Origin of the sequence: Niabella yanshanensis, assembly GCF_034424215.1 — a bacterium.
Lineage (GTDB): Bacteria > Bacteroidota > Bacteroidia > Chitinophagales > Chitinophagaceae > Niabella > Niabella yanshanensis.
Window position 1 is genome coordinate 115343 of sequence record NZ_CP139960.1, and the last position, 57671, is coordinate 173013.

The 57671-nt window shown below is 42.9% G+C and carries 47 protein-coding genes and 1 tRNA gene (2 of these 48 running past the window's edge); 30 read left to right on the forward strand and 18 right to left on the reverse strand.

Annotated elements, in window-relative coordinates; all coding sequences use genetic code 11:
- The 20 genes from U0035_RS00380 to U0035_RS00475 form a co-directional block, all read left to right on the forward strand.
- On the forward strand, positions 1-925 hold the 3' portion of the coding sequence (locus tag U0035_RS00380) for a DUF4998 domain-containing protein (protein WP_114791342.1). It extends 323 nt beyond the left edge of the window; only the last 925 of its 1248 coding nucleotides appear in the window; its start codon lies beyond the left edge, outside the window; the stop codon is at positions 923-925.
- A gap of 61 nt (positions 926-986) precedes the next feature.
- On the forward strand, positions 987-2987 hold the full coding sequence (locus U0035_RS00385; protein WP_114791343.1) for a retaining alpha-galactosidase: 2001 nt from the start codon (positions 987-989) through the stop codon (positions 2985-2987).
- Positions 2988-3009: 22 nt separating this feature from the next.
- A complete protein-coding gene (locus U0035_RS00390; protein ID WP_114791344.1) occupies positions 3010-3900 on the forward strand; it encodes an SMP-30/gluconolactonase/LRE family protein in 891 nt (296 codons plus the stop codon).
- 13 nt (positions 3901-3913) lie between these two features.
- Positions 3914-4666, forward strand: coding sequence for an SDR family NAD(P)-dependent oxidoreductase (locus tag U0035_RS00395; protein WP_211316448.1), 753 nt, complete (start codon positions 3914-3916; stop codon positions 4664-4666).
- Between the two features lie 18 nt (positions 4667-4684).
- Positions 4685-5437 (forward strand): SDR family NAD(P)-dependent oxidoreductase, encoded by a 753-nt coding sequence (locus U0035_RS00400; RefSeq protein ID WP_114791346.1) that lies wholly within the window; start codon positions 4685-4687, stop codon positions 5435-5437.
- 83 nt (positions 5438-5520) lie between these two features.
- On the forward strand, positions 5521-6699 hold the full coding sequence (dgoD, locus tag U0035_RS00405; protein WP_114791347.1) for a galactonate dehydratase: 1179 nt from the start codon (positions 5521-5523) through the stop codon (positions 6697-6699).
- Positions 6700-6873: 174 nt separating this feature from the next.
- Positions 6874-8619 (forward strand): hypothetical protein, encoded by a 1746-nt coding sequence (locus U0035_RS00410; protein WP_114791348.1) that lies wholly within the window; start codon positions 6874-6876, stop codon positions 8617-8619.
- 66 nt (positions 8620-8685) lie between these two features.
- The gene (locus U0035_RS00415) at positions 8686-10143 is read left to right on the forward strand and encodes a phosphodiester glycosidase family protein (protein ID WP_162817896.1); all 1458 of its coding nucleotides are present in this window, start codon (positions 8686-8688) and stop codon (positions 10141-10143) included.
- A 227-nt stretch (positions 10144-10370) separates the two neighbouring features.
- Positions 10371-12107, forward strand: a complete 1737-nt coding sequence (locus U0035_RS00420; RefSeq protein WP_114791350.1) for an alpha-L-rhamnosidase-related protein — start codon at positions 10371-10373, stop codon at positions 12105-12107.
- Between the two features lie 27 nt (positions 12108-12134).
- A complete protein-coding gene (locus tag U0035_RS00425; RefSeq protein WP_114791351.1) occupies positions 12135-13310 on the forward strand; it encodes a glycosyltransferase WbsX family protein in 1176 nt (391 codons plus the stop codon).
- 383 nt (positions 13311-13693) lie between these two features.
- A complete protein-coding gene (locus U0035_RS00430; RefSeq protein WP_114791352.1) occupies positions 13694-16864 on the forward strand; it encodes a SusC/RagA family TonB-linked outer membrane protein in 3171 nt (1056 codons plus the stop codon).
- 10 nt (positions 16865-16874) lie between these two features.
- Positions 16875-18839 (forward strand): RagB/SusD family nutrient uptake outer membrane protein, encoded by a 1965-nt coding sequence (locus tag U0035_RS00435; protein WP_114791353.1) that lies wholly within the window; start codon positions 16875-16877, stop codon positions 18837-18839.
- 16 nt (positions 18840-18855) lie between these two features.
- Complete coding sequence (locus U0035_RS00440; RefSeq protein WP_162817897.1) at positions 18856-20178, forward strand: DUF4959 domain-containing protein; 1323 nt, start codon at positions 18856-18858, stop codon at positions 20176-20178.
- An 86-nt stretch (positions 20179-20264) separates the two neighbouring features.
- A complete protein-coding gene (locus U0035_RS00445; RefSeq protein ID WP_114791355.1) occupies positions 20265-20945 on the forward strand; it encodes a DUF4998 domain-containing protein in 681 nt (226 codons plus the stop codon).
- Positions 20946-20985: 40 nt separating this feature from the next.
- Positions 20986-22086 carry a glycoside hydrolase family 88/105 protein gene (locus U0035_RS00450; RefSeq protein WP_114791356.1) on the forward strand — a complete coding sequence of 367 codons (1101 nt, stop codon included), beginning with the start codon at positions 20986-20988 and terminating at the stop codon, positions 22084-22086.
- Positions 22087-22126: 40 nt separating this feature from the next.
- Positions 22127-23581, forward strand: coding sequence for a BNR-4 repeat-containing protein (locus U0035_RS00455; RefSeq protein WP_114791357.1), 1455 nt, complete (start codon positions 22127-22129; stop codon positions 23579-23581).
- Positions 23582-23682: 101 nt separating this feature from the next.
- A complete protein-coding gene (locus U0035_RS00460) occupies positions 23683-24948 on the forward strand; it encodes an MFS transporter (RefSeq protein ID WP_114791473.1) in 1266 nt (421 codons plus the stop codon).
- 112 nt (positions 24949-25060) lie between these two features.
- The gene (locus U0035_RS00465) at positions 25061-28201 is read left to right on the forward strand and encodes a ligand-binding sensor domain-containing protein (protein ID WP_114791358.1); all 3141 of its coding nucleotides are present in this window, start codon (positions 25061-25063) and stop codon (positions 28199-28201) included.
- A gap of 10 nt (positions 28202-28211) precedes the next feature.
- Entirely contained in the window at positions 28212-28991 is a 780-nt protein-coding gene (locus tag U0035_RS00470; protein WP_211316449.1) for a response regulator transcription factor, read from the forward strand.
- A gap of 140 nt (positions 28992-29131) precedes the next feature.
- A complete protein-coding gene (locus tag U0035_RS00475) occupies positions 29132-29368 on the forward strand; it encodes a hypothetical protein (protein ID WP_114791360.1) in 237 nt (78 codons plus the stop codon).
- A 42-nt stretch (positions 29369-29410) separates the two neighbouring features.
- Here the strand turns inward: U0035_RS00475 and U0035_RS00480 are convergent, their stop codons facing one another.
- A complete protein-coding gene (locus tag U0035_RS00480; protein ID WP_114791361.1) occupies positions 29411-29776 on the reverse strand; it encodes a response regulator in 366 nt (121 codons plus the stop codon).
- Between the two features lie 337 nt (positions 29777-30113).
- On the opposite strand from U0035_RS00480, the gene U0035_RS00485 reads away from it, so the two are divergent.
- The 3 genes from U0035_RS00485 (at position 30114) to U0035_RS00495 (ending at position 32648) form a co-directional block, all read left to right on the forward strand.
- Positions 30114-30470, forward strand: a complete 357-nt coding sequence (locus U0035_RS00485; protein WP_114791362.1) for a response regulator transcription factor — start codon at positions 30114-30116, stop codon at positions 30468-30470.
- Between the two features lie 274 nt (positions 30471-30744).
- On the forward strand, positions 30745-32280 hold the full coding sequence (locus tag U0035_RS00490) for a sensor histidine kinase (protein ID WP_211316450.1): 1536 nt from the start codon (positions 30745-30747) through the stop codon (positions 32278-32280).
- A complete protein-coding gene (locus tag U0035_RS00495) occupies positions 32277-32648 on the forward strand; it encodes a response regulator (RefSeq protein ID WP_114791364.1) in 372 nt (123 codons plus the stop codon). Before U0035_RS00490 ends, U0035_RS00495 begins: the two co-directional genes overlap by 4 nt.
- A 91-nt stretch (positions 32649-32739) precedes the next feature.
- Here U0035_RS00495 and U0035_RS00500 read toward each other — a convergent pair whose 3' ends face one another.
- The 3 genes from U0035_RS00500 to U0035_RS00510 all read right to left on the reverse strand — a co-directional run bounded on the left by U0035_RS00500 (position 32740) and on the right by U0035_RS00510 (position 36039).
- On the reverse strand, positions 32740-34716 hold the full coding sequence (locus tag U0035_RS00500) for a PAS domain-containing sensor histidine kinase (RefSeq protein WP_114791365.1): 1977 nt from the start codon (positions 34714-34716) through the stop codon (positions 32740-32742).
- 227 nt (positions 34717-34943) lie between these two features.
- Positions 34944-35306 (reverse strand): VOC family protein, encoded by a 363-nt coding sequence (locus U0035_RS00505; protein ID WP_114791366.1) that lies wholly within the window; start codon positions 35304-35306, stop codon positions 34944-34946.
- Between the two features lie 133 nt (positions 35307-35439).
- Positions 35440-36039: a PH domain-containing protein gene (locus tag U0035_RS00510; RefSeq protein ID WP_114791474.1), complete on the reverse strand. Its 600-nt coding sequence runs from the start codon at positions 36037-36039 to the stop codon at positions 35440-35442.
- 177 nt (positions 36040-36216) lie between these two features.
- On the opposite strand from U0035_RS00510, the gene U0035_RS00515 reads away from it, so the two are divergent.
- From U0035_RS00515 to U0035_RS00530, 4 genes are all read left to right on the forward strand, one after another.
- On the forward strand, positions 36217-38997 hold the full coding sequence (locus U0035_RS00515) for a glycoside hydrolase family 2 protein (protein ID WP_162817898.1): 2781 nt from the start codon (positions 36217-36219) through the stop codon (positions 38995-38997).
- A gap of 200 nt (positions 38998-39197) precedes the next feature.
- On the forward strand, positions 39198-39542 hold the full coding sequence (locus tag U0035_RS00520) for a nuclear transport factor 2 family protein (RefSeq protein WP_114791368.1): 345 nt from the start codon (positions 39198-39200) through the stop codon (positions 39540-39542).
- Between the two features lie 275 nt (positions 39543-39817).
- Positions 39818-40132: a hypothetical protein gene (locus U0035_RS00525; RefSeq protein ID WP_114791369.1), complete on the forward strand. Its 315-nt coding sequence runs from the start codon at positions 39818-39820 to the stop codon at positions 40130-40132.
- 95 nt (positions 40133-40227) lie between these two features.
- Complete coding sequence (locus tag U0035_RS00530; RefSeq protein ID WP_114791370.1) at positions 40228-40455, forward strand: hypothetical protein; 228 nt, start codon at positions 40228-40230, stop codon at positions 40453-40455.
- A gap of 366 nt (positions 40456-40821) precedes the next feature.
- On the opposite strand, the gene U0035_RS00535 is transcribed toward U0035_RS00530, so the two are convergent.
- The 10 genes from U0035_RS00535 to leuC all read right to left on the reverse strand — a co-directional run bounded on the left by U0035_RS00535 (position 40822) and on the right by leuC (position 49768).
- Positions 40822-41466: a helix-turn-helix domain-containing protein gene (locus U0035_RS00535; protein WP_317048834.1), complete on the reverse strand. Its 645-nt coding sequence runs from the start codon at positions 41464-41466 to the stop codon at positions 40822-40824.
- Positions 41467-41486: 20 nt separating this feature from the next.
- Positions 41487-41708 (reverse strand): hypothetical protein, encoded by a 222-nt coding sequence (locus U0035_RS00540; protein WP_317048835.1) that lies wholly within the window; start codon positions 41706-41708, stop codon positions 41487-41489.
- Positions 41709-41716: 8 nt separating this feature from the next.
- Positions 41717-42721 carry an aldo/keto reductase gene (locus U0035_RS00545; RefSeq protein ID WP_114791371.1) on the reverse strand — a complete coding sequence of 335 codons (1005 nt, stop codon included), beginning with the start codon at positions 42719-42721 and terminating at the stop codon, positions 41717-41719.
- Positions 42722-43476: 755 nt separating this feature from the next.
- Positions 43477-43550 (reverse strand) — tRNA-Met (locus tag U0035_RS00550).
- A 47-nt stretch (positions 43551-43597) separates the two neighbouring features.
- Positions 43598-43924 (reverse strand): bacillithiol system redox-active protein YtxJ, encoded by a 327-nt coding sequence (gene ytxJ, locus U0035_RS00555; RefSeq protein ID WP_114791372.1) that lies wholly within the window; start codon positions 43922-43924, stop codon positions 43598-43600.
- 17 nt (positions 43925-43941) lie between these two features.
- Positions 43942-45012, reverse strand: coding sequence for a 3-isopropylmalate dehydrogenase (leuB, locus tag U0035_RS00560; protein ID WP_114791475.1), 1071 nt, complete (start codon positions 45010-45012; stop codon positions 43942-43944).
- A 113-nt stretch (positions 45013-45125) separates the two neighbouring features.
- Positions 45126-45782, reverse strand: a complete 657-nt coding sequence (locus tag U0035_RS00565) for a DUF8692 domain-containing protein (RefSeq protein ID WP_114791373.1) — start codon at positions 45780-45782, stop codon at positions 45126-45128.
- Between the two features lie 236 nt (positions 45783-46018).
- A complete protein-coding gene (locus U0035_RS00570) occupies positions 46019-47512 on the reverse strand; it encodes a hydroxymethylglutaryl-CoA lyase-like TIM-barrel protein (protein ID WP_245957741.1) in 1494 nt (497 codons plus the stop codon).
- 146 nt (positions 47513-47658) lie between these two features.
- Positions 47659-48255: a 3-isopropylmalate dehydratase small subunit gene (gene leuD / locus U0035_RS00575; RefSeq protein WP_114791375.1), complete on the reverse strand. Its 597-nt coding sequence runs from the start codon at positions 48253-48255 to the stop codon at positions 47659-47661.
- Between the two features lie 91 nt (positions 48256-48346).
- Positions 48347-49768, reverse strand: coding sequence for a 3-isopropylmalate dehydratase large subunit (gene leuC, locus U0035_RS00580; RefSeq protein WP_114791376.1), 1422 nt, complete (start codon positions 49766-49768; stop codon positions 48347-48349).
- A 387-nt stretch (positions 49769-50155) separates the two neighbouring features.
- Here leuC and U0035_RS00585 point away from each other — a divergent pair, with 387 nt between their 5' ends.
- Positions 50156-51784, forward strand: coding sequence for a TlpA family protein disulfide reductase (locus U0035_RS00585; protein ID WP_114791377.1), 1629 nt, complete (start codon positions 50156-50158; stop codon positions 51782-51784).
- Positions 51785-51790: 6 nt separating this feature from the next.
- On the opposite strand, the gene U0035_RS00590 is transcribed toward U0035_RS00585, so the two are convergent.
- Positions 51791-52285 (reverse strand): GNAT family N-acetyltransferase, encoded by a 495-nt coding sequence (locus U0035_RS00590; RefSeq protein WP_114791378.1) that lies wholly within the window; start codon positions 52283-52285, stop codon positions 51791-51793.
- 70 nt (positions 52286-52355) lie between these two features.
- Positions 52356-53588 (reverse strand): isocitrate dehydrogenase (NADP(+)), encoded by a 1233-nt coding sequence (locus tag U0035_RS00595; RefSeq protein ID WP_114791476.1) that lies wholly within the window; start codon positions 53586-53588, stop codon positions 52356-52358.
- A 153-nt stretch (positions 53589-53741) separates the two neighbouring features.
- On the opposite strand from U0035_RS00595, the gene U0035_RS00600 reads away from it, so the two are divergent.
- Positions 53742-54365, forward strand: a complete 624-nt coding sequence (locus U0035_RS00600; RefSeq protein ID WP_245957742.1) for a Crp/Fnr family transcriptional regulator — start codon at positions 53742-53744, stop codon at positions 54363-54365.
- Here U0035_RS00600 and U0035_RS00605 read toward each other — a convergent pair.
- Positions 54360-56252: an Nramp family divalent metal transporter gene (locus tag U0035_RS00605; protein ID WP_114791379.1), complete on the reverse strand. Its 1893-nt coding sequence runs from the start codon at positions 56250-56252 to the stop codon at positions 54360-54362. The genes U0035_RS00600 and U0035_RS00605 overlap by 6 nt on opposite strands.
- Entirely contained in the window at positions 56252-56911 is a 660-nt protein-coding gene (locus tag U0035_RS00610; RefSeq protein WP_114791380.1) for a metal-dependent transcriptional regulator, read from the reverse strand. Before U0035_RS00610 ends, U0035_RS00605 begins: the two co-directional genes overlap by 1 nt.
- Positions 56912-57091: 180 nt before the next feature.
- On the opposite strand from U0035_RS00610, the gene U0035_RS00615 reads away from it, so the two are divergent.
- Positions 57092-57671, forward strand: partial view of a hypothetical protein gene (locus U0035_RS00615; RefSeq protein WP_245957743.1) — the 5' portion only. The gene runs 332 nt beyond the window's last position; 580 of the gene's 912 nt are visible here — the first part of the coding sequence; it begins with the start codon at positions 57092-57094; the stop codon falls past the right edge of the window.

The following is a 57671-nucleotide window of genomic DNA, read 5'->3' on the forward strand; positions in this document are numbered from 1 at the left end:
AACCTACGATAAAGATGGTCATAATTCTGTACCGCTGGAAGTATTCGGTACTACTTACGGTGCAAAATACCGGTCGAGGTTATTAGACCGGCCTGTATTGGCGGCCCAGCAAAAAAGCAGCGGAGAGGTATTTTTAGCCTGGGGTATCGCAGACGATAATCTTGGTGCATTGGGCACCGAGATAAAATATGTAAACCTCAAGGGTGATACAGTATATCGATTTGAAAGAAAGAATATCGATACCACTTTCTTCCAGGATTATAAATCGGGAACGAATTATTTTTACAGAACGCTTTTCCTGCCCGACTCTAATGCGATCGACACTTTTCGTACCACATTTACCAAAAAAGAAATAGTACCTTACGTACCGCCTGCTAAAATAGATCTCACCGCCAGGTACTTTAAAAACTATGCAGTGCCTTTTGTGGCCGAATTGTATGACGGCGCCCGTTTCGGAACTTTAAAAGACTGGACGATCAATAACGCTGTATTAAACCAGGGAGCAACGGGCAACAAGATCTACGGAGGTTACGATAATATTAACGGCGGACGTGCATTTGGTGTACAAAAATGGGGTGATGCAGACCCCGCAATCAATAATGGTAAAATTTACCAGACATTCTCCTTACCTGCAGGTGAGTATGAAGTTACGTGGACTACCGATGGCGCTACTTCAGCTGTGAACCGCGGTACACAGGCTCGGTACGTGGTGGCAGCCCTGGGTAACACTTTGCCTGATGTGACCGCTCTTTCCTCGGCACTTTCAAGCGCGAGCTTTGTTACCGGTGTAGACAGGTTCAATGTAAAAATTACGTTTACGTTACCGCAAAGCGCGCAGGTGTCTATTGGCATACTCATCAACTTTACAAGCGGCCAGCAGGCCTTCAGAGCAGGAGCCATCAAGTTGATGGGGCCGGATCTGTAAACACCGGCAAATAAAAAAACAAACTGAGATTATTAAGAACAGGATTAAAATGATACGTATAATGAAAAAGCTGGGTTGGATGTTGTCGGGAATACTGCTTATGATTACGGTTGCTAATGGACAGCGACAGATCCCTATAGCATCTCCCGATGGGAAATTGAAACTACTGCTTTCAATAGGCAAACAAATATCGTATTCCATGCAACATGCAGGCGATGTGCTGGTTGATAATGCCCGGCTTTCGATGACGCTTGCCGGTGGGGAAATATGGGGAGTAAGCCCGGTGGTAAAGAAGATCAGCAGATCTGAAAAAAACGAAACTATTCCTTATTATTTCGGTACCTCAGCCACCTTACAGAATCAGTATAAGGAGGTTGCTATTGATTTTAAAGGAGATTGGGGTTTGGTTTTTAGATTGTACAACGAGGGGGCTGCTTACCGTTTTGTGAACAGGCGGGAGACTGGTTTCAATATCATGGATGAAGAAGTGGGACTAAACTTTCCGGGCGATTTTCAAACGGTCACTAATTACACTTCAGGATCGAAAGACAAGCCTGCTCCTAAAGAAAAGCAGCTGGAAACCGCCTTTGAAAATTTTTACGATGTAATACCGCTTTCAAAAATAGATAGCCGCAGGTTGATCGTTCTTCCCCTGGTGATAGACGTGGGTAAAGATAAAAAGGTGATCATCACGGAGTCTGATCTCGAATCTTATCCGGGGTTGTATTTGAATCGTGTTGAAGGCGCTAATGCACTCAGTTCCTATTTTGCCGCCTATCCCGATGCCAAGCACCAGGGTGGCGGAAGAAATATACAGATGCTGGTAGATAAGCGGTTTGATTACATAGCAAAAGTGACAGGCAAGCGGAATTTCCCCTGGAGAGTTTTCGTAGTTACTACAAGAGACCAGGATATGCTTGGTTCTGAATTGGTATATAAGCTTGCTGAGCCGTCCAGGATCAAAGATGTTTCCTGGATCGAACCTGGCCTGGCCATGTGGGACTGGTGGCACGACAGGAATATGACACATGTTAGTTTTAAGACAGGTGTTAATACCGAAACCTATAAATACTATATCGACTTTGCTGCTGCTAATAACATGAAGTATGTGGTAGTGGATGAGGGATGGTCTGACCGGAAGAAAGTAGATCTTTTTGCGGTAGTTCCGGAGATGAACATTAAAGAGATTGTGGATTATGGAAAAAGAAAAAACATCGGCATTTTGTTATGGGCAGGTTACTGGCCTTTGGATAGGGATATGGAAAGAGCGTTTAAGCATTATGCTGAAATAGGGGTTAAAGGGTTTAAAGTAGACTATCTGAACCGCGATGACCAGGAAATGGTAGATTTCGTGTATCGTTCTTCAGCTACAGCTGCTAAGTATCAGATGATCCTCGATTTTCACGGTATTTACAAGCCAACCGGCATTCAGCGTACTTTCCCTAATGTTTTAAATTTCGAAGGGGTCATGGGTTTGGAAACTTCAAAATTTTCAGCGACAACGGATATGGTGGACAATGATGTTACGATACCTTTTATCCGCATGTTGGCGGGTCCTATGGATTATACACCCGGTGCTATGCGCAATGCGGCCAAAGGCAATTTCAGGGTAATCGGTAATCAGCCTATGAGTCATGGTACCCGTTGCAGGCAGCTGGCCATGTACGTAGTGTATAAGGCGCCACTGCAAATGATCAGCGATAACCCTTCCGAATACATCAAAGAACCCGAGAGCTTTGATTTTATAAAAACCGTCCCGGTAAGCTGGGACGAAACCGTAACCATCAATGGTAAACTAAGAGAACACCTGGCTCTCGCAAGGAGAAGCGGCCGCGATTGGTGGGTAGCAGGTATGACCAACTGGGACGAACGGACGATGGAGATGGATCTGAATTTTCTACCGGCAGGTAATTATGAAATGCTGTTATTCACCGATGGGATAAACGCAGACAGAAATGGTAGCGATTATAACCGCGAGATCAGGAATATAAAATCCGGAGAAAAGCTAAAAGTAAAGCTGATGCCTGGCGGAGGATTTGCTATGAAGCTCCGCAAAATTTAAAAAGAGCAACGAATTAGTAAAGATGACGATTCAAAAAATGTTAGAACTGAATTGCCAGCTGGGAGAATCACCCGTTTGGGACGCCGGGCGGTCGGCCATTTGTTGGGTGGATATATCGGGGCAGGCTATACATGAATTTAATACAGTATCAGGAGCGCAGCACACAGTTTTGCTCGGGCAACCTGTCGGTTGTATAGCGCTTTGCGATAATGGCGATTTTTTGGCAGCCTTGAAAGATGAGGTCGTAAGGATAGATCGTTTAACAGGAACCATGCAATCTGTAGTAACCGGTCCGGAGCGTCGCCTTTTAACCAATCGCTCTAACGATGGTAAATGTGATGCCAGGGGGAGATTCTGGTTTGGTACCAAATCATTTACCGATGAAACGGGCGCAGGCAATCTGTATTGCGTAGCAGATGGGATTTGCTCTTTACAAATTCCTAGAGTCACGATATCTAATGGTATTGCCTGGAGTTTAGATAATCGAACCATGTACTACATTGATACACCCACCTTCAAAGTGGTTGCTTATGATTATGACCTGGATACGGGTAGCATCAGCAATAAACGAACCGTAATTGAAATAGCTGAAGAAGAAGGTTTTCCTGATGGGATGACAATCGATACCGAAGGGATGTTATGGATCGCGCACTGGGGTGGCTTTCAGGTAGCGCGCTGGAACCCGTCAACCGGTGCCAAATTATCGGCTATTCGGCTTCCGGTAGCTAATGTTACTTCCTGTGTCTTTGGGGGAGCAACTTATGAAGACCTCTATATAACAACAGCGCGGGATGATATGAGGTTGGATAAAGATTCAATTGATAATGATGAGGGCTGTCTCTTTGTAGCAAGGCATTGTGGCTTTAAAGGATTGCCTGCGAATAGGTTTAATGTAAAAAACACTGAAAATTAATAAAAACGGAATCATGAGAAGATTTGAAAATCAGGTGGCAATAGTAACGGGTGGTGCAGAAGGTATAGGAAAAGCTGTAGGACTAAGATTAGCTAACGAAGGGTGTAAGATTGCTATTTTAGACCTTAATGAAGATTTGCTGAGCGAAACGGTAAAAGAGTTCACCAGTTTGAATTATATAGTAAAAGGTATTTCCATTGATATTAGTAAAGAACAGGCCGTAAGGGGTGCCGTGGATGAAGTGGAACAATTCTTTGGAAAGATAGATATCATGGTTAATTGCGCAGGGATAGTAGGGCCCAGCAACACCCGGATAACGGCTTATGAGCTGAGTGATTATGACAAAGTATACGATGTTAACCTGAAAGGTTCTTTTCTGATGACGAAGTACAGTATTTTAGCCATGGAAAAAAATAACTATGGAAGAATACTTTTGATGTCATCGATTGGAGGTAAAGAAGGCAACCCTTTTATGTGCGGTTACGCATCTTCCAAGTCGGGCGTTATGGGCTTAGTAAAAGGAGTGGGGAAGGAATATGCTAAAACGGGGATCACTATTAACGGGTTGGCGCCGGGAGTGATTAAAACTGCCATGAATGCCAATACCGCCGCAGAACAATTAGAGTATATGGTAAGCAAAATACCTATGGGAAGGCTGGGTACCGTTGAGGAGGTCGCAGCCATGGCTGCCTGGGTGGTATCAAAAGAGTCCAGTTTCAACACAGGCTTTATCTTTGACCTATCAGGTGGCCGTGCCACTTATTGATCAGGAAACTAAACAGGAATGAGAAAAAAAGTAGTCGTATTAGGTGGAAGCTCAGGAATTGGTAAGGCAGCTGCACAACGTTTTGCAAAAGAAGGATGGGAGGTGCTGGTGGCGGCCCCGGATATCGATAATGCAAGGAATGTAACGGCGGGTTTAACAGGTGAAAATCATCAGGCTTTACAGTTAGATGTTACAAATCCCGCATACCTGGAGCAATTACATACATATGTAGAAAAAGACTTTTTCCCCTTACATGCTATTGTTAATTCGATTGGTATCTCAAAATCGGTGGATGTGGTTCAGTCTGATTTTGAAGAGTGGGATAGTCTTTTGCAGGTAATGATGTATGGGGTTATTAAAGCAACAAGAATACTGATCCCCTTTCTTGTAAATGGAGGTCGTATCGTAAACGTTACTTCCATACATTGGAACCGCGTAGCAAGAGGGAGCTCTTCCTATGGAATGGCGAAGGCCGCTATTACGCAGTTTACCCGTTCACTGGCAGTAGAGCTGGCTCAAAAAAATATACTGGTAAATGCCGTAGCGCCGGGTTTTGTAAATACAGGCATGTCGGTAAAAGAAGACGGTAGAAATGAGCTGGATTCTGAATGGTTTAAAGATAACTATGTAAAGAATGATCACCTTCCGTTAAAGCGGGCGGCAGAGCCGGAAGAAATAGCGGGCGTAATATGGTTTCTATCCGGCCCCGATTCCAGCTATATCACGGGTTCTGTTATAACGGTAGATGGAGGCCTTACTATAACATTTTAATAGGATCTGGCCGGGTTGTATAAAAACTTAATTGCAGGTGTTATTGGAACCGATGATGCCCTGAACTAAAGCAAACAAAACAAATGAAAATAACTCGTGTTGAAACGCATGTATGTAATGCACGTATGCGCAACTGGATCTTCGTAAAAGTAATAACCGATCAGCCCGGTCTTTGGGGATGGGGAGAAGCTACCCTGGAATGGCATACCCGTTCGGTGGTAGGAGCAATTGAAGATGTATCGCAACTCATAGTGGGGGAAGACCCCAGGAGAATTGAACATTTATGGCAGATGATGAACCGGCAGCACTTCTGGCATGGTAATAACGTGGTTAGGGGGACAGCCATTAGTGGCATTGATATTGCGCTTTGGGACATCCTGGGTAAAATTCATAACGTTCCCAGTCATGAACTCATGGGTGGTAAAGTACGGGATTTTATCCGCCTGTATTCGCATCTGGGAGGTGGAAAGATGGAGGATTTTTACCAGACGAAGCCCGATGATGCCAACCGATTTGCAGAACTGGCATTGCAATCTGTAGCAGAAGGTTTTTCAGCTTTTAAGTCAATGGCAGTACCTGTTACTGATACTTTGGAAGGGTTGAAACCCATACATTATGCGGAAGCTTGTGTAGCTGCTATGCGCGATGCCGTAGGCGTTGATGTAGATATCATGGTTGATTGCCATGCACGTCCCAGCCCGCGTATGGGTATGCAATTTGCAAAAGCACTGGAGCCTTACGGTCTGTATTTTTTCGAAGAACCTTGCTGGCCTGAGCATATGACAGATATAGCCCGTATACAGGAATCTGTAACAACGCCTGTCGCAACTGGTGAAAGACTTACGTCTATACATGCTTTCAGAGATCTGTTGTCATTGCGGGCTGCCAGTGTCCTCCAGCCCGATATTGTTCATTGCGGAGGGTTGACTGCCGCTTTAAAGATCAGGGCGATGGCCGAAGCCTATGGAGTGTCCATAGCACCTCACAACCCGCAGGGACCTGTCAGTACTGCTGCCTCACTTGAATTCGGATTCGCTACACCCAACTATATTATTTGTGAAACCGTGCATAATGATGTGCCCTGGCGGGAAGAAGTAGTACAGGAAGGATTTTCCATCAACAAATCCAACCGTACGGTAACCCCTTCTGCGAAGCCGGGTCTTGGTATTGAGATCAATGAGGCTATCATTAAGAAACATCCCTTTGAACAGGAGTTGCCACAACGTGTTTTTTACAAAGATGGCGCCGTAGGGGATTGGTAAGGATGTCTCTCAACAGTAATGAATGCCTGCCCGATTTTGGCTGCTAAACAATAGATAGCGAAGGAGAGGTGGATTGATCCGGAAGCTGGTGAGCAACAATTCAAAAGAATGGATGTCAGGGTGAAATGAGCTGACCTGTCCGTCTTTAGTTTCCCTATATTCAAAATGATAGATATGTCCCGATTGCCTTTTAGCCTTTTACTGATAATATTTCCATTGAGCCTGGTCTGCTATAGCCAGGTTTTAAGTGGTGTAGATGACCTGGGCAGGATATTGCCCCAAAATAGTGTAGTGGGTGATCCGGTAAAGAACCGGCAGGTGGGTATGTTTTATTTTCTATGGCAGGGAGATGCCCGGTCGAAAGTTTCTGAACGCTCCTGGGATCTGACTGATATGCATGAAAAGAATCCCGCCATATTTAAGGATTTTCACCATCCGGGCTGGGGCGGAGGGGCTGGAATAGCGGGCAGGTACTATTTCTGGGGTGAATCCGTTTATGGTTATTATCGCGGCGATGATTATTGGGTGCATTTGAAAAATATACAGTTGTTAACTGATGCTGGCGTTGATTTTTTAGTGATTGATGCGACCAACCGGCTGATTTACGAAGAGCAGTCAGATATACTGTTTAAAGCAATTGAGGCAGTTCGTAAGCAGCATAAAAATCCGCCAAAGGTGGTGTACTATACCAATACGGCCTCGGGTGCTGCTATGCAGGATATTTACAATAAGTACTATAAAGAAGGAGCTCCTTACAGGTATCCCGATAGCTGGTTTTACCTCGATGGAAAGCCCTTGATTATTGGTATATCAAAAGAAGCTACAGGGTCTGATTATGCCGGTTTCTTTACTTTCAGGGAGTCGCAATGGCCCAACGAAAAGCAAAAGGTAAATGGGTGGCCCTGGATCGAATTTCAGCGTCCGCAGTATGTGTACAGCAATCATAAGGGAGAACGGGAGATTGTGAATGTTTCGGCTGCGCAGCATCCTAACCTTGAAGCATCCATGGGCGGTTCGGCGTTCTATGGTAAGACAGGTAACTGGGGAAGAAGCTTCCGTAATAATGAACCGGGTGATCCTTCTATCGATCTGCATTATGGTTACAATATCCAGGAGCAATGGGATTTTGCGATCCAACAAAATGTTCCCTTTGTTTTTGTAACAGGATGGAATGAATGGGTGGCAGGTAAGTGGCGATCCCAGTCAAAAGACACCAGCCAGTCGCTGTTCGTTGATCAGGCAAGTCCCGAGTATAGTCGGGATATAGAACCTTCGCTAACAGCAGGTTTGAGAGATCATTACTATATGCAACTGGTGGCCAACATAAGGCATTACAAAGGTATTAATGATGCCGGTGTTATATACAGGCAGGATAAAAGTGGTAAGGCTATTGACTGGGATCGTATACCTGTAGCTTACCAGGATTATACCGGTGATGTTTTACACCGCGATCATCCGGCTGCAACCTCTGAGCCGCTGATTGTATATAAGAATACCTCGGGAAGAAATGACATCGACAATTTAAAGGTAGCTGCCGGCAGGGACCGGCTGCATTTTTTTGTTCGTACCGTGGTTAACTTAACCTCAGCCAGGGAAGATAACTGGATGACATTATGGTTGAATACCGATGCCTCCTGCCGGTCTGGTTGGCTGGGGTATGATTACAGGGTCGTTAAAGGCCATTTACTACAGCGTTATGTAAACAATAGCTGGCAATCGCAGGGTAATGTCAAACATAGCGTTGATAACAATAGCCTGGTGCTGGAAATTCCTTACCGGTCGCTCGGTTTGCCGGCAGGCAATTTCTCTATTGAAATGAAATGGTCAGATAATATGCAGCATAATGACCCGCTGGACTGGTACGTAAACGGAGATGCTGCGCCGGGAGGCAGGTTTAACCTGCTGTTACAGGTAAGGTAACAATAATCGCGTTTTAATAGAATTGACTTATTATTAAAAGGTATGATAGGAGTTTACAAAAAAAGGATGCTTGCAATTGTAATGGTGGTTCTCGTCCAGCTTTACGCTTGCAATAAAAAATCAACCGGCGCTGAAGATGGAGCTATATCCAGGGTAACCATAAGATCGGGTTACAATAGAGTTCAGTTATCTTTTAACGTCGGTAATAGTAAGGCCGATGCCTTTTTAGTTACACATAGCGGTTCATCTGAGGTGATTCGCATCAATGCTTCGCAGGCAGTTAACGACTCCATTAAGCTATTTATCGAAAACCTGGAGCAAGGGTATTATACCTTTAAAGTGGAAGCTGTACGTGTAGACGGAAGTAGTATCGGGGGCTCACAAATTGTAAATGCAAGAACCTATGGCGACAGGCATATTTCAGGTCTAGCAACTACACCCGCGGCCGACCTGGTATTTATCAGGGATGAAACACCCTATCTTTCCTGGTCGGGATCTTTTCCTACAGATTTTATAGGTACCGAGATCCGCTATACTAATATGTCCAATCAAACAACAAGTATTCGATCTTATGTTGCAGATGGTGTTTCTGTGCTACGAGGTTATAAAGAAGGTACGGCATTCGAATACCGTTCGATGTACTTACCGGCCAACAGCGTTGATACATTTTTTTCAGCATCTATTAAAACACCTGCCCCTGCTTATTTTGCCAGTCTTGCCAATAAGTATATCATAGAAAAGTCGGGCATGGTAAGCGAAATAACAGAACAGTCAAGAACAAAATTGCATAACCATGTGGAATACTCAACATTGAGGTTTAAAACGGCAACTGGAAATCCGCAAAGTTTGTTTATAGTAGCAGCCGATTTAAGCAAGGCCAATCTGGGGCTCAGTACATTAATGCCGGATAATGGTACAGCCTTTAAAATCCAAACGGTAAAACAGATGGCGCAGAAGCGGGCAGCGGCTGGTCAGAAGGTGCTGGCGGCTGTGAACGGAGACTTTTTCGACTGGACACCGGTAGAAGGAAGACCCTGGGGCCCGGTAGTGGTAGAAGGCAATGTGATCAAGAACTTTTTAAAAGCCGGTATTAATTCGTCTTATATCGGGGTCAAAAAAGACGGCAGTTTAGCCCTTGGTGTGGCATCTTCATTAATGAGTACAGATTACGCCGGTTTTCACAACCTCATAGGTGCGGGCGAAACAGTGCTGTACATGAATAAAACACGAAGAATTTACAACGATACCGACCGGCATCCGAGAACTATGGCAGGATTTACAGATGACGGTATCCTGTATTTGATTGTTGTAGATGGGCGTAGAAATGACTACTCAATAGGTATGACCCTCGATGAACTTTCCAAAGTGATAGGTAGCCTTAATGTGAGTTTTGCAACCAACCTCGATGGAGGCGGGTCCAGTACAATGGTTGTGAACCAGAATAATGGACTGGCCGTTACAAACCGCTTTTCTGATGCCACGGAGAGAGCGATTGCTAATGCCATTGCGATTGTAGAAAAGTGAGCGGAGTTTTTGCGCCGCTCGAAAATATATAAGAGTTATACATAAGATTATATCAATAAAAGTATTTTATTTGTTATGCCCGATACAATGACTGAAGTAAACGAACGGTTATCCGTAAGGTCTGATATTGCAACGATTGTTATCACATAAAGTAACTCTTTTACACGAACGCCGGGGGCGGTCTGTTAAGATATAAGTTAGATTAGTATTGAATAAAACGATTCTGAATGAAAAAAAGAAATGCCCTTTTAGTTTTATGGATCAGTGTATGTGTTTTGTCTCTGAACAGTTTTGCTCAGCCTAAAGGAGGAACGCAAAAGATAAAAAGCTCTCTTACCCGGGAATATATTTATCCAACGAGGATCGTCTGGCAAAAAGGAGAAATCGCACATGCAGGAAAACTGTTAGAGAAGGGAATCGGGCAGGCTAGTCTCAATAATTCAAATATTATTATTCTTAAAAATAAAGGAACCGACACTGCAAGTATTTTGCTCGATTTTGGTAAAGAGCTGCATGGTTCGCTGGAAATTATAACAGGTATGTGGCCGGCACCCAATAATGCACGCACTATCCGTGTGAGATTTGGAGAATCGGTAAGCGAGACAATGGCGGAGTTGGGTGAGCACGGTTCTACGAATGATCATGCTATCCGTGATTTTAAACTCATGCTGCCCTGGCTGGGTAAAGCACAAACAGGGGAATCCGGATTCAGGTTTGTACGGATAGACTTATTGGATAAAGACGCTGTATTGCAGTTAAAAGAAGTGCGCGCAGTATCTACAAACAGGGATATACCTTACCTGGGCTCTTTTAAAAGCAGTGATGAGCGGCTAAATAAGATCTGGCAAACCGGGGCATATACCGTGCACTTAAACATGCAGGATTACCTGTGGGACGGGATCAAGCGCGACCGGCTGGTTTGGGTGGGTGATTTGCATCCTGAAGTTTCAACGGTTAACACGGTTTTTGGATATAACGAGGTAGTGCCCAAAAGTCTTGACCTGGCTCGTAATACCACGCCCTTGCCGGGGTGGATGAGCGGCATCAGTACCTATTCTATGTGGTGGATCATTCTTCATTACGACTGGTATATGCATCATGGTGATCTGAACTATTTAAAAGAGCAGAAAGATTACCTGCAGAGCCTTCTCAAACAAATTGTAGGTAAAGTACAAAACGGGAAAGAAAAAATGGATGGTAATCGTTTCCTCGACTGGCCTTCCAGTAAAGATACTATAGCTATTCATGCAGGATTGCAGGCAATGACCATTTGGAGCCTGGAGAAAGGTGCTGAATTATGTTTGGTTATGGGAGAAGAAGCAACAGCCCGTTTATGTAAGGAAACGGTATCAAAGCTCAGGACAGTAGTTCCCCCGCATAATAACAGTAAACAGGCGGCGGCGTTACTGTCGATCACCGGAATGCTCAATCCCCAAACGGCTTTTGAAGAAGTATTGTCAGTAGGCGGCGCCAAAAACTTCTCTACCTTCTATGGTTATTATATGTTAGAAGCGATGGCGAAGGCAGGGAAGTACCAGGAAGCGATGGATATCATTTCCACTTATTGGGGTGCCATGCTGGATTTGGGCGCTACTACGTTCTGGGAAGATTTTAATATGGACTGGTTGCAGAATGCAGGGCGAATCGATGAAATGACGCTGCCAGGTAAAGTCGATATTCATGCCGCCTACGGAGACTATTGCTACGTCGGTCATCGTCACAGTTTTTGTCATGGTTGGGCTTCAGGGCCTACCGTTTGGCTGTCGCAGCATGTACTGGGCATTCAACTGGCTGGTCCCGGTGGTACAACTTTTCGTGTCAGCCCTAACCTGGGTAACCTGTCTTTTGCAGAAGGTACTTATCCCACATCATTGGGAACTATTTATGTAAAGCACACAAAAGACCGTAAGGGTAAGGTTGTTAGTATAGTAAAAGCACCGAAGGGCATCCGTATTGTAAAGTAACCCAATCCTGTAATTAACATTCTAAACATGACTCGATTAAAGAAACTGTCACTACCGATAAGCGGGCTATTATTGCTGCTATTTATTCATTGCGATCTGCGCGCCCAGAAGTATGATGTGGCAGCTTTTTATTGGCCTGCCTATCACTATGAGCCCCGTATCGAATTTCTCTTTCCGGAGAAAAAAGGCGAATGGGAAATTATTCATAAGTCGAAGCCTAAAGAAGCCGGCCATCTGCAACCCAAAGTACCGGTATGGGGTTACCAGGATGAGGCGGATCCGCGCGAAATGAATAAGAAGATAACGGCAGCCGTAGCACATGGGGTAAACACATTTATCTTCGACTGGTATTGGTACGAGGGTAAGCCTTTCCTCGAAAGCTGTTTAAATGATGGCTTTTTGAAAGCTAATAAAGGCCGCATGAAGTTTTATATTATGTGGGCCAATCATGATGCTACCAGTTATTGGGATACAAGAAATCCAAGAAAAGATTCTGTAATCTGGAAGGGAGGGGTGAACCGGGCTGAGTTCGATAAAGTAACCGACCGTATTATCGCCCGGTACTTTAAAGATCCTTCCTATTACAAGATTGATGGAAAACCGGTCTTTTGCATATACGAATTGCAAACCTTAATAGATGGCCTGGGCGGTGCGGAACAAACCCGGCTGGCTCTTGATGATTTTCGCCGGAAAGTAAAAGCTGTTGGCTTTCCCGGTCTTCACCTGCAGGGTATTTTATGGTCAGCCTTGCCGGCGAACATAAATGGTGTGCCGGGTGATAAGATCCAGACACAGGATAAGGTGCTTTCTTTTTTCGGTTTCAACAGCATCACCAATTACTGCTGGGCGCATCTGCAAAACCCGGAGGGTGATTATGAAAAATGGGCGGATGCATCAACTGACATGTGGACGGGCTTTACCCGTGATTTTTCAATTCCATACTTTCCCAATCTAACCATTGGCTGGGACGCCAATCCACGTTATCCCTTCAAAGCCGGTTATATTACCAACCCGGCACCCGATAAGTTTGAAAAATACCTCAGGAAAGCAAAATCCTTTGTAGATCGGCATCCGGAGCAGCCGCGGCTGGTTACCATCAATGCCTGGAACGAGTGGTCGGAGGGTAGCTATCTTGAACCGGATACCACTCATAAGATGAAATACCTTGAAGCGGTGAAGCGTGTTTTCGGCTCGCGAAAATAATGCGCTTCGTTTCTCCCTTGTCCTTGCAGCTTTGCTATCTACTTGTTGATAATGTTAGTCGTCACAGGTAAGGTTAACGATTGATCCGGCTATATGGGCCGGATTTTTATTTGCACCCTCAAAATTTTTATGTCAGCGTTATCAGGAATCCGGAGAACGTATTCTTTCAAATATCTGTCAGATAGTTTCATTTTTCTTTGCAACAAAATGAAACAAAACTGATACGGAATCAACCGTTCCTTCATCTGGGCCTCTCTATTTTTGTTCCTGATACAAATTGATTGCTTTATTAAACGATTATTGCCCGCACTTTCCCGCTTGCTATGCCGCTTGTAAACAGAGCGATCAGTGCTCGCGGTTGTGCAAAAAAACAGCTATAGAAAATGACAAAAAAGCTTATTCTTTATGCATTGATAATGCTGCCCTGTTTTTATTTCTGTAAGACCGCCCGTGCTGCCGAACCGGGTAAGTCTTCCTCCTCCATCTTGTTATTAAGAGATATCACTGGTACTGTAAGGGATACTTCAGGCAAGGTACTGACTGGGGTGTCGGTAATGATAAAAGGCAACAATGCAAGAGGCACCATGACAGATATGAATGGCCGCTTTGTTTTAGACCTAGCAGCGGCTGATACACTGGTGTTTTCGTTGGTTGGTTTCGATACATACGAGGAGGCGGTAGGAGACCGGGTACAGATAGATGTGGTGTTGCACCCGCAGAGCAGCTCTATGGATGATGTGGTGATTACCGCCTTTGGTAAAGCAACGAAGCGAACAGAAATGGTGGGGTCGGTTACCACAGTAAACCCGGCCGATCTGAAAGTGCCCTCCAGTAACCTTACTACAGCATTTGCAGGAAGAATTGCCGGCATGGTAGCCTTTCAGCGTACGGGCGAACCTGGTGCGGATAATGCTTCTTTTTTCATTAGAGGCATCACTACTTTTGGCGCCAATAATAGTCCGTTAATATTGATCGATAATATAGAGCTAACCGCCACGGATCTGTCTCAATTGCAGCCCGATGATATCGAGAGTTTTTCTATAATGAAAGATGCAGCGGCTACAGCTTTATATGGGGCCAGGGGTGCCAATGGAGTTATATTAGTAAGAACCAAAATAGGACAGATGGGAAAGATCAGTACTACATTGCGCGTAGAACAATCCTTATCGGCGCCAACAACCAATCTCGAACTAGCCGATCCGGTTACCTATATGCGGTTGAATAATGAAGCTATTGTAACCCGCGAGCCACTGGCTCAGCTATTATACTCACCCGAAAAAATTAATAATACGGTTGCCGGAGCAGACTCGTATTTATTTCCTGCTACCGATTGGCGTAAGGAGCTGGTAAAAGATTATGCGCTCAACCAGCGTGTTAATTTAAGTGTGAGTGGTGGAAGCGCTTTAGCTACCTATTATATTACGGGAGCCTACATGCACGACAATGGTATATTGAAAGCGGATGACCGCAACAGCTTCAAAAGTGGTATCAGTAATAATATATTTACGCTTCGTTCTAATATTACTTTAAAGCCCATTAAAACCATGGAAATTACCACTCGCTTTAATGGCAATTTTAACGACTATAACGGACCCGTACGTACAGGCTCCCAGATGTATTCTCTGATTATGCGAAGCAACCCGGTACTGTTCCCTGCATATTACCCGCCTGATGAGCAACATCAGTTTACAAAGCATATACTTTTCGGCAATGCATTGTCCACCAACGGCTCTTCTTATTACATTAATCCCTATGCCGAAATGGTGAAAGGATACCGGGAATACGGACGTTCAAATATATCTGCACAGCTTCAGGTAAACCAGCAACTGGACTTTCTTACAAAGGGACTATCGGCAAGAGCTTTATTTAATATATTAAGAATTACATCTTATTCGCTCAACCGAAGCTATAATCCCTTCTGGTATGGGCTGGGATCGTATGATAGATTGAACAACACTTATTCTATATACAATTTAAATCCCAATGAAGGAACGGACTATCTGAATTACAACCGATCAATCGATGTGCCTACGGCTAATGTGTATTTCGAAGGCGCATTAAATTATAACAGGATTTTTGCCCAAAAACATAGCATCGGGGGTATGCTGGTTTATCAGCTCAGGAATAACGTTTCGCTTGGAGCAGCAACCGTACAGGAATCCTTACCCTACCGTAATATTGGCTTGTCGGGCAGGGTGACCTATGGATATGACAGCCGGTATATGGCAGAATTTAACTTTGGTTATAATGGCTCAGAACGATTTCATCCCAATAACCAGTTTGGATTTTTCCCATCAGGAGGGGTGGCCTGGAATGTATCGAATGAAGAATGGTTTACGAGCTCGGGTTTGAAAGATGTGGTTAGGATGCTTAAATTACGTGCTACTTATGGTGTGGTAGGTAACGATAATATCAGTAGCAGCCGCTTTCTCTATCTTTCGGAAATCAACATGAATAATGCGGATCTTACGCAATACTTCGGGCTTCAGCGCGGATATAATAACAGTGGTATATCCGTTAGCCGTTACTCTGACCCCGATATCACCTGGGAACAGGCTAAAAAAGCCAACTTCGGATTCGAGATTGAGTTTAGAAACGGGTTGTCACTTATAACTGAATATTATTTCGAGAATAGATCAGATATACTCCTAACGCGCTCTAATATCCCCTCCACTATGGGATTGTGGGCTGTTCCCAGCTCTAATGTGGGGGAAGCCGAAGCGCACGGAGTAGATGCTTCGTTGCAGTTTAACAGGCAAATTGGTAAGAACTCCTGGTTGCAGTTAATGGGTAATTTTACTTTTGCAAGAAGCAAATACAAAATTTACGACGAACTGCATTACGACCGGGAATGGTGGTTGTCGAGAGTGGGATATTCTATTAATCAAAATTGGGGATATATTGCAGAGCGACTGTTTATCGACGATAATGAAGTTGCCAACTCTCCCACTCAATTCGGTGTGTATGCAGCAGGAGATATCAAATACCGCGACATTAACGGGGATGGCGTCATTAATACACTCGACCAGGTTCCCATTGGTTATCCAACAAATCCCGAATTGATCTATGGATTTGGTGCGTCGTACGGGTATAAAAATTTTGATGTATCCATTTTTTTTCAGGGGCTGGGTAATGAATCCTTTTGGATCAATTATGCTAACACTTCTCCCTTTTTCCCGAATAATGATGGCGGAGCCGTGGGAAATAATCAGCTGGCGAAATTTATTGCAGAAAGCTACTGGAACGAGGACACAAGAAATATATATGCTACCTGGCCCAGGCTATCCACTTCCTCTGTTTCTAATAATGCTCAACCCAATACCTGGTTTATGCGCGATGGCTCCTTCCTGCGTTTAAAATCTGCTGAAATAGGTTATAAGCTGCCAGCTCCAATAGCATCGAAAATAGGTCTTAAACAGGCTAGAATATATGCGAATGGTACGAACTTGTTTACCTGGAGCAAATTTAAATTATGGGATGTGGAGCAGGGAGGTAGTGCCTTAAACTATCCCATTCAGCGTGTTGTAAACCTAGGTCTTCTTATATCACTATAATGTTTGAATCATGAAAAGATTATTTTTTATAAGCATTGTCTCAACAGCATTGATTATATCCTCCTGCAAAAAATTCCTGGATATCGTTCCGGATGGAATTGCCACAATAGACAACGCATTCTCTACCCGTATATCCGCCGAGAAATACCTGTTTACCTGCTATTCGTACATGCCCCAGCAGGGAAGTCTTGCCTCCAATCCTTCATTCTCAGCCGGCGAAGAGTTTTTTTGCGCCACCGCAGATATCAGCACGAATGGCGCCCTGGGTGGAGCCGTGGGCAGCAATATTCTATACGGTAACCAAAACTCCAATAGCCCCTATGCCGATGCCTGGACCGGTTACAGTACATTAAATAGTCCGGGCAGATCCTTATACCAGGGCATCAGCGACTGTAATATATTTCTCGAAAATATCGATAAAGTACCTGATATGCAGCCCGAAGAGAAGCAACGTTGGCGGGCAGAAGTAGTTTTTTTAAAGGCATACTATCATTTCTGGCTGGTAAGACAATATGGACCGATTTATCTCCTGAAGTCTAATTTACCGGTAGGTGTATCCATTGCCGAAAGTAAGGTATACCGTAACACATTAGATGAATGCTTTGAATATATAGAGCAGCAGCTCGACGAGGTTTTAGCAAATGAAGCCATGCCGGATTTTATATCCAACGAGGCACAGGAGTTAGGCAGGATCTCGAAAGGTATCGTTCACGCGTTTAAAGCCTATGTACAGGTAACGGCAGCAAGCCCGTTATTCAATGGTAATATGGATTATGCAGGCGTTGTTGATAACAAAGGGGTGGCTATTTTTAACCCTCAGAAAACGGAACAGCAAAAATCAGAACGTTGGGTAAAGGCTGCTGCAACGGCCAAAGCTGCTGTAGCCTTTTTAGAAAGACAGGGACATTATTTATATGTATTTGATCAGAATTTGCAGGTGTCTGAAAAAACAAAAACCAAGCTAAGTATCAGGGGTGCCGTAACTGAAAACTGGAACAAAGAGGTAGTTTGGGGTAATCCGAATTGCTGGACAGGCGGCTCCTCTTCAGCAAATGGTCAGTCCGCAATCGCCAGCCATAACTGGCCGAGAGGCTTGGTGCCCACGTCCACCAACGCAAATTTTACCGGGCGAATGAACGTGCCTTTAAATTTCGTTGCTAAATTTTACACAAAGAATGGGATTCCCGTAGAAGAGGATTTAACGTACGATCAGGCGGGTATGTACAACCTGAGAACCGCTACGGCCGACGATAAGTATTATATTAAAGAAGGCTATACCACTGCCGGTCTTAATTTCGATAGGGAGCCCAGGTTTTATGCGGATCTTATTTTTGACGGAGGCATATGGTTCGGTTCTTCATTCCTCGACGAAGAAAATCCCTTGTATGCCGAAATGAAAGTTACAGGAAGCGCTGGTAGCTACCGGGCCAATAGCCATAATTTAACAGGGTACACTGCCAAGAAGCTAAATCACTTCCGTACCACTGTGGTAACAGGTTCAACGGCAACCGCTATTTACTATGCATGGCCGGTGATACGTTTGGCAGATGTTTATTTGCTTTGTGCAGAAGCCCTAAATGAGGCTGGCGCTGATAAGGCAGAAATATTGTCATACGTTGATAAAGTTAGGGCCAGAGCAGGTTTAAATGGAGTAGAGCAGTCGTGGAGCACTCATTCAACCCGCCCTGATAAGCCCAATACACTTGCCGGGCGTCGTGAAATTATACAAAGAGAAAGAACGATTGAACTGGCTTTTGAAGGCCATGGTTACTGGGACCTGCGTCGCTGGAAAACAGCGTACGATCAACTGAATAAGCCTGTTACAGGTTGGTATGTTTATGGTGGTACCAATGAAACTTACTATGTACCTGTAACACTTTACCGCCCGCTTTTCCGTATTAAAGATTATTTCTGGCCTATTGCAATTACTGAAGCGCGGAAGAATGAAAATCTTGTTCAAAACCAAGGCTACTAAAACGAAAATAAAGTATATGAAAAAACTATTTTGTATTCAATATAGCCGGCAGCATCGTCCGTACCTCCCCATGCCGGTTATTATCATAATGGTTATGGTGGTTACAGCGCTTTCATGTGGCAAGGCCGATCTGAATAACCCGGTAGGTATAAGCGATGCCATTCCACAATTGGTTACGGTAACTTCAGTGGAAAATATTAGTGGCGGCGCTATTATCCGCTATAATGTTCCTAAAGATGATAATGTAAATTATATAGAAGCGGTATATGAGATCAAAGGAAAGGAAACCAAGAAAAAGGGATCGTTTTATACAAACGAGTTATTACTGGATGGTTTTCCCGACAGCAGAGAGTACAAAGTATCTTTGTATTCGGTAAGCTTCTCCGAGAAGAAGTCTGAACCGGTGGTAGTTACCATCAACCCAGCTACTCCTCCTTACCAGAGTGTGGCGCAAACGCTGGATGTAGCGCCTGTTTTCGGGGGTATCAAAACAACTTACAAAAATCCAACTAAGTCGAGCTTACAAATTACATTTCTTGAAAAGAATAACCAGGGCCGGTGGACAGAAGTGCAAACCTTATACACCAGCCTCGACAGTGGCACTTTTTATGTGCGTGGCCTGGAGAGCCGTTTATACCAGTTTGGTGTGGTTTGTCGTGACAGATGGCAAAATGTTTCCGATACTTTAACTGTATCCTCTCAGCCGCTGCATGAACAACTCGCAGATTTCTCCAGGATCGTAAGCTACCCCTTACCGGGAGATATAACCTACGAGTTTCCGCTTACCGGCAGGCAGCCTCATCATACAGGTGCAGGTACCGGTGTCGGAAATGTCCCCTGTTTGTGGAATGGCGAAACACATGCGCCGTTCAGTAAGAGTCCGTTCTTCTTCTTTCAGAATACTACAGCAGGCTTGCCTTTTTCTGGCTTACCCAGCAGCATTACAATTGATCTCGGCAGAAGGTATCAAATAAGCAGGTTCGTTTACTGGCCCCGGGCCTCTTCCAGCACCACGATTCAGTATAATTATATATTTGGTACCACCCACGTAAAAACATTCGAGTTGTGGGCCAGCAATAACCCGTCTACCGATGGCTCTTACGATTCCTGGACCAAAGTTGGCTCGTTTGAATCGATCAGGCCTTCGGGGAATACAGCACCGGGTAATGAGTACAACACAGAAGAAGACCGGCGGATTGCGGTAACGGGTGAAAGTTATGATATGCCGGAAGATATAAGTGCTTACCGGTATATCCGGTATAGGGTATTCAGTACCTGGGGAGCGCAGCCATTCTGGGCATCAACAGAATTACAGTTTTTTGGTAATCCGCAGAATTGATCATGCTATTGGTAAGCTGTTCATAACAGTTATCAGAACAAAAAATAACACAATCATCATTAATCATATAAGTTAAAAAATTACGGATGAAAAAAGTTGCGATGATCATCTCTATGCTTGTAACGCTCATTCATTATGGATGTAATAAGATGGACAGTACATACAAGGATTTTTTGAAGGATGGACCGGTTATTTATGCTCAGAAGCTCGATTCGGTTAAGGTATATCCCGGCAGGAACAGGGTATTGATAACCTGGCTGCCAATAAGAGATCCCCGTGTAAGTAAACTAAGAATTTCGTGGATGGGACAGCCTGAACCAAAAGAGCTGGCCATTACATCTGCTAAGGACACTTCCGCTTTAATAGAAGGGCTTCCTGAAGGTAATTATGTGTTTGACTTTTATACCGCTGATGATGCGGGAAATCGTTCTATCAAAACGGAGGCATTAGGTATCGCATACGATACCCTCTATGAAAGAGGTCTTACACTACGGGGAATCAGCACTATGAACCGAAATGGATCAACAGTGAATATTTCGTTCAGGTCGGTATTGGGGGTGGAAGCTTATCATCACCAGGAAGTGACCTATAGTTCTGTAACCAATGGCCAGCTTAAAACAGTTGAAGTTGGGGGAGGCCAGTCAGAACTTATGATAAGTGATTTTTCAGGAACAGGCTTCACGCACCGGAGCGTATATAAGCCTCAACCGCTTTCGCCAGACCTTTTTTATTCACCGTCTGCGCAGGTAGCAATAGTATCCAGGTAAGTAATTGTAATCATCAAATATCAAGTGTAACATAAGTATAATGAAAAAGATTTTTATTGTAGTAAGTTTTTCGCTGGTTTCGGCATGGGGCTTTGCTCAAAGTAAAACCGACGCCGTTTTTAAGAAAAAGTTTATTAAAAACATTATGGAAGATGCGGCTGCATGGCAGTTGAGGCATCCGAAACATGATCCTAAAGATTGGACGAACGGCGCGTTTTATGCCGGTTTGGTAGCGGCTGGGGAAACTACCAAATCAAAAAGCATCTGGAATGCTTTAATGGATATGGGCAATGCACAAGCGTGGCAGCCCTACAAGCGCTGGTATCATGCCGATGACATCACCATATGCCAAACCTATATCGATCTGTACAGGCGCAGGAAGGATAAGGCCCTGATTCAGCCTACCATTGATACCATCAATAAATTGCTGGCAAACCCTTATCCAACAAGAGGCAGAATAGAAGTTATTAAATGGTGGTGGTGCGATGCGCTTTTTATGGCTCCGCCCGTTTTGGTAAAATTGTCGAATGTAACCAACAATAACGCCTATATCGATTCCAGCGATGTTTATTTTAAACAGGCTTACGAGCTGTTATACAATAAGGAAGAGCATCTTTTTGCAAGAGACTTAAACTATGTAATAAAGCCGGATGGGTCGGGCAGGAAAGAGGCCAACGGGCAGAAAGTTTTTTGGTCGAGAGGAAATGGCTGGGTGATGGGGGGACTGGTGCGCGTTTTAAGCGAATTTCCGAAAAACTATGCAGGCAGGCCATTTTATGAGACCCTGTTTAAAGAGATGGCCAACCGGGTAGCTTCCCTGCAACAGGAAGATGGATTGTGGCGGGCCAGCTTACTCGATCCTGAAGCTTATCCGGGTGGAGAGGTGAGTGGTTCGGGTTTCTTCTGTTATGCGCTTTCTTGGGGTATCAATAATAAATTACTTGATAAAGAAAAGTTTTTGCCTGTTGTAGAAAAGGCATGGCGCTCCCTGGTTAACTGTGTAGATGAGAACGGACGGGTAGGTTGGGTGCAGCCTATTGGTGCCAGCCCTGGCAAGAACTTTAGCAAAGACAGCTGGGAAGTATATGGTACCGGTGCCTTTCTGTTAGCAGCAAGTGAAGTGATAAAGCTTTCCAGATAATAATGTTAAACTACTCCCGAACAAAATAATAATATTGATTATGCATTCGAAAAAGATCATTCTGAACCTGTTGCTGTTACCATTGCTGACTACTACGGTTTTTTCACAAACGCTACCATCGCTCAATAACACTAAAATAAACGGCTACAAGGGTATTTGGTTTACCCTGGGCCAGTTTTCTGAATATGGTGATAAATATTCGGGAGGATTAGGTACTTATACAGCAAAGCATATACCACTGGCTATATATGCTCCCAAGGCTCAGAAAACATTTTTTGTTTACGGTGGTATTGCCGAAGACCGCAAAAGTGATTCCGAGAAAGCCGGACGAAAGGGTAAAGCAGCCGGCGATTATTTACTATGTATGGTGGGTTCTTATGATCATAAGACCGGCAAAGTATCTAAGCCAACTGTAGTACATGATAAGAATGGGGTTTTTGACCCGCATGATAATCCGTCGCTGGCCTTAGACGACCAGGGCTTTGTTTGGGTTTTCGTAAGTGGCAGAGGACGATCAAGGCCCGGTTATATGTATAAAAGCAGTCAACCTTACAGTATTGAAAAGTTCGACCTGATGGCAACACGGGAAGCCACGTATCCACAGCCTAAGTTCGTAGAAGGGCAGGGCTTTCTGCATCTTTTCACAAAGTATATGGGCACCCGATTGCTATATTTTAGTACCAGTAAGGATGGTAAGGAGTGGACAAAGGATGTTCAGTTAGCGGCCATCAAAAGGCCGGAGGATAAAAATGGTGGTCATTACCAGATCAGTAACCAGCTGGGCAGTAAGATCGTTTTCTTTTTTAACTGGCATCCCAATGGCAATGTAGATCAGAGAACGAATATATATTATTTGCAAACAACCGACTTTGGTAAAACATGGACCAAAGTAGACGGGTCTCCTGTGTCGATACCCGTTACAAAAGTAGATGACCCGGCTTTGGTGAAAGAGTTTTTCTCCGGAGGTAAGAATGTATATATAAAAGATGTTGCTTTCGATAAAAATGGTAATCCTGCAGCGTTATACGTTACGGGTACAGGATTTCAGCCAGGACCGAAGAATGGAATAAAAGAATGGCGGGTGATTTACTGGAATGGAAAAACATGGGAGGATCACCTGGTGGCTACATCTGATCACAATTATGATACAGGAAGCTTATGGATAGAGAATGGAAAATGGACCGTGATTGGTCCTACCATTAATGCACCTCAGAATTATGGTGGTGGCGGCGAAATTCAGATCTGGGAAAGTAATGATGGCAGGAAATGGAAGATGACGAAACAGGTAACAAAAAACAGTCCCAGAAACCATAACTATGTGCGTAGGGTAAAAGATGGCATTGATCCTTTTAAATATTTTTGGTGCGACGGTAACCCGAACCAGCACAGCAAATCCTATATGTATTTTGGTAATTCAAAAGGAGCAGTTTGGCAACTTCCTTACGAAATGAAGAATGATCAGGAATCACCCGCTAAAGGTCAGCGCAAAAATTAATCAGATACATAAAAAAACAAGGCAGTAGCCCTGCTAACGGCAAGCGAACCAGAACAGCTGAAGCCTGCTGGTGATGAGCTGCATCAATTATGAACAACCGCATGATAAATAAAGATTCCATTGCTTTAGAAGCAATTAATGAAAAGAAAACAAACCTGCAGCATTTGATATCCATTCCGGTGCTGGTAGCGGCCCTGGGGTACTTTGTAGATATTTACGACCTCTTGCTTTTTGGCATCGTCAGAATTCCCAGTCTTACCTCGCTCGGGCTGTCGGAAATCGAAATATCCACGATTGGCGCCAGTATTATAAACTGGCAGATGGCGGGACTGATACTGGGCGGCATCCTTTGGGGCGTGGTGGGTGATAAAAAAGGCCGCCTTTCCGTACTTTTTGGCTCTATACTTACTTACTCCATTGCCAATATCGCCTGCGGTTTTGTACAGGATGTTGCTACGTACAAGTTGCTACGCTTTATTGCAGGCATTGGCCTGGCAGGTGAGCTGGGTGCCGGTATCACACTGGTATCCGAAATCTTGCCCAAAAAATTGCGGGCTATCGGAACTTCTATTGTCGCATCGGTGGGATTGCTTGGTGCCGTTGTTGCTTACTTTACGGTGCATCTTTTCGACTGGAGGCCCGCGTATTTCGTTGGCGGGGGCATGGGCATCCTGCTGCTAATACTACGCATCGGCGTTTTTGAGTCGGGTATTTTTGATCAGATCAAAAACCAGAAAAATATAGCGAGAGGAGATTTCTTCATGCTCTTTAAAAAGCGGGAGAGATTCCTCAGGTACCTTCGTTGTATTGGGATAGGTATTGTAACATGGTATGTGATAGGCATACTGGCTACCTTTAGTAACGAGCTGGGCGTCAAGTTCGGAGTAGCAGATCCCGTTATGCCGGGTTTGTCCATCATGTGGTGTTATGTCGGTCTGTCAATTGGAGATCTTTCCAGCGGCCTTTTAAGCCATTGGCTGAATTCGCGTAAGAAGGCTGTTTTATATATGATCCTTTTTACATTGGGTATGACATTGCTCTTTTTTCTGATACCTATAAAAACAGCGGTCCATTTTTACACATTCATCTTTCTCCTGGGTATAGGAGTGGGATATTGGGCGATGTTTGTCACAATCGGGGCTGAGCAATTCGGCACTAACTTAAGAGCAACGGCTGCCACCACTATTCCCAACATGGTAAGAGGTACCGTAATTATAATGACCATTTTGTTCACCGATTTAAAGCATTACATGAATGTACGGGATGCCGCTATCATTATAGGCTTGATCTGTTTTGCCATTAGTATTTACTCGATCAGAAATATTTCGGAAACACATGACACCGACCTCGATTTTATAGAAAAATAGAAGCGGTTGCCGTTATTGATAAACCGGATATTTCGTTATCTGTTACGTGCTCCGTTGTTTTTGCTTATATTCAGATTTCTTTTAAAACGGTGATGCAAATAGCACAGTATTCATGAAACAGGGGGCGCTTATTTTATTTATTTTAATTTCAGCTGTTTGCTTTGGTCAGCCTTACTATTTCAGGCATTACCAGGTAGAGGATGGCCTGTCGAATAATACTGTTGGATGTGTGCTGCAGGATCATAAGGGGTTTTTATGGTTTGGAACAAAAGATGGCTTAAACAGGTTTGATGGTTACACGTTTAAGGTTTTTCAAAATGAAGGCGACACCCTCCATGGTATTGGCAGCAATTTTATTATCTCCTTACATGAAGATAAGAAGCACCAGCTATGGGTGGGAACAGACAGAGGGCTTTACCGGTATAATACAGATAATGAGGATTTTGAGATTGAGACAGCTGTTCCTGTAAATGAGATCCGTGGGATCTTGTCGGATGACCGTAACAGGCTCTGGCTTATCATCAGGAACCAGCTGGGCTGGCTGGATAGGAAATCGGGACGGTTTATCCCGTTTGATCAGCTGAAAAATTTTGGAATAACTTCTGTTTCACCCGGCGCAGATGGCACCATATGGGTGGCAAGTTCTGAAGGAATTATTCATCGGGTTAATACCACTACCTTAGCCGTCAAATCCTATAATGTGTTTGGCCAAAGCGCCACATTTGCTACCCATCGGGTACAGAAGGTTTTCGACACCGGCAAAGGGCTGGTTTTAGTAGGCACTATTAGTCACGGACTTTATATCCTGAATACAGCTACCGGACAGTTCGAAAAAAAACAGCTTCCGGGACCCGGAGGTGCGCAGGTATTTATACGTGACTTTGCGCGTTACAACGATAATGAGTATTGGATAGCCAGCGAAGCAGGCCTGTTTGTTTACAATATGGAGAGCGGCGCTATCATTCATCTGAGAAAAAACTATAGCGACCCTTATTCACTTACAGACAATGCCTTGTACTCTTTGTGTGCCGATCTGGAGGGTGGGATGTGGATAGGTACTTATTTTGGAGGCATCAATTATTATCCCAATCAGCTCACTTATTTTCGCAAGTACTTTCCGCAGTCTGCCGACGACGCCACCAGTGGCAATGCTATTCATGAAATAGGTAAAGACCCTTATGGTGATTTGTGGATAGGTACGGAAGATGCCGGGCTTATCCATCTCGATCCTGTTACCAACGAAAAAACAGTATTTTCACCCTATTCAAAGAAACATCCTTTAGCGCATAGCAATATTCATGGGCTGCTGATTGATGGAAATGAATTATGGGTGGGTACTTTTCACGGAGGTCTTGATGTGATCGATATCCGCGAGAAACGAGTGGTGAAACATTTCAGCGCGCTGAAAAATGGATTGAGCAGTGACTTTGTATCTGATCTTTTAAAAACCAGGTCGGGTAAAATTATAGCGGCAACCGACAGGGGTATTTGTAGTTTCGATCCGGCAGCACAAAGATTCAGTCAAATTACGGCATTTTCAAAAACATTCTTCAAGTCGATTTTTGAGGATAGCAAGGGTATTATATGGGCTGGATCTTACAATGAAGGGCTACACTACCTGAATCCGCATAACGGCCACTACGGCGTATACCATTTTGAATCGGGCAAAGCAGGCAGCATCATTAGCAATCGTATCAACTGGATCTATGAAGATAGCCGTCGTCAAATATGGATTGGTACAGAAGGAGGATTATCACGATTAGACGGTAATACCGGGCGTTTTACTAATTATACTACTGCGAATGGGCTTCCAGGTAATCTTGTATACGCTTTTTTAGAAGATGAGAAAGGCGACTTTTGGATCAGCACTTCAAAAGGACTAGTTAATTTTACTCCTCTTAACGGGAGAGTAAACGCGGTCTATACAAAATCAAATGGACTCTTAAGTGACCAGTTTAATTATAACTCTGCTTTCAATGATGGCCAGGGCCACTTGTACTTTGGTAGCGTGAAAGGTTTAATTAGTTTCAATCCCAACTCTTTTGAGAAAAATAATTATACAGCTCCCTTGTATCTTACCGGTTTTCAGATTAATAACAGGGAGGTTCAGGTAGGAGCCGGCTCACCTCTTGAAAAATCGATAATTGCAACTCACCAGATCGTTTTAAAGCATGATGAGTCCAGTTTTAGTATCGATTTCGCTGCACTTAGTTATACAAGTCCCGAAGCCACTGAATATGCCTACATTATGAAAGGGTTGGATGAGCAGTGGACCTATCTGAAGGCTAATCGCAAAGTGTTTTTTACAGAGCTCGCACCTGGCAACTACACCTTCGCGCTGCGAAGTGCTGTAAGTAAAGAACGCTGGAGTAAAGATTATGAGATGTTGCTGATCACTGTGTTGCCTCCATTCTGGAAAAGCAGGCCTGCTTATCTGCTTTATGCATTTATATTGCTAACAGCCATTTATTTTACGGTGCGCAGTTACCATAAGTATCACCTGGCAAAGAATAACCGCAGGCTTGAAATTCTTGAATATGAAAAGCAAAAAGAAATAAGTCAGACAAAAATCGATTTTTTTATCAATGTAGCGCATGAAATTAAAACACCCCTGACGCTGATAAAAGGTCCTATGGAAAAAGTTATAGAGAAAGCAGACGATCCTGCAGTAATTAAATCAAACCTGCGGATTATGGAAAAGAATACCGACCGGCTGATCGAATTAACCAATCAATTGCTGGATTTCAGAAAGGCAGAAGCGGGGGTAGCACAGATCATCACTGAAGAAACCGATATAGTAGCTTTACTGAATGATCACTACCTGAGATTTTTACCTGCGGCGGAACAGGCGGGACTTGATTTTGAACTAATGCATCCAAAAGTATTTAGCGCTTTCGTTGATATAGAAGCCATGAATAAAATTGTGAGTAATTTGTATAGTAATGCGATCAAATATGCAGCAGGCAAAGTTTTGGTGGAACTATTACCGGTTCTACCCGGCGAGACAACCTTTTGTATTGTCTTTAAAAATGACGGGCATTTGATTGCGGCTGAAATGGCAGACAAGGTATTTGAAACGTTTTTCAGACTTAATGAATCCCGGAAGCAGGCCGGTTCTGGTTTGGGCCTGACCTTATCGCGTTCATTGACGCAGCTTCATGGCGGTAGCCTTACTTTGGAGCCAGCCGAAGATCGAATGAATGTTTTTAAACTGACACTGCCGGTTAATGTTGATATTACAATCGAATTGTAAACTACCGATCATGCAACAACAAAAGGCGAGTATACTGCTCGTGGAAGATAATGAAGAAATACTAAGGTTTATAACCAACGACCTTGGAGACGAGTATGAAATGATGACGGCTTTAAACGGCGTGGAAGCTATTGCAGTTTTACGGACGACGCCGGTTTCCCTCATTATTACAGATGTGATGATGCCCGAAATGGATGGTTTCGAACTTTGCCGTATTGTCAAGTCAACTGAAGATTTTATACATATTCCGGTGATTATTCTCACTGCTAAAAACACGTTACAATCAAGGATTGAAGGAATAGAATTAGGCGCTGATGCCTATATTGAAAAACCTTTTTCTCCCAGGCATTTGCGCGTACAGGTTGCTACCTTGTTGCAGAACAGAGATAAACTCAAACAATACTTTGTAAGCAAACCCCTTGTGCATATCAAAGAAACCGCCCACAATAAATCAGATGAAGCTTTTTTAAACAGGGTTAATGAGGCAATTCGTGAAAATATCGACAATGCAGATCTGAATGTAGACCATCTTGCTTCTATATTAAACATGAGCAGGGCTTCTTTATATCGCAGAGTGGGAGAAATCCTGGATATTTCGCCCAATGACCTGATAAAAGAAACCCGGCTCAAGTATGCTGCTAATTTATTGGCACAGGAAAACTACAAAGTATATGAAGTGAGTGACAAAGTAGGATTTGGCTCTTACAGGCAGTTTAGCCGAAATTTCTTTAAACAGTTTGGCGTATACCCATCCGAATATATACAGGAGTTAAGGAAGGAAAAGCGATAACTCGTAATGTAACGAGCTGTTGGCCTTATCAATCGTTTCAATAATAATTATCAGATCAATAAATCAGTTTTTTAAATATATAACGTGTGACTTTATTTTATTAACTTCATTAGGTAGATTTGTATCTCATCCTGATCAACATGAGAAAGGAACTATCTTACGAACAGGTTATTTTAATGCTCAAGTACCAATCCGATGAAATGCTTTATCAGGGTATTACCCTTTTACTATTTGTACACGAAGTATTAAAAGAGCAGACATTAATGAAGCAGGGATTTACTTTTACCCAATATGAGGAGGGGCATTTTCTGGTAACAGGGGTTAACGAGGCCTTATCCGCTAATAATTGCAACGAGCCCCACTGCGGCCATACATAAGGATATCCGTGAAATAGGCTGCGTGTTTAGAAAAATGCGTTACTATGCGGTAGGTTGAATATGCGATCGTAATATGTTATATAAAAGTTCCAGGTCAAATGGTTTGCTGATATAACCATCAAATCCGTGCTGATCATACTGCTCGTGGATATTGTTGTTGCAACTTAATGCAATAACGGGGAGATGAGGATATTTTTGTTTAATGGCTTTGCAGGCCTTAATACAATCCTCATCGGAAAGCCTGATATCCATCATTACCACATGTGGCCTTTCTTTATCTATTATGTCAAGCATTAGTTCTTCATCGCATGTATCAATAGAAATAGTGGTAAATCCCTTCATCTGCAGCGCAATGGCAAGGACTTCCAAGATAGAAGCATCCTTGTCCTGTACAATAATTGTAGCCATCCTCGTCAATTTTAAAAGCAAATAATTTCAGCAAATGTATTGCTATTGTACGCAAGGTAAATCAAAGACAAAAAAAATATGCAATTGATTTGTTACCCGCTTTCACGCTCACCTGGTGCACCCAGCTCCAGCCGGCATCTGGCTTATCATGAAGAAATAACCGTGGTATAAAGCCTCCTCAAACAACAGCAATTATGGTCAAATTAATGATATTTTCGAAATATCGTTACAATTCGCCCAATTATTCCTAAAAAATACTCAGTTTGGTCAAATAATTGATGTGCTACCGATTATAAAAAATAACGGGTGAGAGGTAGTGATCACTTAAATAGGATTTATGCAGCATAAAAAAATCACTGTTGTTGAGGATGATCAACATATTAGAGATATTATTGATATTCTCTTAACCAGCGAGAGTTATGAAGTGATCTTATGTGCTAATGCTGCTGAATTTCATGACTCCCTGAGCCATTTACTGCCGGATCTGTTTATCCTTGATATGATGTTACCGGATGGGAATGGCATCGGGCTTTGCCAGGAACTGAGATCTGACATTGCGACGGTATCTATCCCAATAATGGTAATGTCTGCAAACGTACATGCTTTAAAGGCACTGGAGTGCGGTGCTAATGTTTTTGTACAAAAGCCGTTCGATATACAAACTTTTGTGCAACATGTGAAATCGTTACTTTAAACGCGCAAAAGCTATCTGCCAAGGCTCATAGCTACAAGAATCGACAGCGAAGTGTCAGGCTACATCAGGTAAGACATAACTAGGTCAAATCGGGAACGACTTAAGTATCGGCCATTTTTTACCGGATATAAATGTCACTAACTGGTGTGTTGTCATAATTTTGGTACCATTTTAGTAATTATATTGCATGCTGTGAAATGGTATCAGTAGATAACAAATGACTTTGTGGCATGATGTTTTTGATACAGCTTTTCAGTTACGTAAATTTAAAACTTTGTCGTCATTTAATAATTCTACCTCAGAAAACGGGTCATCGCGCGGATTGAGCTTTGAACTGCTCTTTAGTGCCCTGAACGCTTCGGTATCGGGCATTATTATAACGGACAATCTGCAGCCCGATAATCCAATTGTATATTGTAATAGCGCGTTTGAAAAAATTAGCGGGTATACACGCTCTGAAATAATCGGTCACAACTGCCGTTTTCTCCAGGGAAAGGACCGGTCTCAACGGGCCCGGCATGTAATAGCTTCCGCCGTAGAGAAAGGAGATAGCTGCCGTGTTGAAATACGCAATTACCGCAAGAACGGAGACCTTTTTTGGAATGAACTCTTTATGGCGCCTGTTAAAGATCAGGCAGGCGTAATAACGCATTTTATCGGTGTTCAGAACGACGTGACCCTTAGAAAGAAAGCCGATCTTGATTTAGTAGAGCAGAAGTCGATAATGGAAGAACGTGTAAGAGAACGTACCAGTGAGTTAAAAGAAAGCGAAGCTTTTTTATCCAGCATAATCCAAACAGTAAGAGAAAGCCTGCTGGTGCTGGATCCTGAATTCAAAGTGATCAGTGCCAATGACCACTTTTTTAAGACCTTTAAAGTGAATAGCCAGGAGACAGTAGGTAAATTACTTTATGATCTGGGCAACCAGCAGTGGAATATTGAAAAGCTAAAAGATTTGTTGATAGGAATTCTACCTACTAATAATCCGGTACTAGATTTCGAAGTAGAGCATGAATTTCCGCATATTGGGAAAAAACTGATGCTGTTAAATGCCTACCGGATAGAGTTGGAGGGCCAATATAAAGATCGAATATTGATTGCAATTGAAGATATTACTGATCGCCGCGAAATTGAGCGTAGAAAAGACGACTTTTTATCGATTGCCAGCCACGAACTCAAAACTCCGCTTACATCTATAAAAGGTTTTATGCAAATGTTGAAGCGCTTGCAGCCCGGGGATTTGCCCGATCAGTATGCTACAATTTTCGAGAAAGTTAATGTCGCTATAGAAAGACTGAATGGTTTGATTACAGACCTTTTAGATGTTTCGCGCATCCAGTCGGGCAATATTGAGATCCATAAGGATACCTTCGATTTCGACACAATGGTGAAGGAAACCATTGAGCAGATGCAATCGTTGAGTTCAAGTCATATAATCGTATGCACAGGTTCAAGTGGGTTACGCGTAACTGCAGATGAACAGCAGATTGTTCAGGTTTTAAATAATCTGCTCGCCAATGCCATTAAATACAGTCCCGATAGCCGGGAGATTTATGTGCATATTTCGAGGGTGAGCGACTACGTAAAAGTTTCGGTTAAAGATACCGGAGTTGGCATTAACCTGGAGGATCAGCAACGTGTTTTCCAGCGATTTTTCCGGGGAGCTGAATTTCAGAGGAAGTTCGCCGGAATGGGCATAGGACTATATGTATGTGAGCAAATAATAAAGAACCATAATGGAACGATCTGGCTGGAAAGCGAGAAAAACCATGGCTCCACTTTTAACTTTACAATACCCATTGAGCCGTGAATAAAGGCAACTCAAAAGTGATCATCTGTGATGATGATCAAAGTATTCTTGAACTTCTGGAACTGGTTGCCATAGGTGCCGGTTGCGAGCCGGTAGTTGTTTCAAAAAGCCTGGATGTAATGAAAGCCATCAGGCATACTAAACCTGCTTTGGTAATATTGGATTTATGGATGCCGGTTATGTCCGGCGATATGATCCTGCAAACACTCAGGAAAGACGCTGAATTTGGAGATTTACCTGTCCTGATCGTATCTGCGAGCAGGGATGGTAAGGTGATTGCGGAGCAGAACGGCGCCACGGAGTATCTTGCCAAGCCATTTGATATTATGGATCTCACCAATATACTGGAAAAGTACTGCAGTAGTTAATATATTGTATGAATGCTTCTATTAGTTAAAACGTACATGATTCAAAAAATCATGGATCGGATACCCGTTTCCTGTACTGAGATGGAAGGAGTCAATTCTTTGGTAGCTTGAAGTAAAAGGTAGAACCCTGGCCCATCACACTATCAAGGCCTATAGTACCGTGGTGCAGCCTGATGATTTCTGCGCATAAATAAAGTCCGATACCAAAACCGGAAATGGTTTGGGTATGTTGATTTTCTACCCGGTAGAATCTGGTAAATAATTTTTGATGGTCTCCCGGATGCACACCGATGCCCAGGTCGGTAACATAAACACTAACATACCCGTTTTCTTCCTGGCAGTTAATAAAAATTTTTCCTTCGGTAGGTGAATATTTAATAGCATTGCTGAGAAAATTAGTGATCACCTGACCTATCTTTTCTCTGTCGGCAATAACGGAAATGGTATCAGTATTTTGAACGACTAGTTCATGACGCCGGGTAAACAGCGATGCCTCTGAAACACACTCCTCTAATAGCTCGCTGATTATAAAAGAGTTTTTATTGAGCTGTATTTCGCTCGAGTCCAGACGGGCTACATCCAGGAAGCCCCTGATAATACTATGCATTTTTCCGATCTGTCCCTCCACCTTTTCCAGCATATTCACAGCGTTGTTATCCAGCCGGGCGCGGTGTTTCAGCAGTATCTGAACATATGCTTTAGCCGAGGTTAAGGGTGTTTTTAATTCGTGGCTGGCGATGGCGATAAAATCGTGCTTTCGTTTTTCTTCGGTTTTTCTTTGTGTAATATCAGTTAGCACTCCTGAAAAATGTGGGGGATGTCCGGGCTTCGGGGGAAATAACTTACCGGTGGCGCGAACCCAGCGTAATTTCCCGTCATGGTAACCAATTACAGGATACTCCATGTCATAACTGGTTTCGTTTTCGATAGCTGCATGAATAGCTGTTGATACGGCTGTGCGGTAATCTTCATGTATCTGATTGACGGCATCGGTGAGTGTAATTTCGTCGTCAGGATGAAAACCAAATATTTCCCTTAATCTCGGCGAACTGATCAACTCATGAGTATCCAGGTTGACAAACCAGGTGCCCAGTTCTGCTGATTCCACGCTAATGCGAAATTGCTCTTCCATGAGCTCCCGGCGTTGACGTTCCGCAATCCGCTCAGTAATTTCATCTATGATCACCAGTATGCCCTGTATTTTGCCAGCCGAATCGCGCAATGGAGAATATACTGAATTGACGTATGCTTCCCGTAAGCCATCACCATCTTTGAGTAAAACTCTATACTCGGCGTTTACTTCGATAATACCTGTGCTATAAACCCTGTGTAACCGGTCGAGAATCGTCTGTCCTTCTAACTCAGGCCTTGCCTTCCGGATAGGTTTACCCAGCACTTCCGGCGCCGTTCTTCCCCAGATCTTTAAAATAGGATCATTCACCTCTTCTATGATCATTTCCGGTCCCCTGAGCCAGGTTAGTCCAAGCGGCGCCTGGGCAAAAATGTTTTTAAACAAGGCTTCACTGTCTGCCAGCCTGGTATGCAAACCACTCATCTGCTCCTGCATCTCCGTTAGCTCTTTATTGGCCTGGCTTAAATCATTGTAAGAAACGGCAAGCTTTTCGTTGAGCAGGAACCTTTCATGTTCCTTTTCTTTTAGAGTCAGGTGTAGTTTTACCCGTGGAGTTACATCAGTGACGGTATGAATAATACAAAACACGTTAGAGTTGTCGTCCTTCAGCGCACGGCAGGTAATATCAAAATAGAAGGTTTCAATACGTCCGTTTACCTGACGAAGGACAGGCTTTTCTACGGCATGATAGACATTTCCCGTGCACCATACGTTTCTTATCATGGCGATAAATTCCTGCTGCTCCGGTTCGGGCAAAGCTGCCGCCAGGTGAAGGCCGATCACGTCACTATTCTTACCCCAAAAACGAATCATTTTATCATTGGCCATCCGGATGACGATCTCCTCACCTGAATATATTGCAGTGGCATCCCGCGAAAGCGCCAGAATCTCTGAAAGTAAACGATTATCAAGAGGCAGGGTAGAACTGAGACTCACGTATAGTTTACGGTTTTTAAAATGTTTACAAAGATACGATGTTTACAACCCCGGTTCTTTCCAGGGCACACACTTCAATTGATACCGGCAGCGCCTTTTTACCAGGTCGCTGTCGTCAAAAACCTTGTCGATTTTTTTAAAGATAATGCTGAGGGGGAGGGCCTTAACGCCGTAAATATAATGCTTGGTTAGAAGCTCTGGTCTCTGTACTGGTCTTTGTTCCTGCGTTAGAGCGACCATACCGCAAGTTCATAGCCGTCCGGATCAATGAAGTGAAATCGACGTCCTCCCGGAAATTCAAATATCTCCTGCGAGATCTTACCACCTGCCGCCAGTACCTGTTTCCTGGTTTGAACCAGATCCTCAGAATAGAGGATTACCAGTATACTGCCGTTTACCGGCGTTCCGCTTGTAAAGCCACCGTCTAGGAAGTCGCCCTCAAATGCGGTATAATTGGGCCCGTAATCAGTAAAGCTCCATCCGAATGCCTGGCTGTAAAAGGTTTTTGCGGCTTCCAGGTCACCCGAAAGAAATTCAAGATATTGCACCTGCTGATGTTTTAATTTTTGCCGGGATGTATCATTGCTCATTTTTAGAAAAGAGTTTTTTTACTGATATATAAGTAAATGTTCAAGCGTTTTGTTGAAAAATGGAATAGTCGTTTTTAGTCTCCTTTGAAAAAGTTGGCAGGCTGTATCTATATTATAAATGCTCAGACAGCCCTCACAGGCGGCCCAGGATCTCTTCCTTTTTTGCATCATACTCCGATTGTTCTATCAGTCCGCGATCCAATAGCGTCTTTAATTTTTCCAGGGTGGCCACCGGATCTTCAACCGGTTGAGAATAGCTCGGCTGGGGCTGTGCAGTGGTAACATTAACGTTGCCCGCAGTTGCCCGTTTGTCTTCCAGGTCCTGCTGCCTTCGAAATTCCCGCTGTTTTTCTTCCTGCTCCTGGGCAACGGTATAAAGCCGTCTGGCCTGCGCTTTCGGCAGATAGTCGATCTTACTGATTTGCCCACCAACGGTTTTAACCGAGAATTCAGCTCCCAGGATGCTTTCCTTCATATGGCAGTCGTATACGTCTTTCCAAACATAATCTTCCAGTTCCATGGAAAATCCGAGATTTTTAAACCGGCAAAAAATAATACGTTTGGTAGTGAGTGCAATGGCATCAGGCGACAAATTAACGGCGGGCTTCCTTTGAACCGCGATATACTCAATGATCTCGCCGCTCATCAATAAGCTTCCCAGCTTGCCAACAATCTTCTCAATTGCCGCCGGATCCTGGTCCTCATTCAAAAATTTCCTTATTGGATTAGACATGTTCGGATATGTAGTTTTCTTACAGTAAAGGTAATGACTTCCGGCAACTGCTGGCATTGGTGGGAAATATTATTGATATTACAAAAGCAAACACTCCCGATAGGTTGGAGCTTTACAAATTTTATCAACTCCCTGGCCACTTGCTTATCTTTATTCCTATCTAAATCTATTACAAACATGAGCCTTCTTAAAGCCCTTGCCGTCGTTTCACTAATGATATGCTTTCATTGTTCTCATGCACAGACTGAAATTAAATACCTGTCCGGTACCGGCGCCGACGATACCGTGCCCTGGGATTTTTATTGTACTCATGGAATGAATAGTAAGAAGTGGAGCAAGATCAATGTACCCTCTTGCTGGGAGCAGCAGGGCTTTGGTGAGTATAATTACGGACATGTTCCGCTTGATAAAAGATTAAACGAACAGGGCCATTATAAACATGTGTTTGTTGCGCCCCGGGCCTGGGAAGGTAAGGATATCAGGATTGTTTTTGAAGGTGTTTTTACAGATTGTGAGGTAACATTGAACAATCAGCCGGTAGGCAGTCACCAGGGTGGCTTTTATGAATTTGGTTTTGATCTTGCGGATCATATGTTATACGGCAAGCAAAACCTTTTGGAGGTTAAGGTTAAGAAAAAGTCTGATAATATATCCGTTAATCAGGCCGAGCTGGAGGCAGACTTCTGGAATTTTGGAGGTATTTTCAGACCTGTATACATACAGGTTAACCCAAAAGAACATATAGAACATGTTGCCATTGATCCGCGGGCAGACGGAACTATTCGTTCCGATATCACGATCAAAAACCCCCATGAATCGGCCCGGCTGCGGTTGATGATAAAGGATTTTAACCGCAAGACCCTCGCCACTTTTATTGAGCCGGTAAAAAAGGGATCTGGTACTTTTCGCAGCAAACAGAAGTTTGCCCATCCAAAGTTGTGGTCACCTGAATTTCCTAACCGGTACATAGCCGAGTATGCAATATTGGATAAAGGCGGGAAAGTGCTGCACACGCGCAATGTTAAAATAGGTTTTAGGACGGTTGAAGTCCGGGCACAGGATGGTATATACGTTAATGGAGCCAGGGTAAAATTCAAAGGAATAAATGCACATACCTTTCACCCGGATTTTGGAAGAACTTCTTCTGAACGCATGAGTATTAAAACCGTGAACCTGATCAAGGATATGAACATGAATGCTGTCCGGCTCTCTCATTATCCTCATGATAAGCATTTCATGAATGCCTGTGACTCGCTGGGCCTCTTTGTGCTCGATGAACTTACAGGTTGGCAGTCTCCCAGTTATGATAGTGTGATTGGCCGGAAATTATTGAGGGAGTTGGTAAAAAGGGATGTGAATTATGCGTCCGTCTTATTCTGGGATAACGGCAACGAGGGCGGGTGGAATAGGGCATACGACCATGAGTTTGCTGAGGTAGATATACAAAAAAGAGAAGTGCTGCATCCCTGGGGTGCTTTCAGAAAAACAGTTACTTCCCACTATATTGATTATAATTACCTGTCAGGACTCAATTTCGCCAACCGGCAGATCTTCTTTCCCACCGAATTTTTACATGGCTTGTATGATGGTGGGCTGGGCGCCGGCCTGAACGACTACTGGTCGAAGATGTGGACGAATCCTTTATGTGCAGGAGGTTTTCTTTGGGTATTGGCTGATGAAATGGTGAACCGGACAGACACGAAGGTTCTTGACGGAGACGGTAATCATGCGCCTGATGGTATTGTGGGACCGTATCATGAAAAGGAGGGAAGCTACTATACGGTAAAAGAGATATGGTCACCCATTTTTATAGAGGATAAATATATTGCAGCTGATTTTGACGGGATGTTAAATATTGAGAACCGGTTCCATTACACCAATTTGGCCGATTGTAAACTAACCTATCGATGGGCGTCATTTCCTGCTGCATCTGCAGATAAGCGTAAGATAATTGACCAGGGGCCTGTTCCTGTGTCACATTTGAAGCCAATGGAGCGGACCCGTATAAAAGTGGCGATGCCAGCCGGTTGGCGGCAGGCCGAAGTTCTTGAGATAGTAGCCAGGGATCCGCATGGAAGGCATATTTATACCTGGACTTTCCCGGTTAAGAGCCCTGATGAAGTAACTAATAACAGGACAGCAGCAATTGTGCGGCAACAACAGGCCGTTCAATATTCTGAAATCGATGGAGATTTCGTATTTGATGTTGGTACGGTAAAAGTAGTAATTGATAAAGCTTCAGGTTTACTCAGGAAGGTGACCAACAAAAAGGGAATGTTGCCCCTCCAAAATGGTCCTGTTTCTGCAAGTGAGCATGATAAAGTGACCAGCGTGCGTCATACAGAAACCGGCGGTGTTCATCGGGTAACTGTAAATTACGAGAAAAACAGGATGAATGTAGTATGGTCTATCAATCCCGGTGGACTGGTAGGGCTGGATGTAAAGTATAAGCCCTCGAACAACATTGCATTCTGTGGTATAGATTTTGATCTGGCTGAGAACGAGGTGGAGGGCATAAAATGGATGGGCAATGGACCTTACGGCGTGTGGAAGAACCGGTTGAAGGGAGTAACATTTAATGTGTGGGAGAAAAAGTATAATAAAACCGTTACGGGTAGCGCTGCGTTTATTTACCCCGAGTTTAAGGGATATCATTCTCAACTTTATTGGGCCCGGATTAACTTAAAACAAGGGAGGTCATTTAAAGTATACTGCAAATCCGAAGACGTTTATTTGAAATTGTTCAATCCCGAGCCCGGGCCAGATCCGGCCAATACAATTGTGAGACACTCTAAGGGTGATCTATCCTTCCTGCATGGGATTCCGGCCATAGGCAACAAGTTCAGTAAAACGGATGTGTTGGGTCCTGAATCTGCTGTTTATCAGTTTGATGCCAAGCGGGTTCTGAACGATTATTTAATTCTGAGCCTTGTATTTGATTTTATGGGGAACGAGTAATTTGCAGGCAGCTTCGCGTATCATTCAGTTGTATTTTTTGCATATTAGGGATTGTGGAGGATCAAAGGTGCGTTCAACTGTATAGAACAGGCTATCGAACAAACCATAGCACCGGCAATCCGGATTCCATGCAGGTGATATCCATTCTCAGGTGCGCTTAGGCCACAGATATACATCTTTAAACTTGGAAACAAAATACTATGAACAACAAAGAAATACTTCTTAAAGCCAACGAACAGATCAGTAAGGGTAATTACGATGGTTTTTTAAACTATTGTACAGAAGACACCCGCTGGGAATTTATTGGTGAGCAAACTTTAAATGGTAAAGTTGAAATTAAAGCCTACATGAAAGCTGCTTACCTGAAGCCTCCTAAGGTAGCTGTTGATCAGTTGATCACAGAGGGCGATTTCCTGGTGGCTCAGGGAACAATTGAGCTCCTGGATGCTGATGGTACCTGGAAAGGTTATGATTACTGTGATGTCTGGCAAATTTTCGATGGCAAACTCGCGTCTCTAAAAGCTTACGTGGTACCTCGAAATTGATAAGTCCCAATCTTTTTACAACCTCCTCAACAGGAAATCCTTTACCGGATGCTGGCTTAAACAGGTTACAGCTGCCAGGATCGATCGGTTGTGCCTCCGGTTATCTGTCATTAATAATGTAGTATGTAGCGAAAGCATCGCCAGGAAGTGTTGGGTCGTAGATGAAGTGGTAGCAGCAATAGATTTTATTTGAGCTGTACAGCCCGTTGTTCAGCCTGGTTGTGTAGCTTTAATTGGCAAGCCATTTGCTTAGATATTTTGTAAAAAATAAAGCAATGTCAAATGAATGGAAGAGAGCGGAGATAGCATTGCTATTGCGCTTAAAAGATCAGAAACGAAGATTTATAATAGTTGAACCGTATGAAAATGGCACAGGCAGACAGGATAATGTGTGGAAAGTATTACTCTTAAATTACTATGAGGCGTTGATCAATGTTCGCAGTTTTGCAGATCGCATGAAAGGGAAGTATCCCTTCATTTTTGACTTGGAGGATCAGGGACATTTTGATAAGTTAAAGCGGGTGTTGAGTCAATCTGCTGAGTACCGGATTTATGTTGATGGCAAGTTGGCCGATGCTGATATAGCTTAAATGCTCATCATTCTTTTCATACAATTGAAACGGCTGAATTTAAGCGCCAATTAAAGCTGACATTTTGCGGTATTTCAAATAAGTAAATTTAGTTTATGAAAAATAAAAGGATCAAAGACATAGAGATCATTAGTAAGGGGAGTTACTACAACCTTATTTATACCGACAAATCCCGCGCCCTGTTGCAGGTGGGCAAAGACCGGCTGCTTATTCCTAAAGGGAAAGACACCGAAATCGTGGGCTATAATTTTAATGATATGGATCTTTCTTCCGATAATCTTAAAGACGTGTTGCGCAGGCTGGGCTATCCTGTGATAATGTAATGGAGTAATGACACTAATGGCTGTATAACCAATAATATGCCCTGGTCATCGAAATTGATTTCGGTAATAAAAATGGAAGAACACCTAAGCTTGGCCCGGTCTATGAACACAACATATTCAACCATAACGAAAAGGACTGCCCGAAATCGAACAGTCCAATTAAATTTGGGACTTTGCTCCCGTGTGTAGCAGAACGGGAAAATTACCTAACCGTGTAGCACAAGACTTTGCCATTTTTTGTGAGCTAATAGGGTGATTATAAGGCGTCATTTATGAAATGGCCAGAAAGTCTGATTTTAATCGCTAAATAAGTCTTCAATCGTATTTTAGGAAAGAACCTTTAGCAGATTCGGCTCATTGCTGTAGTCAGTTAAATGCTTGACGAAATTCAATAGGCGACAAATTCGTCTTCTTTTTGAATAGCGTGCTAAAGGATTGTGCGTGCTCAAAGCCTAGCGCGTAGGCAATCTCGCTGACTGAAAGATTAGTCGTAGAAAGTTTTTCTTTGGCTTTTGTAATCAGTTTTTCATGAATATGTTGCTGTGTATTTTGCCCGGTATGAATCCGAAGCAGGTCACTTAGGTAGTTCGGTGAGAGATTCATCTGGGCAGCGATATATTGAACGGTAAGCAAACCCTCTACGTCATTGTTGTAATAGTCATCAATTAGCTGCTCAAACTTAGTAAGTAAAGTTGAATTATTACTCTTGCGGGTCAAAAACTGCCGCTCATAAAAACGGTTGGAGTACTTCAGCAGGCTCTCGATCTGGGTCAGGATAATTTCCTGGGTATGCTTATCAATATGCCGGCATTCCTTATCAATTTTTTGGAGAATCCCGATCAAATCATCTTCTTCCTCACCAGATAGATGCAGTGCTTCGTTCACCGCGTAATCAAAAAAGCCGTAGTAATGAATGTTGGTTGCCAGAGTATGCTGTAACAGCAAGTCTGGGTGAAAGATCAGGAGATAACCGGAACCGCATTCCATATTTTGCAGGTCCAGTTGTTGCACCTGATTGGGCGCAGTAAAACTTAATACTCCTTTATCATAATATAATGCTGCTGCCCGTATTTGATCTTTCCTTTCGCTTCTCTTTTAAGCGCCACGCAATAAAAGCGGTTAACGAACCCTTCCCAGATCTCGTCCTCTAAAAAAATGCTTTGCACCAGATTGATAACGCTTACTAGCGGGTGTCTAGGTTCGGGCAATGACAGTAAACGGTGAAATTGGGATATGGAGTTGATGGCGTTCATAAATAAAATTAATCAATTAAACCCATACTGAATTCGTCATAAGGTGCGCCGGTGTCCGTACCTAATGGAACAATGCTTTCCAGCCGAGAAAGATCAGCCTCCGTTAACTCAATGGTAGTAGCTGCAAGATTTTGTTCCAGGTATTTTCTGCGTTTCGTTCCTGGAATCGGCACAATCCCTTTGCTCATGATCCAGGCTAACGCAAGCTGCGAAGAAGTGACATTTTTGCCTTCGGCCGTGGTTTCAAGTGCCTTGACTAGCTCAATATTCTTATTGAACATTTCACCCTGGAAACGGGGGATTGCTCTCCGGAAATCGTTTTCCGGCAGATCATCGATCTTTTTAATCTGTCCCGATAAAAAACCACGGCCCAATGGCGAGTAAGCCACAAATCCAATACCGAGTTCATTTAATGTCGCTAACACGCCGCGCTCTTCTACTGTTCTTTCAAATAAGGAATACTCACTTTGTACAGCGGTTATTGGATGCACGGCGTGCGCCCGCCTAACGGTTTCAGAAGATACTTCAGAAAGGCCGATATAACCAACTTTACCTTCTTTAACCAGCTCGGCCATGGCTTCAACCGTTTCTTCGATCGGTGTATTCTTATCAAGGCGATGCAGGTAATACAGATCGATGTAATCGGTATTGAGGTTCTTTAATGAACGCTCCAAAGATTTCTTTACATAATCCTTTTTACCATTGATGGCCCACGTTACCTTGTTATCGTCATCGATTTCCCAGCCAAACTTGGTGGCCAAAATATACTGATCGCGTGTACCGACGATTGCCTTCGCAATAAGTTGCTCATTTTTCAACGGGCCGTACAGATCGGCAGTATCCAAAAAATTTCCGCCCAATTCAAGCGAGCGACGAATCGTCGAGATAGCTTCCTGCTCATCGGCCGGACCGTACATATGTCCTTCTTCAAAACCTGTCATACCCATGCAGCCCAGGCCGATAGTTGGCACAACCAGTCCCTGGCTGCCCAATGAAATTTGTTTTATTTCCATGATCCGAAGGTCGGTAAGCTTAATTGCACACTTGTAAGCAAATCCCGGAAAATTGTAACTAAATCAGGGAATGATGCTTGAAAGGATAACTTTGCGCTGATTATCAGAAACATTTAACCAATCCGTTGTGGTGCTGAGCAGTAGTTGATCCTATGAGCTATCATAATATTTGTTAACCTAGCTAATACACGAAAGTTTTTTTGTCTAAATAAGCGACGTTTCTAGAATAAATTATTTTCTCCAGCGCAAAGCGAGTTTGCTTTACATAGTAACGAGAGACGCTTGAGAAGAGTAGTGGTCTTCAATTCCTCATTGCTCTGCATGTTATAGTATTTCAACCTTTCGCCTGAGGTGTTAAAGCATGGTATGTTGAGCTGCTGCGAACTGGCAGTTTTAATCATTTTACAAGTACTAATTTACAGGAATTCCTTGATGGCGATATTATAACGATGAAACTACTCACTACTTGATTTGACCGAATAAGAAAAGAGAAAATCTCCTTTTTCATTCCTTGATATTTAATTATTTTGTAAGACGAGTGAATTTGAAACCAAGTCTTCAGAGCTTTCGCAAGAGGTGTCAGAGACATCAACTTCTTTCTTTTCGGATTGGCTAAATATATATGCTTGAACAATATAATCTCCAAACTTTTCAACCTGATCCAAATAAAAACGTTGAAATTTCAAAATTCTGAAATATTGTACCCATTAAAAAGCCTCTCGGCGAAAAACGCTGAAAGGCTTGATTTTATTGGGTAGCGGAGACGGGAATTGAACCCGTGACCTCAGGGTTATGAATCCTGCGCTCTAACCACCTGAGCTACCCCGCCAATGGGCGGCAAAAATAGAGGATTTCAACGTAAAAAAGAAATGTTTTTTATGCTTTTTCAATAATGTCTTCCATATAAATGGCACTATGACTTTCGTCGAAAATGCATTTGCCGTCCTTTATCAAAAGTACCTGAGGAGATTCGTGCTCAACATGATATTGATCAGCTATCTTATTGGAAACCGGCCTGTTGGCAATAAGGTCGAGATAATAGAAATCTATTGCCTGGGGTAGCTCATTTTTGTACAGCCTGTTTTTAATTACACTGCTGATAGAACAGCGGGTGCTGTGTTTAAAAATCAGCTGCGGCTTTTCGAATGACTTTTGATTGATTGCTTCCAATTGTTCTTCACTGTTCAATGTTATCCAGCTCATAATCTCTTTTTTATTAATTAAATACGGCTCAGTATTTCTTTGCCTATAGCTGCTGTTCCTAATATTTTATCTTTAGGTGTAGAAGCGTCAGCAATGTCACCGGTTCTGAAACCAGCTTTCAATACGGCATCTACCGCGCTGATCACTGCATTGCTTTCTTCTTTCAATCCAAAAGAAATATCCAGCAATAACGCTGCCGAAAGTACTGAAGCCATCGGATTAGCTACACCTTTGCCGGTAATATCATGTGCTGATCCGTGGATAGGTTCGTATACACCGGTTCCATCACCAACAGAAGCAGAAGCCAGCATACCCATCGAGCCTGCTATTTGAGACGCTTCGTCAGTAAGAATATCACCAAACAGGTTGGCAGTAACGATAACATCAAACTTCTTTGGATCTTTGATCAGCAGCATGGCGATCGCATCAACAAACTGGTACTCAACTTCTACGTCCGGATAGTCTTTAGCCACTGCCTGCACTACTTCTCTCCAAAGACGGCTGGTTTCCAATACATTGGCTTTGTCTACCGAGCATAATTTTTTGCGGCGGGTACGGGCTGCTTCAAATGCCTTTCGTGCGATACGCTCTACCTCAAACTTGCTGTAAGCAGCTACATCATAAGCACTGTCCCCATCATCCTTTCTTCCTTTTTCACCAAAATAAATATCACCTGTCAATTCGCGGAAGAACAGGATATCAGCACCTTTTAAAATTTCCGGTTTAATGCTGGATGCATCCAGGAGTTCATCAAATAATTTGATGGGACGCAGGTTCGCATATAACCCCAGCTCTTTACGCATTTTCAATAACCCTTGCTCCGGCCTTACTTTGGCTGAAGGATCGTTGTCATACTTAGGATGACCCACAGCGCCAAATAAAACCGCATCAGAATTTTTCATTTTAGCCAGCGTCTCGTCGGGCAATGGATTGCCGGTAGCTTCAATAGCTACATGACCAATCAATGCTTCGTCATACGTAAATTCGTGACCAAATTTTTCAGCGATCTTATCCAGAACTTTCTTTCCAACTTCAGTTACTTCCTGGCCGATTCCATCTCCCGGAACTATTAGGATGTTTTTTTTCATCTGCATTTTTGTTTGTGCCATGCGGTGTGACCGCAGCTGACGGGTTTCTAATTATTATTTATGGTGAGGCTCATACTATTCTCTGTTACAGGAAGGGCAACTCACTCTATTTCTTATTTTATTTCAACTTTCTTTTGTTGTAAAGCAACAAATATCAGGTAACCGGTTAATAAGCTTTCTGCAATAAGCTCACCGCCATCTTCCAGTAACCCGAACACTACATTATATTTCCAGTTATATTGTATCATAGCCAGTCTATGCGCCTGGTCTATTACTATAGCAAAAAATAAAAAAAGCCCCAGCAAAATAAATATCGCCTTTGAATGTTTCCTGAACAGCGCATCCCCTTTTTTATAAGCTTCAAAAACAGGAGCCATAAATATAAAACCTAAAAAAGCAGCCGCAAAAAGCTCCATGATCTTACTGCCTCTCTGGCCGGTGGTCATTCCAAACATATTGTAGAAGAAATGTCCCAGGGACTGGTGGATTCTAAAAACGTCTTCCAGGAAAAGAAATAGGATCACCAGTATCCAGGTAAAATACTTTTTTTCCTGCCTGAGCACAGCAATAATGGCCAACGCCATCATCATGATGATCCATTTCAGATTCTGAAAATCTTCGGCATAGCTATCGTTGGTTTCAATATCATAAAGATCAGGATTGGGAAAAGGCTGATAAAAATTGCGGATATCGAGCACAATTAAAACCAGGTCGGCAATGAGTAATAATGCCAGGGGTATAAAGTATAATATGTTCTTTGAAAGTTTCAAAATGCTGTTTTATAGTGAACGTTGAAGACGCCTTGTTGAAAACGCGAGCCCCAAAGTTATTTTATATTTCCAAAGACCGTGAATTGATGGGTACAGGCCGGGCATTTTCTGAGCAAAGCCTGTTTGCAGGAGCAAGATCAAAAAGAACATCAGGAAGATAGGTCTCATGTCTGGTTTTCTTTCAGGATACATGTGCTTATAATATTTCATAAAGCGCTACGCCTGGCAACAGCCATTTATATAAGATTCAACATCTTTTGTGTGGCTTTGATTGCTGCTACCGTTTGATCACTATCCAGCCCGGTGGTTGTAAATTCACGACCATTCAATTCCCAGGTAATGATCGTTTCGCAAAGTGCATCCGTTTTACCACCCGGCGGAATGCGTACGATATAGTCGCGAAGCTTGGCCAGCGGCAATTTCTTTTTCGTATAGATTCTGGTAAGTGCATTCATAAACGCATCATATTGCCCATCGCCCGATGCATTTTCTTCTATAATGCCATCTTCGAACTTTAATATTACCGTTGTTGACGGACGCATGTTTTTAGAATGCGTCAATACATAATCTTCTACAACCACTCTATCACCGATGGTATGACTGTCCAGCACATCCGAAATAATATAGGGCAGATCATCCTGCGTGACCGTTTCTTTTTTGTCACCCAACTCGATGATTCTTTGTGTTACAATTTTAAGATCTTCATCAGATAATTGAATGCCCAGTTGTGCCAGGTTGTTTTCAATATTGGCCTTACCCGATGTTTTGCCCAGTGCGTATTTCCTCTTGCGGCCAAAACGTTCAGGCATCAGGTCGTTATAATAAAGATTTTTCTTTTTGTCTCCATCGGCATGTATCCCCGCTGTTTGGGTAAATACATTTTCTCCAACAACGGGTTTATTGGCCGATATCCTGAAGCCGGAAAAAGCTTCCACCAACCGGCTCACTTTATAAAGCGCTTTTTCATTGACTGATATTTTTACATCCTTTTGGAAATCGTTGAGTACTGCAACCACACTTTCCAGGGGAGTATTACCCGCGCGTTCACCCATACCGTTGATGGTGAGATGTAGTCCCCTGATGCCGGCTTTTACCGCCTCAAGGGCGTTGGCTACGCTTAGATCATAATCATTATGCCCATGAAAATCAAAATGGAGCGTAGGGTAGCGGTTCGTAATTTCAGTCAGATATTTGGAAGCTTCCGAAGGAATAAGGATGCCCAGTGTATCGGGAAGCAACACGCGTTTCACTGGTTGAGTAGCCAGGAAGTCGATATACTGGAAAACATAATCCTTTGAAAAGCGCATGCCATTACTCCAGTCTTCCAGGTAAACATTACAAGTAATTCCTTTTTTGGCGGCAAGCTTTAAAACGCTGGCTATTTCCGCAAAATGTTGTTCCGGCGTTTTTTTTAGCTGATGTGTAAGATGGTTGAGGGAGCCCTTGGTTAACAGGTTCATTACTTTGGCTCCGGCCTTCTGCATCCATTTAATGGAAGTGTCGCCGTCTACAAAAGTTAAAACCTCCACTTTGTCAATCAGACCATTAGACGTTGCCCAATCGGTAATCCTCTTTACCGCCTGAAATTCTCCTTCCGACACCCGGGCTGAGGCGATCTCAATCCGGTCTACTTTTACTTCCGTAAGCAGTAGTTGAGCTATCGTTAATTTTTCCTGTGCTGAGAAAGACACGCCGCTGGTTTGTTCGCCATCCCGTAACGTAGTGTCCATTATTTCTATATGACGCCGGTCCATTTATAAATTATGGCACCCCTGTTCCGAAAATCGGGAGACCAGGGGCGCCTTTTACGTTTTGTAAAATTAATTATAGGTAGTATTACTTCTATTTAAATAGCAACTGCTTCTGATACTCCAATTTAATAGATGCTTTTCTCCGCGAAAGCGGCAATTTCTGTTTTCATATCCTGCAGATAATCAATGTCATCGAAGCCATTCGTTAAATTATGCTTTTTATAGCCATTGATATCAAAGCCTTCTGATTCGCCTGTTGCTAAAATAGTTACCTTTTGTTCGGGCAGGTTTACTTCCAGTTCTGTCTTCGGATCGGCTTCAATAGCTTTGAAAATCTTATCCAGGAAGGCCTCGCTAACTGTTACCGGCAAAATACCGATGTTCAGAGAATTGCCCTTAAAGATATCCGCAAAGAAGCTGGATATCACACAACGGAACCCGTAATCATAAATAGCCCAGGCAGCATGCTCACGGCTACTACCGCTACCAAAGTTTTTACCACCTACCAGTATTTTACCGCTGTAAATAGGATTGTTCAGGACGAAGTCTTGTTTAGGGCTATCGTCGTTATTGTAACGCCAGTCGCGAAATAAGTTATCTCCAAAGCCCTTGCGCTCTGTTGCTTTTAAGAAGCGGGCAGGAATGATCTGGTCGGTATCTACGTTTTCAATAGGTAAAGGAACTGCTGTAGATTGTAATACTTTAAATTTATCGTAAGCCATTTAATGTAAGATTTGAGATGATTTAACCTAATTTTTTACTGTAGACAATTTAAATTAAAAATTTGATTTGTAATTAATTGTCGTTGTTTACCTAAACTGTTGCTTCTTCTTCAATCAGTTCTCTCGGATCTGTAACTACACCGGTTACTGCTACGGCAGCGGCTACGTATGGACTTGCCAAAAGGGTACGGGCGCCAGGGCCTTGTCTTCCTTCGAAGTTGCGGTTGCTGGTACTTACAGCATACTTGCCCGCCGGAATTTTATCATCATTCATTGCCAGGCAGGCAGAACAGCCTGGTTGTCTTAATTCAAACCCGGCTTCAGTTAGTACATCTAAAATGCCTTCTTCTTTAATCTGTGCCTCTACTATATGGGAGCCTGGTACTAACCATGCAGTGATATTGTCCGCCTTCTTTTTACCTTTAACTATTGAGGCAAAAGCACGGAAGTCTTCGATACGGCCATTGGTGCAGCTGCCCAGGAAGACATAATCGATTTTTTTACCGATGATGTTTTCATCTTCCTGGAAGTCCATATAAGCCAGTGACTTTTTGTAAGAAGCTTCACCATCTTTTACTTCAGATGCTTTTGGTATTTTACGGGTAATGCCGGTTCCTAAACCAGGGTTTGTTCCATAAGTGATCTGCGGCTCAATATCAGCTCCGTTAAAGCTAAGTTCCAAATCAAATTTCGCGTCAGCGTCTGTCTTTAAGGTTTTCCAGTAAGCCAGTGCTTTATCCCAGTCTTCACCTTTAGGAGCTTTATCTCTTCCTTTAATGTAGTTGAAAGTAGTTTCATCAGGGGCAATCATACCGCCACGGGCACCCGATTCGATACTCATGTTACAAACCGTCATACGGCCTTCCATGGTCATATTCTCAAATACCTCACCTGCATACTCAACAAAATATCCCGTAGCGCCACTGGCAGTGATCTGTGCAATGATATACAATGCCACATCCTTTGGTAAAACACCTTTGCCTAATTTGCCGTTAACGGTAATGCGCATTTTTTTGGGTTTTGGCTGCATGATACACTGAGAAGAGAGTACCATTTCCACTTCAGAAGTACCGATACCAAAAGCAATACTACCAAAAGCGCCGTGAGTAGAAGTATGAGAGTCTCCGCAAACGATGGTCATACCTGGTTGCGTAATACCATTTTCTGGTCCAACCACGTGTACGATGCCATTTTTAGGACTTCCCAACGCCCAGATCGAAATACCGTATTTTTCTGCATTGCTTGACAAAGCTGCTAACTGTTTAGCTGATAAAGGATCTGCTACGGGTAAATGTTGATTAATAGTAGGGGTGTTGTGATCGGCGGTAGCGAAGGTACGCTGTGGGTACATCACTCCAATTCCTCTGTTTTCAATACCCAGGAAAGCTACCGGGCTGGTTACTTCATGAATAAAATGGCGGTCAATAAATAAAACATCCGGACCGTCCTCAATTTTTCTCACCACGTGGGCGTCCCAGACTTTATCAAACAAAGTGGTTGGATTTGTACTCATTGTAATAATTCTTATAGTTAAAAATTTCGTGCAAATATTGCTTTTCGAAAGCACGTAAAGGTAACAAGAATATCAGGATTTTAATAGGGCCTGACGGCTGTTTTATGATTCGGGCCTGATTTTTAAAATAAATTGAGGGTTGTAAAATTATTAATTGTAAAAATTACAATTATATTGATGGAGTTGTTCGTGTTATTAGCTTTTTTTATGTTCCAAATAATTGTAAATGAGAATTATATATTTTTATTAACGTTTATATAGAGGCTTTTAACACAAAAGAATAAACAGTTAAATTTATATTTGGATAACGTAATTATTTCAATATTTTATAAGGAGATGTTGTTTTGCACAGGCTCTTTTTAGTGTTTACAAAACCAGACTAAAGCTATGAAGAATGTAAATGAGTTTTTGAAATTGTTGGGCCTTTTGCTTGTTTTCAACAGCGTTTCAGGCCAGAAGACGAAACCTTTACCTGATGGGGTAGAACAGTGGTTCAGCCTCCGGTTACAAAATACCGGAGACAGGAAGCCGATAGACAATTACGATGATGATGCTGCCTTCTTTTCAACAGACTCGGCCACCGTAATAGGCTACCTGAAAGGCTATAAACCATCAGAGGGTTTTAGAACAGGAATGATCTATATAGAAAATGAGTTCTCCAGGGCAGACCACCCGATCGTTGTAAAAATTCTTGAGGATGGGCGCTTTGAGGCTCGCATTCCTATGTGGCACCCCAAAGTAGTTGAGATGGTTTTTAATGATCGGGAATTTCAATATTATATAGAGCCCGGTCAAACCCTTGGTATCATTATCGACTGGCCTCTATTCAGGAAAAATGACAATGATGACGCTATACAATTTTATGGTCTTTTGGCTGATATCAACATCGGGCTTGGAAATATCCCGCTCCCTAAAATAGATGACGACTGGTTGGCTAAACAGGTAAGACAAGTAAAACCCCAGAAGTTTAAGGGGGAAACACTTCTGGATTGGGATACCCAAAAACGGATATTGGATTCAATCTTGGCCATCAGAAGATATCATGAAAAGTTAAAAGCACTCGTGCACGCGGAATTAACTATCGATATGCTGATGCGTTTGTACAAATATACGGAGCTCAGAAAGCGGGAGTTTAGAGAATATCCGCATGACCTTGTTTTACAAGTCCCTTTACCGGCTAATTTTTACGACTTCAACAAAGAGGTAGATTTCACTAACAATAGTATTTTTATTTCTCCAAATTTTTCCTCTTTTATCAACCTTACAGAATACGGTCCGCTGATTAAAGCAGTAAGTTTGACGGATACCGAATTTTTGGTAACGGGGCTCAAAAAAGTGGTGAGACTGGATGAAATGCGGGATTCTATTGCCCGGAATGAGCTTTACCTGACTAATGGTAAGGTATATGACCTGATAAGATTACACCGGCTTATTGCAGCATTTGATCCTGATTTACGGTCCGTGGGTAATGACAGCTTAATTACTTATTTCGAAACGGTAAAGCGCGGTCTTTATAATTCATTTTATACGCAACAGGCCGATATAATTATCGAGGATGCACTACGAAAAAAAGAAGGAAGGGGTATACCACTGCCTGGGTCTTATGCGGGAGCTCTCTTTAAAAAGCTGATCGCACCGTACGCCGGTAAAATGATTTTCGTGGATTTTTGGGCTACTACATGCGGGTCCTCTGTTTGGGACATTCAGCAAATGCGTGCAACAAGGGACAAATACAAAGACAGTAAAGATTTTGTTTTTTTGTTTATTACTTCCGAGGACGAGTCCTCTAAAAGGGTCTATCAATCATTTGTTCGAAAGCAACAATTGGCAAATACAGTTTACCTGAGCAGCGACGACTACCGGTACCTGAGAGAACTTTTTGGCATTTATGGTATCCCCAGGTATGCTATTATTAATAAAAAAGGAGAGGTATTGAATAGCAAATCGGAACCACATGAATTTATGCTTGAAATCAACACATTTAACACGGTAGTTCAACACTCATCCACTCACTAATATATATCAGAGGTCTTTCTTCATCACATAATCATTCATCAAATAACCGTTACCAATTTCAGTATCCAGCTCTTTGATAATTTCAAAGCCTACGGCCTGGTAAAACTGCAGCGCCTTATTGTAGCGGTTTACATGAAGCGTGAGGCTATGGGCGCCGGCATTTTTTGCAAAATCAATTATGAATTGAATCATCTTTTTTCCTAGCCCTTTGCCCTGGTGGTCAGGCGACAGGTATATTTTGTGGAGGTGCGCTGTTTGGTCCTCTTTTAATTCGAGGCCTGCAAACCCGGTATCCTTTCCTTCCTGTTCCAGGAGAAAAAAAGAATATCCTGGTTTATCGAAATCTTTTTCAAGCACAGGATCGCTATAAAACAGCTCCAGCATATAAGCCAGCTGTTCCTGGGATAAAATAGACGAATAGGTGGCCGGCCAGATATCAAGGGCCAGTCGACGTATAATGGGAAGTTCTGCTTTTAAAGCTTTTCTGATGGATGTGTCCATTTATTAATGGTATTAAAGTAAAAATGCACCAATTTTCATTGATGCATTTTTTTGAGGAGTACTATAGAAATTAAGCTAATTTCTTTTTCAGGTTTTCGTCAATTGCTTCCAAAAACTCTTCAGTATACAAATAATGCTCACCATGGCTTACTTTGTTACCATGAACGCAAACAGCAAGGTCTTTGGTCATTTTACCTTCTTCTACTGTTTCAATACAAACAGCTTCCAGTGCATTGGCAAAATCGATCAAAGGCTGGTTATTATCTAATTTACCGCGGAAAGCCAAACCTCTTGTCCATGCAAAAATACTCGCAATAGGGTTGGTGCTGGTTGGGTTACCTTTTTGGTGCTCGCGGTAGTGACGTGTAACGGTACCATGCGCAGCTTCAGCTTCCATAGTTTTACCATCGGGTGTAACCAGTACAGAAGTCATCAAACCTAAAGAACCGAATCCTTGTGCTACCGTGTCACTTTGTACATCACCATCGTAGTTTTTACAAGCCCATACAAAGTTACCGTTCCACTTTAAAGCGCTGGCAACCATGTCATCGATCAGGCGATGCTCATAAACGATTCCGGCTTCAGTAAACTGAGCTTTAAATTCATTTTGGTACACTTCTTCAAAAATGTCTTTAAAGCGACCGTCGTATTTTTTTAGAATGGTATTTTTTGTAGAAAGATATAAAGGCCATTTTTTGTTTAATGCCACATTGAAGCAGCTGCGCGCAAAACCATAAATGCTTTCGTCCGTATTGTACATGGTCATTGCCACACCATCTCCTTTAAAGTTATATACTTCAAAAGTTTGTGCTTCACCACCATCTTCCGGTACAAAAGTCATGGTTAATTTACCTTTACCTTTAATTACGGTATCTGTAGCACGATATTGATCGCCAAATGCATGACGGCCTACAATAATTGGCGCGGTCCAGTTGGTAACCAGGCGGGGAATATTTTTAATAACGATTGGCTCACGGAAAACCGTTCCATCTAAAATGTTCCGGATGGTTCCGTTAGGGCTTTTCCACATTTGTTTCAGGTTAAACTCTGTAACACGTGCTTCATCTGGTGTAATAGTAGCACATTTGATACCCACACCATGTTCTTTAATGGCATTAGCAGCATCTATAGTTACCTGGTCATTTGTTTCGTCCCTGTACTCAACACCCAGATCAAAATATTTAATATCCAGATCAACATAAGGAAGGATTAATTTGTCTTTAATGAATTTCCATATGATGCGTGTCATTTCATCGCCATCAAGTTCCACAACGGGATTAGCCACTTTGATTTTTTCAGCCATATATATATATCGTTTAAGAATTTGTGATTCCGGCAAATCTACAGATAAATACATCAATAGACAATAGAGTTTTAACTTTACAACGCTATAAGAATGTTAACAACAAATTTGCTGATTAACCATCGTAGAATATTACCTGATAAAACATCAATTATGTTACCTTTGAGTATGCCCGTTAATGAAAAAATTGCAGCTGACTTCGTAAAATTTTTACGACAGTTTGTACCGCTTACCGACACCGAAGTAAAAAAGGAATTACTTCCTATTGTTAGCACCAGGGAATTTGCCAAAAAACAGGTTATTTCCAAAGCGGGTGAAGTAGAAAATTATATGAATTTTATCAGCAAGGGACTGATAAGAAAATACTATAAAACGGGAGAGGAGGAGCATATTGTGCAGATATCAAGAGAAGGCCACCTTATATCTGCTCAGGAGTCTTTCTACACCCGTACGCCCTCAGAGTATTTTGTAGAAGCTCTTGAGCCCAGTGTTGTTATTTCATTAACTTTTGAAGATATGGAGCGTTTATTTGCTTCCAGCCATAGCTTCGAAAGATTAGGACGGCTGGTAACCGTTCATACCATGGTACTGAAAGATAAATGGCAAACCAGCCTGATCATGCAATCGCCCCGCGACCGGTTTTTAAATTTTGTAGAAAATCACCACGAAATATTACAACGTGTGCCACAGAAATACCTCGCTTCCTATTTAAATATCAAGCCGGAGACCTTCTCCAGGTTTAAACATCTTTTGCGGCTAAAACGTCCGGCTTTATAATTCTGTTTTAGCGGGTACAATTAATACGGGCGCTTTTATCAGGTGCCTCAACTGGTTGATGGTTTCACCGTAAATCAGGTCCTTTATTCCTCTGTGTCCGTGAGCGCCTATTACTAATAGCTCTACATCCGATTCATTAATGATCCGGGCAATACTGTCGACCGTATTTCCAAAGCCCAGCTTTCCTTCAGCCTGGTATCCTTTAGCTTTCAATTGTTGTACATAGGCGTTAAGATATTGCTGATCAGACAGGGTTTCGTCATCAACGCTCTCTCCAAAATTGGCTCCGGCGGCTACACTTTCCGTTATATGTATTAACAGGTAAGTGCTGTCGGGCGTTCCCTGGGCCAAAGCATGATTAATCACTTTTTCATCCAGTTCACCAAAATCGAGCGTAATAGCTATTTTACCATAACGCTGTACCGGCGATAATTCAAGGTTTTTGGGTGTATCGTGTATGGTAATCTTTTGGGCAGACTTCTTTTTTTGCAACGGGTAAATAGTAGTATACAATAAAAGAATGACAAAACCGATGGCTCCCAAAATAATTAAAGCCTTCGAGATCAGGTTGCCGGGTGTATTGAAAAAGTCCATAGCCTGCTCCACTATTAAACGTGCATTCAGGTAGACCAATACAACAGTAATGAGCCAGGCGGATACCTTAACCCAGGGTTTGATCACAAACTTACCCATCGTTTTTTTATCACTTACAAAGTGGATCAGCGGTATAATGGCAAATCCCAACTGCATGCTTAATACAACCTGGCTGAATATAAGCAGGCTGTCTACATCTTCTTCGCCATTGATCAATATAACCAGTGCGGCTGGTACAATAGCTATCAAACGGGTGATCAAACGGCGTACAATAGGGTTGATCCTTAGCCTCAGGTAGCCCTCCATCACAATTTGCCCGGCCAGTGTGCCGGTAATAGTGCTGCTTTGTCCTGCAGCAATAAGCGCCACCGCAAAAAGCTTGGCAGCAAAACTGCTGCCCAGATGTTGCGGTAAGAGTTCGTAAGCCTGTTTGATCTCTCCAACATCAGACCGGCCGGTTTTATAGAACACTGCGGCCGCTAATATGAGTATGGCCGCATTTACAAGCAGCGCCATATTCAGGGCTACAGCGCTGTCAATGAAATTCAGCTTCAATGCTTTTTTAATGCTGGCATCATCCCGGTTGAATTTACGGGTTTGCACCAGGGCCGAATGAAGGTAGAGGTTATGAGGCATTACGGTAGCGCCAATAATTCCGATAGCAATGTATAAGGCCGTATCATTTTCAATATGAGGTACCAACCCGGAAACCACTTCGCTGGCATCGGGTTTCGCCACCACAATTTGTATAAGAAAAGACATGGCTATTATGAAAATCAGGCCAATGATAAATGCCTCCAGCTTACGCATGCCCAGGCGTTGCAGCATGATCAGCAAAAATGTATCGAGTGCAGTGATCATTACTCCATAGATAAGGGGCATGCCCGTTAATAGCTGTAAGCCAATAGCCATACCCAGTATTTCCGCCAGGTCTGTGGCGGCGATGGCTATCTCTGCCAGGATATATAATGCGAAATTGACCTTTTTTGGATAGGTTTCGCGGTTGGCCTGCGCCAGGTCGCGGTTGCGTACGATTCCTAATCTTGCAGAAAGGCTCTGCAGCAACAACGCCATTATATTGCTCATCACCAGCACCCATAAAAGCGAATAACCAAACTGGCTTCCCCCCGCCAGGTCTGTAGCCCAGTTACCGGGATCCATATAGCCCACGCTGACCAGGTAGGCCGGGCCGAAAAAAGCCAGGATCCGTCTCCACCTCGATTTATTCGGGGCTGTGGTATCTACCGAATTATGAACCTCGCTTAATGAAATTTCTGAGTGATGCTTTGCCATTAGTTTTTAATAAAGATGTTTTGGGATAACTCTTTTGTTAAATAAGATTGGTGTTTATTATCTGTTCTTACTTCCATAGACTCGTCGAATGCATATTTTTTTATTACCTGTATCCGGCTTCCTATAGAAATATTTTTCTCATCCAGCATCTCGAGTACCTCCGGCGACTGGTTCCCGATCTGTGTTACAATGGCTACTTTTTTTTCAGAAAGGGTCGCCAAAGACACTTGCCTGGCTTGAATGATCTTTCCTTTGGCATCCGGAATAGGATCTCCATGGGGATCTGTTCTTGGAAAACCCAAAAATGCATCCAGCTTGTCAATGAGTTTTTCATTGCTGATATGTTCCAGTTCCTCGGCCACCTCATGCACCTCTTCCCAGCTGAAACCCAGTTTTTGAGAAAGAAAATATTCCCATAAACGGTGTCTTCTTACAATGCTCACAGCCTCTGCCTCGCCCGATTCTGTAAGGGTACAGCCATAGTAGGCTTTATAGCTGACCAGCCCTTTTTTACTGAGCTTTTTGAGCATGTCCGTAATGGAAGCGGGAGCTGTATGAAGGGAGGTGGCAAGGTCGTTGGTAGCAACAATACCCGATGCGTTTTGCAAATGATAAATAGTCTTCAGATAATTCTCTTCCGAGATTGTAAATCGGATCATGCCTAAATAATAATTTAGACAAACCTAAAAATAATTTTCGATATTATGAAAATTTCTGCATAGGCCGTATATACCACGGGGGCAATTTCAAAAAAACAATGGTAGTGTTGGTGAAGTATTGTTTATTTGTAGTTAATAATATTTAACCATATGCTATACAGGCTCTGTTTTTTTACTGTAATGACCATAATGATTGTTTCCTGCGGCAATAAGAAAAAGAAAATGGCGGGGGAAGACGATGTGAATTTACAGGATTTTGTGGATTTCTTCCCCGAGGCTCAATTACCTTTTATCTATGCCGACACCGCTTTATATGCCAAAACAGACGATAGTTTGCTGATTAGTGCCGATATTTTTAATGAGTTTACGCCTGATAGTATATTAAGCGCCACTTTTGGTGCTGATAAACCCAATTTGTACGCAATAGGAAAATTTAGTGAGAAAGAGGGTATCGTGTACCTGATGTCGAAGGCCGCTACTGCTAAAAATAAAGCGATGTTTATTTCGGCATACAATAACAAAAATGAGTTTATAGCTGCTATGCAGGTGATGAAGAGCCAGAAGGAAAAAGGTATTTCTACGCTGGTTACTATTGACAAGCTATTCAACATTAATAAAAAAACTATCAAAAAGCTGCCTAACGGCGTTGAGATTAGTGGCGATGATATATATGTGTTGAACAGCGCCGCCAGGAAATTTATGTTGATAATGACCGATGCCCTGGGCGATGATGCTGAGGTAATCAACCCTATTGACACGC

Excerpts from the sequence above, each read along its gene's own strand:
- U0035_RS00385 (WP_114791343.1), top strand. The coding sequence starts at position 987 with ATGAAAAAGCTGGGTTGGATGTTGTCGGGAATACTGCTTATGATTACG.
- U0035_RS00390 (WP_114791344.1), top strand. The coding sequence starts at position 3,010 with ATGACGATTCAAAAAATGTTAGAACTGAATTGCCAGCTGGGAGAATCA.
- U0035_RS00395 (WP_211316448.1), top strand. The coding sequence starts at position 3,914 with ATGAGAAGATTTGAAAATCAGGTGGCAATAGTAACGGGTGGTGCAGAA.
- U0035_RS00400 (WP_114791346.1), top strand. The coding sequence starts at position 4,685 with ATGAGAAAAAAAGTAGTCGTATTAGGTGGAAGCTCAGGAATTGGTAAG.
- dgoD (WP_114791347.1), top strand. The coding sequence starts at position 5,521 with ATGAAAATAACTCGTGTTGAAACGCATGTATGTAATGCACGTATGCGC.
- U0035_RS00410 (WP_114791348.1), top strand. The coding sequence starts at position 6,874 with ATGTCCCGATTGCCTTTTAGCCTTTTACTGATAATATTTCCATTGAGC.
- U0035_RS00415 (WP_162817896.1), top strand. The coding sequence starts at position 8,686 with ATGCTTGCAATTGTAATGGTGGTTCTCGTCCAGCTTTACGCTTGCAAT.
- U0035_RS00420 (WP_114791350.1), top strand. The coding sequence starts at position 10,371 with ATGAAAAAAAGAAATGCCCTTTTAGTTTTATGGATCAGTGTATGTGTT.
- U0035_RS00425 (WP_114791351.1), top strand. The coding sequence starts at position 12,135 with ATGACTCGATTAAAGAAACTGTCACTACCGATAAGCGGGCTATTATTG.
- U0035_RS00430 (WP_114791352.1), top strand. The coding sequence starts at position 13,694 with ATGACAAAAAAGCTTATTCTTTATGCATTGATAATGCTGCCCTGTTTT.
- U0035_RS00435 (WP_114791353.1), top strand. The coding sequence starts at position 16,875 with ATGAAAAGATTATTTTTTATAAGCATTGTCTCAACAGCATTGATTATA.
- U0035_RS00440 (WP_162817897.1), top strand. The coding sequence starts at position 18,856 with ATGAAAAAACTATTTTGTATTCAATATAGCCGGCAGCATCGTCCGTAC.
- U0035_RS00445 (WP_114791355.1), top strand. The coding sequence starts at position 20,265 with ATGAAAAAAGTTGCGATGATCATCTCTATGCTTGTAACGCTCATTCAT.
- U0035_RS00450 (WP_114791356.1), top strand. The coding sequence starts at position 20,986 with ATGAAAAAGATTTTTATTGTAGTAAGTTTTTCGCTGGTTTCGGCATGG.
- U0035_RS00455 (WP_114791357.1), top strand. The coding sequence starts at position 22,127 with ATGCATTCGAAAAAGATCATTCTGAACCTGTTGCTGTTACCATTGCTG.
- U0035_RS00460 (WP_114791473.1), top strand. The coding sequence starts at position 23,683 with ATGATAAATAAAGATTCCATTGCTTTAGAAGCAATTAATGAAAAGAAA.
- U0035_RS00465 (WP_114791358.1), top strand. The coding sequence starts at position 25,061 with ATGAAACAGGGGGCGCTTATTTTATTTATTTTAATTTCAGCTGTTTGC.
- U0035_RS00470 (WP_211316449.1), top strand. The coding sequence starts at position 28,212 with ATGCAACAACAAAAGGCGAGTATACTGCTCGTGGAAGATAATGAAGAA.
- U0035_RS00475 (WP_114791360.1), top strand. The coding sequence starts at position 29,132 with ATGAGAAAGGAACTATCTTACGAACAGGTTATTTTAATGCTCAAGTAC.
- U0035_RS00480 (WP_114791361.1), bottom strand. The coding sequence starts at position 29,776 with ATGGCTACAATTATTGTACAGGACAAGGATGCTTCTATCTTGGAAGTC.
- U0035_RS00485 (WP_114791362.1), top strand. The coding sequence starts at position 30,114 with ATGCAGCATAAAAAAATCACTGTTGTTGAGGATGATCAACATATTAGA.
- U0035_RS00505 (WP_114791366.1), bottom strand. The coding sequence starts at position 35,306 with ATGAGCAATGATACATCCCGGCAAAAATTAAAACATCAGCAGGTGCAA.
- U0035_RS00510 (WP_114791474.1), bottom strand. The coding sequence starts at position 36,039 with ATGTCTAATCCAATAAGGAAATTTTTGAATGAGGACCAGGATCCGGCG.
- U0035_RS00515 (WP_162817898.1), top strand. The coding sequence starts at position 36,217 with ATGAGCCTTCTTAAAGCCCTTGCCGTCGTTTCACTAATGATATGCTTT.
- U0035_RS00520 (WP_114791368.1), top strand. The coding sequence starts at position 39,198 with ATGAACAACAAAGAAATACTTCTTAAAGCCAACGAACAGATCAGTAAG.
- U0035_RS00525 (WP_114791369.1), top strand. The coding sequence starts at position 39,818 with ATGTCAAATGAATGGAAGAGAGCGGAGATAGCATTGCTATTGCGCTTA.
- U0035_RS00530 (WP_114791370.1), top strand. The coding sequence starts at position 40,228 with ATGAAAAATAAAAGGATCAAAGACATAGAGATCATTAGTAAGGGGAGT.
- U0035_RS00540 (WP_317048835.1), bottom strand. The coding sequence starts at position 41,708 with ATGAACGCCATCAACTCCATATCCCAATTTCACCGTTTACTGTCATTG.
- U0035_RS00545 (WP_114791371.1), bottom strand. The coding sequence starts at position 42,721 with ATGGAAATAAAACAAATTTCATTGGGCAGCCAGGGACTGGTTGTGCCA.
- ytxJ (WP_114791372.1), bottom strand. The coding sequence starts at position 43,924 with ATGAGCTGGATAACATTGAACAGTGAAGAACAATTGGAAGCAATCAAT.
- leuB (WP_114791475.1), bottom strand. The coding sequence starts at position 45,012 with ATGAAAAAAAACATCCTAATAGTTCCGGGAGATGGAATCGGCCAGGAA.
- U0035_RS00570 (WP_245957741.1), bottom strand. The coding sequence starts at position 47,512 with ATGGACACTACGTTACGGGATGGCGAACAAACCAGCGGCGTGTCTTTC.
- leuD (WP_114791375.1), bottom strand. The coding sequence starts at position 48,255 with ATGGCTTACGATAAATTTAAAGTATTACAATCTACAGCAGTTCCTTTA.
- leuC (WP_114791376.1), bottom strand. The coding sequence starts at position 49,768 with ATGAGTACAAATCCAACCACTTTGTTTGATAAAGTCTGGGACGCCCAC.
- U0035_RS00585 (WP_114791377.1), top strand. The coding sequence starts at position 50,156 with ATGAAGAATGTAAATGAGTTTTTGAAATTGTTGGGCCTTTTGCTTGTT.
- U0035_RS00590 (WP_114791378.1), bottom strand. The coding sequence starts at position 52,285 with ATGGACACATCCATCAGAAAAGCTTTAAAAGCAGAACTTCCCATTATA.
- U0035_RS00595 (WP_114791476.1), bottom strand. The coding sequence starts at position 53,588 with ATGGCTGAAAAAATCAAAGTGGCTAATCCCGTTGTGGAACTTGATGGC.
- U0035_RS00600 (WP_245957742.1), top strand. The coding sequence starts at position 53,742 with ATGTTACCTTTGAGTATGCCCGTTAATGAAAAAATTGCAGCTGACTTC.
- U0035_RS00605 (WP_114791379.1), bottom strand. The coding sequence starts at position 56,252 with ATGGCAAAGCATCACTCAGAAATTTCATTAAGCGAGGTTCATAATTCG.
- U0035_RS00610 (WP_114791380.1), bottom strand. The coding sequence starts at position 56,911 with ATGATCCGATTTACAATCTCGGAAGAGAATTATCTGAAGACTATTTAT.